The organism is Rhizobacter sp. Root1221 (assembly GCF_001425785.1).
Lineage (GTDB): Bacteria > Pseudomonadota > Gammaproteobacteria > Burkholderiales > Burkholderiaceae_C > Rhizobacter.
The window spans coordinates 173,014-228,384 of record NZ_LMDI01000067.1; the positions used below are offsets into that span (position 1 = coordinate 173,014).

Here is a 55,371-nt window from a genome sequence, read left to right on the forward strand (position 1 = left end):
GCAGGTGCCCCGCCCTCACATTCACCTGGATGGCCGGGAGGATGAGGGTGGGCATGCCCAGCGTGGCGTCGCGTGCGGTGCGCATGGCGACGAAGGTGTCCTCGTCGATGCCGTCGTGCACATGGATGTTCCGGGCGCGTTGTTCGGCCACGGTGGTTTCCCAGCGCGTGTCGCGTCCGTCGGGCGCGTAGTCGTGGCACACGAAGACACGCGTGGCCGGCGGCAGGTCCAGCAGGCGGCGCATCGACCGGTACAGCGCGCGGGCGTCGCCGCCGGGGAAGTCGGCGCGTGCGCTGCCCAGGTCGGGCATGAACAGCGTGTCGCCCACGAAGACGGCGTCGCCCACGCGGTAGGCCATGTCGGCAGGCGTGTGGCCGGGCACGAGCAGGGCCTGTGCATCAAGGTCACCGATGCGGAAGGTTTCGCCGTCCGCGAACAGGTGGTCGAACTGGCTGCCGTCGGGCAGGAAAGCCCGCTCGAGGTTGAACAGCCGCTTGAAGGTGGCCTGCACTTCGCGGATGTGTTCGCCGATCGCCACGCGTCCACCCACCCGTTGCTGGAGGTAGCGGGCCGCAGACAGGTGGTCGGCGTGCGCGTGGGTCTCGAGGATCCAATCGACCGACAGTGCATGCCCCGCCAGATGGGCCAGCACCTCGTCTGCCGCGGCGGTGCCGGTGCGGCCCGACTTCACGTCGAAATCGAGCACCGGGTCGATGACCGCGGCACGCCGCGTGGCGTTGTCGCTCACCACGTAGGTGATGGTTGAACTCTGGCCGTGGACAAAGGCCTGGATGGTGGCGGCTGACGACATCGTTCCCTCGCGGATTCAATCTATTGATTAACAATATATCTATTGGTATATTGATGTCAAGCCTACCAACCCCCCTTTGACATGAACACCGCCAGCACCTCCATCGATCCCCAGCGGTTGCGTGCCGCGGCGGGCCAGGCCGTGGCCACCCTCAAGCTGCTCGCCAACGAGGACCGGCTGCTGTTGTTGTGCCAGTTGGCCGAGGGCGAGTTGTCCGTCGGCGACCTGGAGGCGCGCCTCGGCATCCGCCAGCCCACGCTGTCCCAGCAGCTGGGCGTGTTGCGCACCGAGGGCATGGTCCTCACCCGCCGCGACGGCAAGCGCATCTTCTACCGCGTGGCGGATCCCCAGGTGCTCGAAGTGCTGGCCGTGTTGTACCGCTTGTACTGCCCCAAGGACGCACCATGACCATCGACTGGCACAGCTTCACCCCGTGGGCCTCGCTGGGCGGTGGCCTGCTCATCGGCCTGGCGGCGTCCGCGCTCTTCTTGCTGACCGGACGCATCGCCGGCATCAGCGGCATCGTGAGCGGGCTGCTGCGGCCCACCCGCGGGGACGCGGCCTGGCGCGTCGCGTTCGTTGCCGGTCTGATGGCGGCGCCGGCGGCCTACTGGGTGGTCCCGGCCCTCCACCGCCCTCGCCTCGACATCGGCGCAGGCGCGTTGATCGCCGCCGGCCTTCTCGTGGGTTTCGGTGCACGCCTCGGTTCGGGCTGCACCAGCGGCCACGGCGTGTGCGGGTTGTCGCGCCTGTCGCCGCGTTCGCTCGCCGCCACGCTGGTGTTCATGTCGGCAGGCTTCGCCACCGTGTTCGTGGTGCGCCACCTGGTCGGCGCGTGAGGCGGTCAGCCATGTCTTTCGCCTCGTTCCTCGCTGGCCTGGTGTTCGGGCTCGGCCTCCTTGTCTCCGGCATGGCCGACCCGGTCAAGGTCACCGGCTTCCTCGACCTGGCCGGCGCGTGGGACCCCTCGCTGGCCTTCGTGATGGCCGGTGCCATCGCGGTGGGGCTCGCCGGTTTTGCCGTGGCCCGGCGGCGCGCCGTGTCGCTCCTCGGGGCCCGCATGCAGCTGCCCGCTGCACGCCAGGTCGATCGCCGCCTCGTCGCGGGCAGCCTGCTGTTCGGTGTGGGCTGGGGCATCGCGGGCATCTGCCCTGGCCCGGGTCTCGTGCTGCTCGGCATCGGGCACGTCGAAGGCGCAGTGTTCGTGGCCGCCATGCTCGCAGGCATGGCGGTCTTCGAGGTCATCGAACGCCGCCGCAAACGCAGCGCCAGCGCCAGCTGATGCCGGCGGGATTCGATCACTTCACCAGCAGGACCGGAACGTCGACGTGGTGCAGCACGCGCTGCGCTACCGAGCCCAGGAAGAGCCCGGCGATCGCGGTGCGTCCGTGCGTGGACATGGCGATGTGATCCACGTCGCGGGCGTGCGCGACACGCGCGATCTCGGTCGCGGGGTGGCCGGATGCCCTCTCGAGGGTGACACGCTCCAAACCCGCTCGGCGGGCGTGGCGCTCTGCCACCTCCAGGACCTGGTCCTGCACCGACTCGATGCGCGCTTCGACCGACTCGTCATCGAACGGCGGAAAGTCGCCGAAGTGCGCGGGACGCTCCCGCACGTTCAGCAACAGGATCTCCACCGAAGCCGGCGCCCCGGGCCAACGTGCCACTGCGTCGATCGCACGCAACGCGCGATCAGACCCGTCGACGGCAATCAAGACTTTCATGGCTTGCTCCTGGTCAGTGGATGGGTGCGTCCGCTCCCGCAAGGAAGCGCCGGACGTGTTCCCACGTGTTCCCAGTCTCTGCGCTTCAGCGCGCCTCGCCTTGCGCCGGGTCAACACCCGATACGGCACCATGGGGGCCGGCGTCAGCACAAGCGGGCGCCCTCACCGGGTCACGTCCAACAGGCTTCTCGCAGACGCGTCGTCCAGCGGCTTGACGAGGTAGGCCCGAACCGACGCATGGGCCAGGGCCCGCGCGCGGTCGGCCGGATCGGGCGAACTCGTCAGCATCACGACCGGCGGGGCGTCCGGCCACTGCGTGCGCAACCCCTCCCAGGCCGCAAGGAACGCGAAACCGTCCATCTCGGGCATGTTGATGTCCAGCAGGATCAGCGACACCCGCGGTTTCGTCCGGTCCGCCAGATGGTCCAGCGCGCACCGGGCAGTGTCGAAGGTCAGTACCTCGCCAGCGATGCCCCGCGCGCGGAGCACGATTTCCGTGAACAGCAGGTCCGCATCGTTGTCGTCCACCAGCATCACGCGCTCATGCATGGTTCTCTCCTCCTGTTCGGGCCGGCCGCAGCGTGACGGTGACCCGTGTCCACGCACCAAGCCGGGAAAACACCTGGATCTCACCGCCCATCGCGGTCACGATCCGGTGGCAGGTGGCCAGGCCCAGCCCGGTGCCGTCATAGGCCTGCCGCCGGTTCAACCGCCGGAACGGTTCGAACACCCGCGGCAGATCGTCCTCGGCGATGCCGATGCCTTCATCGGCCACCGTCACCGCCACACGCTCGCCAGTCACCTGCGCAGACACCTTGACGTTCGGCGGTTCGCCCGGCCGGGTGAACTTCAAGCCATTCGACAACAGGTTGCGGAACACGATTTCGAGCAGCGGCCCGTGGCCCAGCACCGTCGGCAGCGGGCCGATCGTGATGGCGGCGTGGCCCTGGCCCGCCAATAGGGCAGCCTGCGCGGCCATCAGCGGCCCGAGCGCGACCGGTTCGTCTTCCGGCACGGGCTCGTTGGCCAGTTGCACGTAGCGGAACAGGTCGTCGAGCATGTTCCTCAGCCGCCTCGCACCAAGGCCGATGAACCCGAAATAGCGGTCGACCGGTGGGGGCAGCACATCCGGATGAGACGACTCGACCAGCCCCACGAACTGCGAGATGGTGTTCAGCGGTTCGCGCAGGTCGTGGGAGGTGATGCGCACGAAGTGCTGGAGCGATTCGTTGGTGCGCTGCAGCCGGTGGACCGTCTCGACGAGGTCGTCCACGTCGTGGGCCGTGAACACCATCGCATCGACCCGCCCCTCCTCGGAGCGAACCGGCTGGTACGTGACATCGAACGCCCGGGGGCGCTCGCCTTCGCGCGCATGGGTGGTGCGCAGCGAGATCGTCTCGCCGGCAAACACCCGATCCAGCTTGGACCGGACGATGCTGTCGCAGAAGTCCGGGCCGTAGAGCCGCTCCAGCGGCAGCCCTTCGGCCCCACCGGGTGCGAGACCCCAGTGGTCCTCGAACGCCCGGTTCGCGACGAGGATGATGCCCGCACCGTCGAGCACGACGGTCACGTCACTGCTCACCGCGGTCATCGCCGCCAGGTTGCGGCGCTGCACCGACAGCAGGCGTTCGAGTTCGACGCGTTCGGTGAGGTCGTGGGTGAGGCTGTAGAACCCTTCCACATGGCCGTCGGTGCTGAACTTGGGCACGAGCCGCGACTCGCTGTGCCGCTCGCGGCCGTCCACCTGGAATGCATCCGTGTGGCTGGCGGGGTGGCCCGACAGGGCCATCGCAACGGCCGCCGCGCGGGACTGGTAGGCGTCGCCGAACACGTCCGCCAGCGAGCGTCCGGCCAGCGCTTCGGGTGGTTGCCCGACCATGCGGGCGAACGTGGCGTTGACGAACTGCAGGCGCTCGTTCCGGTCCACGTAGACGATGCTCGCGGGCACGTTGTCGGCCACCTCGCGCACGCGCTGCTCGCTGAGCTGCGCCCGGTCGAGGTTCTGCCGGGCCTCGGCGGTGAGCTGAAGCCGTTCCGTCACGTCGCGGGACGAGCAATAGATCAGGTCCTCCCCGTCGATGCGCAAGGTGTTGCTGGTGACCTCGACGTCGATCAGCGAACCGTCCGCACGGCGGTGGCGGGTCTTGAAGTCGTTCCGGCCCATCGTGTCGGCACACCAGTGGACCGCCTGGGCCGGTGTCAGGGTGGCCTCCCAATCGCCGACGGATCGCCCCAGCAGCGCCTCGCGATCGTATCCGAGCATGGTGGCGAACGAGTCGCTGAGGTCCACGAGCCGGCCCGACCGGTCGAGCACGTGGATGCCGTCGCTCGCCGTGCGCAGCAGCGCCTTGTTGCGCCGCGCGGCGAGGTGCAACTGGGCGATGCCCTCGGTTTCCCGCTGCCACGCCTGCACCAGCAGCCACGACGCCCCGGCCAGCACCGCCATGACCGCGGCGGCCAGCCCGCTCACCACCTTCACCTGCGCCCGCCACGGCGCCATGAATTCTTCCACGCCGAGCCCGGCGATCACATACAGCCGGCCGTTGGCCACGGGCAGGTACACGTTGATGCGGTCCACCTGGTCGAACGGCGTGCGCGCGTTGAACATGCCCCCCTCCGGGCTGGCGGCGACGGCCGCGCGGAGCCGGGGCGAGGCCTCGCCCCGGCCGGCGGCCATCTCGGTATCGGGTCCACCCGCCCCCCCGGAGCGGGTGATCAACCCAAGGTCGGCGGTGCGCAGCGAGACGACCCCCTCGCGGCCGAGGTTGAGCCCGGAGAGCGCCTCGCTGAGGCGGTGGGTGGGCAGCGAGAGGTAGACGATCCCGTCGAACGACCCGTCGGCGGCACGCAGCCGCCGGGCGAACGCCACCACCCAGCGTTGGCTGGTGCGGCCGAACACCGGATCGGAGATCACCAGATCCGGGGACGGGTTGTCACGCGCCCGGATGAAGTACTCGCGGTCGCTCAAGTCCACCGCACGCCCGCCCGTCATGCCCACCCCCTGGCGCACGATGCCGAGGGCATCGGTGGCCTGCAGCACCTGCAGTTCCGGCAGCAGCCCGTAGCGGGACATCAGGATCCGCTGCACGGCGTCGGTGCTGGCGCCCCCGCGCCGGGCCTGGTCGATGTCGATCGCGACGGTTCGCAGCAGCAGGTCGACCCGTTCGACCTGTGCGCCGATGGCTTGCTGCATCGCCCCGGCGAGGTTGCGCACCGCGACGGCAGCGCGGTCCTCGTGCGCGCCGTGGCTGCTCCACAACGCGGTGCCGGCCAGTGCCGCCATGACCACCGAGGCCGCCACGTTGCCGGTGACCAGCCAGCGGACGACCGCAGGCCGCCTCCGATCAGATCGGTCCGTGACATCGCTGGCCGAATCACTGGCCAGGGTCGATGTGGTGTCGGTCATGCGCGGTCCCGTACTGCTTGTGCCGAGGGGATCCCGTCGGCTTGGCGCTCCCCCGATTCTGGAACGTTCCACGAACGCCGGGTGTGCGGCATTCCCTCGGCTTGCGCCCGGGACACAATTGGACTAAAAGCCCCTCCCGGGGTGTGGGGTGCCTCAGTGGGCGGTTTCGAGGTGGAAGTAGCCGTGCAGGCGCATCGTGTCGAGCAGCAGGGCCGCCGCCTGGCTGGCGGTGCAGCGGGTGGTGTCGATGTGCAGGTCGGGCCGCTGGGGGGCCTCGTAGCGGGAGTCGACGCCGGTGAAGCCGGGGATCTCGCCGCGCCGGACCCGCGCGTACAGGCCCTTGGGGTCGCGGGCCTCGCACACGGGGAGTGGTGCGTCCACGAACACCTCCAGGAAGTCTCCCGGCTGGAAGCGCGACCGGGCCGCGCGCCGCTCTTCGCGGAACGGGGAGATCATCGCGCTCACCACCAGCAGACCGGCGTTCACCATCAGGTGGGCCACCTCGGTGGCGCGCCGCATGTTCTCGATGCGGTCGGCATCGCTGAAGCCGAGGTCGCTGCACAGGCCGCACCGCAGGTCGTCCCCGTCGATCACGCAGGTGCGCAGGCCGAGGGCGTGGAGCTGGCGCTCGACGAGGCAGGCCAGCGTCGACTTGCCGGCGCCCGACAGGCCCGTCATGTAGACAACACCACCGCGGTGCCCGTTCAAGCGCTCGCGCTGGGGCCGCGTGACGCGGGCAACGGGGGGGGGGGCGGTGCGGTCCATCGGGGTCAGCGCGGCGTGGTCGCGCGTTGCGCCAGGATGCGGCCCACGAGGCGGGTCAGGTCCTGGAAGGTGTTCTGTTTCTCGAGCAGGCTGTGAACCCCGGCCAGGCGGGCTTCGTCGCGCAGTTCGTCGGTGATGAAGCCGGAGCTGATGACCACCGGAAGGTCGGGGCAGATGCGCGCCATCTCGTGCGCCACGTCGAGCCCCGAGAACTCGGGCATGTTGAAGTCGGTCACGACGAAGTCGAACTCGCCGGGGTGGTCGCGCACGGCCACCATGGCGGCCTGGGGATCCTGGTAGCCGGTCACGCGGTAGCCGCACCGCTCGAGCAGCCGCTCCACCATCACCACCATCGTCTCGTCGTCGTCCACGTACAGCACGTGTTCGCCATGCCCCCTGATCTGCCCGGCGGCGGCGGGGTCATCCGAGGCGCCGCCCGGCAACGGCGGCGGGTCAACCACCGGGAAGTAGAGGTGGAACGTGCTGCCTTGCCCGAGGGCGCTATCCACTGCGATGGCACCATGGTGCGCGGCCAGGATGCCATGCACCACCGACAGGCCGAGGCCGGTGCCCTGCCCCACCGGCTTGGTGGTGAAGAACGGTTCGAAGATGCGGGCGCGCGTGGCCGCATCCATGCCCATCCCGGTGTCGCGCACCCAGACGTGGGCGTAGGGGCCGGGCGGCGCCCCGCCGAGGCGCTGCGACAGGCTGAGGTCAAGGGTGACGGCATCCAGGCCCACGCTGATGCGCCCGGCGCCGTCCTTCAGCGCGTGCCAGGCATTCGTGCACAGGTTCATCAGCACCTGCTGCAACTGGGTGGCATCGGCCAGCACGTGCAGCGGCGCGTCGGTGAGTTCGATGTCGAAGTCGATACCGGCCGGCAGCGTGGCCCGCAGCAGTTGGTGGGTTTCCTCCACCACCGGCCGCAGCGGCTGTGTCACCAGCTCCTGCGGCTCGCGCCGGCTGAAGGTCAGGATCTGCTGCACGAGGTTGCGCGCGCGCAGGCTGGCCTTGTGGATCTCCCCGAGGCTCGTGGAGGCCGGGTGGCCGTCACCCACTTCCTGCTGGGCCAGTGCCACGTTGCCGAGGATGGCCCCCAGGATGTTGTTGAAGTCGTGCGCGATGCCCCCGGCCAGCGTGCCGATGGATTCCATCTTCTGCACGTCGCGCAGCTGTGCCTCGAACCGGCGCAGGTCGGACTCGGCCGCCTTGCGGTCCGTGATGTCCGTCATGGCCACCCGCACGAGCGGCGCGGCGCCCGGGGCGGTCACCCGCGTGCAGTCGACCTGCACGTGCAACGGGGTGCCTTTCTGGCCGCGCAAGGCCAGTTCGAGGCGCTGCCGCGTGCCATGGTGCAACGTGTGCACGAAGTGCTCGTACCACCGGTCGGTGTCGGCCGAGTGCACGAACTGGACGAACCGCACGCGTGCCAGGTGGTCCCGCTTCGTGCCCAGCATCTCGGCGCCGGTGAGGTTGACCTGCTCGATGAGGCCCTCGGGCGACAAGGTCAGGTACCCCACCGGTGCGAACTCGTAGAGGTCCACGTAGCGGTCGCGCGAGAGTTCCAGCTCGACCTGCCCCTTGCGGTGGGCCGCGCGGATCAGCGCCTGGTTCAGCTCGCGTTCGAGCACCGGGGCCAGCCGCGCGAGGTTCTGCTTCATCACGTAGTCGCTGGCGCCGGCCTTCATGGCGGCCACCGCGATTTCCTCGCCGATGGTGCCCGACACGAAGATGAACGGGATGTCGAGGTGTGCCTCCCGGAACACCGCCAGCGCCTCCAGCCCGCTGAACCGCGGCAGCCGGAAGTCCGACAGCACGGCATCCCAGCGCTCTTCGGCAAACGCCTCACGCAAGGTATCCCCGCTCTGCACACGCCGCCACGTCGGGTCGAACCCGCCGAGGCGAAGCATGCGCATCGCCAGCTTGGCATCGTCCTCGTCGTCTTCGACGATGAGGACTTTGACGGCCTTGTTCACGGTGACGGCCTTTCCGGCGGGGTCTGGTTCATCATCAGCCAATAAATGCCGAGCACCTTCACGGCCTCGAGGAACTCGGTGAAGTCCACCGGTTTGCGCACGTAGCTGTTCGCCCCCAGCGAGTAACCCGAGATCAGGTCCTGCTCCTGCTTGGACGACGTGAGGATCACCACCGGCAGCAGCTGTGTGCGTTCGTCGGCCCGGATGGCCTTCAGCACGCCAAGCCCGTCGAGCTTCGGCAGCTTCAGGTCGAGGATGACCAGCGCCGGCAGCGGCTCGGACTCGCGGTCGGCATGGGGCCCTCGCGCAAAGAGGAAGTCCAGGGCCTCGATGCCATCCCGGGCCACGGCGATCGGATTCATCACGTGGCTGCGCTTGAACGCACGCAGCGTGAGCATCGAATCGTCCTGGTTGTCTTCGACGAGCAGGATGACCTTGTTGGAGTCACTCATGTACCGTTTCCTTGATGCTGAAGAAAAAAGTGGCGCCGCGGTCGGGCTCCGCATGAACCCACGTGCGCCCCTCGTGCCGGCGCACGATGCGCTGGACGATCGCGAGCCCGATGCCGGTGCCCGGGAACTCGGTTTCGTGGTGCAGCCGCTGGAAGGCGCCGAACAGGCGGTCGGCGTAGGCCATGTCGAATCCCACGCCGTTGTCGCCCACGAACCAGGCCTTTTCGCCGTCCTGGTCGACCGTGCCCACGCGGATCACCGGCTCGGCTGTCTTGCTGGTGAACTTCCACGCGTTTTCGAGCAGGTTCTGCATGGCGATCTGGATCAGGGCCTTGTCGGCCTGCACGGTGAGGTTGTCCTCGATGGCCCATTGCACGCGGCGATCGGGCTGCTGCTGTTCGAGCGACTCGGCGATCTCGCGCGCCAACTCGCTCAGGTTGACGACCTTCACCCGCAGCTCGGCTCGCGTCACGCGGGACAGCCCGAGCAACTCGTCGATGAGCCGGCCCATGCGCTGGCTGGCCGCGCGGATGCGGTTCAGCGAATCCTTGCCCTCGTCGTCGAGCCGGTCGCCATAGTCTTCGAGCAGGGCTTGGGAGAACCCGTCCATGCTGCGCAGCGGCCCGCGCAAGTCGTGCGAGACGGAGTAGCTGAAGGCCTCGATTTCCTGGTTCAGCGCCGCCAGCTCGTGGTTGCTGCGCTCGATCTGCGCGAACGAGGTGCGCAACGAATGGGTCATCGCATCGAAGTTGCGCGACATCTCGCCCACCTCGTCGCGGGTGCCGATGTCGAGCTGGTAGTTCCAGTTGCCACCGGCCACCTCGCGGGTGGCCTGCTCGAGGCGCGCGATGGGCACGAGCACGTTGCGGTTGATGAGCCAGGCAGCGCCCGCGGTGGCGAGCGCGATGAGCGCGAGGCCTCCGCCGATCACCCACACCACCCGCTGCTGCGCGGCGTTGATGCGTTCGGTGGCGAAATCGGTCAGGCGGAACGTGTCGGCCACGTTTTCCTGCTGCAGCATCAGGAGCCGGTTCGTGAGCTGGTCCTCGTAACGCCGGATGGCAAGCGCGTCACCGTCATAGCTTTCCGATTGGTCGGACGTCACGAGTTCCTCGAACAGGCGGTGTGACGCGGCGTTGCGCTGGCGCAGGTCGAGCAGGATGCGGTGCTGCTCCGCGTCCTGGAACGGGTTCTGTGCGAGCAGATTCGTCAGCCGGGCCGTGGCCGTCTTCTCCTGCTGGCGGGCTCGGTCCTGCCGGTGGAGGATGTACTCGTAGGTCACGAGACGCAGCCCGGTCAGGCTGCGTGCGAGTTCCATCGTCTGGCGCCGCTGGCCGTGGGCATCGACGACCTCGGCGTTGGCCCACCAGATCATCGTGGCGATCAGGCTGATCGACACGAGCGCCGTGGTCGTCGCGAGCCAGCCTTTGGTGCTGATATTCATGCCTGGCCTTATCGGACGACGGTCACGCGGTCGGGAAGCAGGGCCACCAGCGCGTCGAGGTGCAGCCGCGGCAGGAAGTTCGGCACAGGTCCGGGCACGGCGTATCCCCGGGCCATGGCCCAGCGGGCCTCGTCCTCTAGCGTGACGAGCTGCGATTGGCGCAAATCAACGCGGATGTCCAGTCCGTTCCACACCGGGATCAATGTCTCCTGGGGCAGTTTCAGTTGCGCCGCCACCAGCGACAAGGCCAGTGCGGGATCGTCGCGCACGAGCGCCTCGGCCTTCAGCAACGCGCGCAGCAGCTTCTGGATGGCGGCAGGTTGTGCCTTGAGGAACTCGCTGCGCCCCACGACCACGTGCGTGACGGTGTAGGCGTCCCCTTCCAGGAACGTGATGGCCTGTGACCCTAGCGCTGCCTCCGCCGCGGACTTGACGGGCTCCCAGGTGGCAACGGCATCCACGCCGCCAGTGGCCAGCTCGTGCGCGAGGCGAGTGGGAAGCACGTCCACCCACGTGATGGCGCCGGGCGCCAGCCGATGCCGGATCAGGAAGGCCCAGAGGAAGTACTCGCCGCTCGTGCCGAGGGTCACGCCCACCCGCTTGCCGGCCAGGTCGCGAGCGCTCAGGATGCCCCGGTCACGCCGGCCCACCACCGCCATCTCATTGGAGGCATTGACCACCGTGGCCGCGATGCCGAGTTCGTCGCCCTTGAGCACCGAGATGACAAAGGGCACTTCGGCCGCAGTGGCGAGATCTGCTTTGCCGAGCGCGAGTTGGTCGAGGGCCGCCTTGCCGTGGCTCACCCGCGACATGACGACGTCGAGGCCCTCGCGCGCGAAGTAGCCTTGTGCGGCAGCGACGTGCAGCAGTGCTGCATGCGGGGTGGCCGACACCGCGATGCGCAGCGTTTCGCGCGGCGCGCTGCGCCGGGTGTCGGTGCTGAATTCGAACCAGAGGAAGGCCCCAAGCCCAAGCACCAGCACGACGGAGAGCACCCAGATCAGGGTGCGCCGGAAGCCCCCGGTCCCGGGTGTGCCGGGCCCTGCGCCCTGGGTGTCGCTGGCCATGTTTCCCCCTTTGCGCGTGACGAGCACGTGCTGGGAAGAGTGATGCGGGCCGGGGGCCACGCTCGAGCCTCGAAATGGGCGGCTTCTGAAGGGGCGACGGCACCACGCCACCGGCCCCACAGGCCCTCTTCAGCACGAGCGAAGGTTACGGGTCCCACCGACGGTTCGCAAGCTGTAAGTTGTGACAGCTGCCCATGGCGGCGTGGGAGGTAAAGCCTCGCAGTTGATCCGAACCGCGGCACTCACTACGCTACTGGACCCAGCAGGCGAAGGGGAGCAATCGATGAGCACCAGAACCGGCCGCCCATGCGCGCCGTATTTCGTCATGGCCCACCACCGGTCGGGCTCGAATTTCCTCAACGACTTGCTGCAGGCCCATCCGCTGGTCGAGTGCATCAACGAACCGCTGTCGATGCACACCGACTTCTTCCGGCACTGCGACCTCGATCGCTGGACCCGCGACGACTTCGATCCCGAGCGGCTCCACCCGTCCCTCGCGCCTCATCCGTTGTTGCGCGCCTACCTGCAAGACTTCCGCACCTACCTGCTGCAGTCCAGCCCGCAACGTGTGACCGGGTTCAAGGAGACGGTGCTGTTCGGCAAGCTCGACTGGCTCAAGTTGTTCCTGCCGCCGCTGAAGGTGTTGCTGCTGAAGCGGGACCCGCGCGCCGTTGTCGCATCGGTGCTGCGCTCCAACCTGCTGTCGTTCTGGAACTACGCCCACCTGGTGCCGCCGGTGTTCAAGTCACTGCACCCGGGCTACGCGTCGCGGCACGATCCGGCGGACCCGGACGTGCGCGCCGCCGAGATCGTGGCCATGAGCGTGGCGGTGCGTGACGACATGGCCCGCCGTTCGATCGGCCAGTTCGAGCACATGGCCGTGGACCTGACCGACCTGATGGACGACCCGGCCCGCGCGCTCGACGCCATCGCCGAGTTCCTCGGTGTCGAGCCGGATCCGCGCCAGCTCGCGTTCGTCGCGCGGCGCCAGGCCGAGACGCGCGGAGGCACGTTTTCGTCATTCCGGTCGCGCGATGACGTGGAACACAGTTGGCGGCGCCACCTCGGCGCGGACCAGGTGTGTGCCGTGCGGGACGTGCTGCAATGCGCCTGATCGACCCCGACGTCCAGGCCTACGTCGACAGCGCAGTGCCGTTCTGCGTGAAGCCGCTGCGCGGCGGCCGCGAGCGCCCCATCCGCGTGGCCCGCACACTGCTCACCTGCAGCCTCGCCGCCGCGGTGCTCAACGAGATGGGCGCGATGCCGGAGACCGAATCGGCCTACGTGTTCGTCAACGTGCACAACCCCGCCCGCACCCTTCATTGCACTGGCGTCATGCACCGGTGGGCGTGCCGCCCCGACCGTGCATCGCACCCGGCCTGGGGCATCAACTGGGCCGGCGCCGCACTCATCTGCCGCTTCCTCGGCGCGCGCCTGCCGCGGGCCGACGAGTGGGTGGCCTTCGCGTCGAACAACGACCCGCGGCGCGTGTACCCCTGGGGCAACGATCCCCCGTCCGACGCGCTCGCGAACTTCGGCGAACACGTGGGAAGCACCACGCCCGTGGGCCACTTCCCGGCCTCCGACCTCGGACTCTGCGACCTCGCGGGCAACCTCGACGAATGGTGCGGCGACACCGACACACGCAACCCGTTCGAACGGGTGGTCAAGGGTGGCGCCTGGAGCAAGGACGCCCACCACCTCGCCATCGCGTCGCACCGGAGCAAGTGGGCGCGCCTCGGCACCACCACGATCGGCCTCCGCCCGGTCTGGGACGACTGACAGAAAGAGAAAGGCCCCTCGCGATGAAACTCGCCATCTTCGACCTCGACGACACCCTCATCGACTTCGCCTCCACACGAGAGGTCGCGTATGGCTGCCTGTCGGCCCACCTCGACGGCGAGCGCATCGATTCCGCCGCGTTCGTGTCGGCGTGCCGCACCATCGACCGCCCCGTCTTCGCGCTGTTCGAACGTGGCACGATCACGCGCGCCGAATACCGGCTGCGGCGATTCAGCGAACCGCTGGCGGCCATCGGCGCGCCACCCAACCCGGCGCTGGTCGTGCACCTCAACCGGTTGTTCATGGAATGCGTCAACGACCGCCCCATGCTGTACGGGGACGCGCTGCCCGTGCTGGCGCGCCTGCGCGCCGAGGGTGTGCGCACCGCGATCCTGACCAACGGCCCCTCCGACGGGCAACGCCGCAAGCTCGAGGCCACCGGCCTCGAAGCGGCGGTGGACCTCGTGGCCATCGGCGAGGAGACAGGCTTCAGCAAACCCTTGCCGCGGGCATACCACGCCATCGTCGAACATTTCGCGTTCGACCCGGCGGATGCGTTGATGGTGGGCGATTCGCCGGAGCTCGATTACGACGGTGCGCGGCTGGCGGGGCTGCAGGCGCTGCTGCTCGACCGTGATGCACGCCACCGGGGCGGCACCCGGCAGTCGATCGGGTCGCTCGCGGACGTGGTGCGCACCGTGAACTGACCCGTGCCTCTCGGCCATGCTCGCGAGCGTCGTATAGAAATCTCTATGTCCACCGGGAGATATTGAGCAACGGTCGGATCGAGGCTACCGGGAAGCAGTGTATAAATCGGTATATACCGAAGCACCCCGCATACACCACCGTCGATCCCCATGTACACACGCCCCTCGCGTTTTGCCCTGCCCCTCGCCGCACTGCTGCTGAGCTGGCAGGCCAGCGCCGCAGACCTCACCGTCTCGGCCGCCGCCAGCCTGACCAACGCGTTCAAGGAACTCGCCCCGATGTTCGAGGCCCGGCACCCCGGCACGAAGGTGCTCCTCAACTTCGGCGCCTCCGGGGCGCTGCTGCAGCAGATCGCCAAGGGCGCACCCGCCGACGTGTTCGCCAGTGCCGACCAGGAGTCGATGGACCAGGCCCAGGCGCAGTCCCTCGTCAAACCGGACGAGCGGCGCAACTTCGTGTCCAACAGCCTCGTGGTCATCGTGCCCGCCACCGGCGCGATGACCCCGAAGACCCTTCATGAACTGGCCCAGCCCGCCTTCGGCCGCGTGGCCATCGGGCTGCCGGCCAGCGTGCCGGTGGGTCGCTACACGAAGGCGGTGCTCGACAAGGCGGGCCTGTGGGCCACGATCGAACCCCGTGTGATCGGCGCGCAGAGCGTGCGGCAGGCCCTCGACTACGTGGCACGCGGTGAGGTCGATGCCGGCTTCGTGTACGGCACCGACGCTGCCGTGATGTCGACCAAGGTGAAGGTGGCCTTCACGGTGCCCACCGAGGTGCCGGTGCTCTACCCCATCGCCCCGGTGGACGCGGCACCGAACGCGTCGGCCGCGCGCCAGTTCGTCAGCTTCGTGCTCACGCCGCCGGCCCAGGCGGTGCTCGCCAAGCACGGCTTCGGCAGGCCCTGAACGCCATGGCGGGTGCATGGGTGCCGTTGGCCCTGACCCTGAAGGTGGCCGGCTGGGCCACGCTGCTCAACCTCGTGCTGGGCGTGGCCGTGGGGTTCGTGCTGGCGCGTCGCAGGTTCCCGGGCCGCGACGTGCTCGACGCGGTACTGACGCTCCCGATGGTCATGCCCCCCACCGTGCTGGGCTACTACCTGCTGGTGCTCATCGGCCGGCGGGGGCCGCTCGGCGCCTGGCTCCAGTCCACCTTCGGCATCCAGCTCATCTTCACTTGGCAGGGGGCGGTGATCGCCGCCACCATCGTGGCCTTCCCGCTCGTCTTCAAGTCAGCCCGCGCTGCCTTCGAGGCCGTGGACCCGCAACTCGAACAAGCCGCACGTGTGCTGGGGTTGCGCGAATGGGCGGTGTTCCTGCGAGTCACGCTGCCGTTGGCCTGGCGCGGCGTGATGGCGGGCCTGCTGCTCGCGTTCGCCCGGGCCACCGGGGAATTCGGCGCCACGCTGATGGTGGCCGGCAGCATCCCCGGCCGCACGCAGACCCTGTCGGTGGCGGTGTACGAGGCGGTGCAGGCCGGGCAGGACGACCTTGCCAACTTCCTGGTGCTGGTCACGTCGGTCACGTGCATCGTGGTGCTGCTGGTGGCCGGGCGGCTCGCGCCCGGCCGTGTCGCCGGCCAAGCGTGACCCCATGAGCGAACCCGCCATCACCTGGGACATCGACGTGCGCCGCCGGTTCGAACACGCCGGCCGGCGATTCGACCTGCAGTCGCGCTTCGTCAGCGACGCGCGGCGCCTGATCCTGTACGGCCCGTCGGGTGCCGGCAAGAGCCAGACGCTCAAGGTCATCGCCGGGCTTACCCCGCCCGACGCCGGCCACGTGCGCCTCTCGGGCCGCACCCTGGTGGACCGTGCCGCCGGCATCGACGTGCCGGCACGCGACCGCCGCCTCGGCTACGTGTTCCAGGACTACGCCCTCTTCCCCCACCTCACCGTGGCGCAGAACGTGGGTTTCGGCCTCGCCCCGGGTGCCCGGAACCCCGGCCGCGGCACCGTGGCCCCGCAGGTGCACCGCTGGCTCACGGCGTTCGAACTGGGGCCGCTTGCGAACCACTACCCCGAGCAGCTGTCAGGCGGGCAACGCCAGCGCACGGCCCTGGCGCGCGCGCTCGTGACCGAACCGCAGGCGCTGCTGCTCGACGAACCGTTTGCCGCGCTCGACACCGCGCTCCGGGCGCGCCTGCGCGACGAGCTGTCGGCGCTGCTGGACCACCTCGCCATCCCGATGATCCTCATCACCCACGACCCGGCCGACGTGGACCGCCTTGGTGACGAGGTGCTGCACCTCGCCGAGGGTGTGGTGCTGCCGCCGTCCGCCAACGCCGCCGCGGCCTGAGACAGGTGAACACACCCAATCGCGTATCCTTGCCGCCACCCGCGAACCGGGGGCAACAGGAGCGTGGCGCACCCATGGCAACCAGAGGCGGCAGGAAGTCCCGGGCCATCGAACTGCAAGGTTCGGTGCGGCTCACCGTGGGGGGTGACGACCTGGGCGGTGCGGCACGCATCGGCCTGCTGCGCGCCGTCGCGGAACAAGGGTCCATCACCCACGGCGCCAAGGCGGCCGGCATCAGCTACAAGGCGGCCTGGGATGCCATCGACGCGATGAACACCCTGGCCGGCGCCCCGCTCGTGGAACGCAGCACCGGCGGCCGCGGGGGCGGTTCGACCCGGCTCACCGCCAGGGGCCAGCAGCTCGTGCAGCGGTTCGCGCAGATCGAGGCCGTGCACGGCCGCTTCGTGCGCCTGCTCAGCGAGGAAGGCCTCGACCTGAGCCAGGAATTCGATGTGATGAGGATGTTGAACGTGAAAACCAGCGCCCGCAACCAGCTGACCGGCACCGTCAGCGGCTACAAGGCCGGGGCCGTCAACGACGAGGTCGAGCTGACGCTCTCGGGCGGCGCCCGCATCGTGGCCGTGGTCACCCGCACCAGCACGGAACAGCTCGGCCTGAAACTCGGGGCCACGGCCTTCGCGTTGATCAAGGCGTCGTCGGTGCTGCTCGCCACCGGCCTGGACGGCGTGAGGCTGTCGGCCCGCAACCAGATCCCCGGCACGGTCACCGCCGTGACCCCGGGCGCCGTCAACGCCGAGGTGGTGCTCGACATCGGCGGCGGTGCCAGCCTCGCCGCGGTGGTCACCCAGGCCAGTGCGGACACCCTGGGCCTGGCCGTGGGGCAGCATGCCATGGCGATCTTCAAGGCCTCCAGCGTGATCCTCGGGACCACGCTCTGACCCCTCTCAGGCGGCCAGGCCGAACTCGCGCAGCGCCGGCACGAAGTTCTCGTTCTCGTGGCCCCCACGCGTGAGCTTGAGCAACGCGAACCGTTGCAGCGGGCGCAGCATGGCCCAGCCGCGCTCGGGGTCGATGCGCACGTTGAATTCCTCGGCCTTGCGGGCGACCACCTCGGGCACTTGCGCGGGGTTGGCCCAGGCCGGCACGACGTCGCCGTCGGTGGGGACCACGAACTCACCCACGTCCAGGATCGATTGGCTCAGGAAGTTGCGGTAGGCCTGGACTGCGTCGAGCGTCTCGACTTTCATGGTCACGAGCCGCGCGCGCGTGCTGAGGCTGAACTGGCTCCAGGCCCGCAGCGACAGCTTGATGCCGCAGGCATCAAGCTTGTAGCGCACGATCATCGGTACGCAGCGAAGCGAGTTGACGAAGGCGGCTTCAAAGTCGAAGAACTGTACTTCCATGAGAGATCCTTTCGCACGGGCGAAACGCGAAACGACGCCAGGCGCGCGGGCAGCGAACCTGAAGACGACGGGGGGTGGGATGGCCCGGGAACTCGGGAGACAGGGCGGAGGGCAGGACGCGCCTGGCGTGCTGCTCGCTCGAGTCGATCGGCCGGAATGGCGATCAGGGCGGGATGGCGGTGCCTCGTTGCACCACCGGGCCCGCTCATGCAACATGCGGGCCAGCTGCCGCAGCCCCCGGCCCGGTCTTCCTCTATGCTCGCGGCATGAGCCCCGGAATCCCTGCTGCCGAACCCTCCTCGCCCGCCATCCTGCTGCTGATTTCCGAGGGTGACGTGTCCACCGCGGCGCTGGTGGCGGCCCTGCTGGCCGGTGGCCTCGGTGATGGCGTGCGGGTGGAGTCGGGCGGGTCCTGCGACGATTTGGTGCGCGAAGTGGCCAACCGTGCACCAGATCAAGTCATCCTGTTCGCCGCCCCGCACACAGTCGGCGCGTCGTTGAGGGCCTGGGACGGTGTGACGCCCTGCCCGGTCACGTGGATCGCCCCACCTCCGCCCCCTTCGGTACTCGACGAGTTGCTCGCCGCGGGCCTGGCCGGGTGGTGGCCCGCCACGGCGTCGGCCGGGCTCGACGCGCTGGCCACCGGCCTGGCATTCGATCGCGCGCGCTGGGCCCGCGACCGCTCGCGCGCAGAGGAACTCGCCAGCGTGATCGCCCGCCTCGACGAACGCAAATGGCTCGACCGGGCCAAGGGGGTGCTGGCGCAGGCCCGCGGCCTCGGCGAGGCCGAGGCCTTCAAGCTGCTTCGCGGGGCGGCCATGCATTCCAAGCAGAAGATCGGCGACGTCTCCCGCTCCGTGACCGAAGCCGCGGCGTGGGCCGATGCGCTGAACCGGGCCGGCCAGCTCCGGATGCTGTCGCAACGGCTGGTCAAGCTGGCGGCCCAGCGCCTGATCGACGTGGACGCCCACCGTGCCCGGCGCCTGGAGGAAGCCTCCCTCGAAAAGGCCCGGGCCATCCTCGACACGCTGGCATCGCTACCGAAGTCCGTGGCGGTCAGCGACGCCGTGCGGCAGGCCCTCGCCCACACCCAACGGGCGTGGGACACGCTCGAGGGCGCGCTCGTGCCCCGCATGACCGTGCCCGCGCTCGCGCAGGCAGACGCGCACGGCCTGGCCCTGCTGGCCGCTGCCGAATCGCTGGTCGCGGAACTGGAGCGGGCCTCGAACCGCCGGCCGCTCACCGCGGTGAACCTGTGCGGCCGCCAGCGGATGCTCGCGCAACGCATCGCGAAGGACGCGCTGCTGGCCGACCTGTTCGACGAAGCCGCCCACCGCGGCGCACTCGCCGAGTCGATCGACGCGTTCGAATCGGCCCTTCAGGAACTCGAGAAGACGCCGCTCAGCACCGGCGACATCCGACAGTCGCTGGCCGCCGCGCGCAGCGAATGGCTGCGCCTCGTGGCAGGCATGCGCACCACCGACAGCGGCGAAGGCAAGCTGCTGCTGAGCCGAGCGAGCGAGGTGCTGCTCGACGCGTTCGACGAACTCACCACGCTGTACGAGCACAACCTGCAGCTGCTCATGTCGTGAGGGTGTCGTGGCCGCCCATGGCGTGCCTAGACCTCTTCGCGCATCAGCTGCGCAAGCGACGTTCCGCCGAGGCCGGCGCACCTCGCCGCCAGGGCGTGCTCCGCCCGGGTCTTGCGGCGCAGGAAGTCCTGGGCGGCCTCGACGTAGGCCGTCAGCTCCTCCAGATGCTCGTCCCCGTCCCGCGGCAGGTCCAGGCCGTGGAACGGATCTTCGCCGAACCGCTCCCCGAGGGCCTCGAATTCATGGGCATGCAGATGCTTCATGCTGCGAAGCCAGATGTCGTTGCGCACCAGGAAGTCCTTGAGGGCCTTCGGGTCAGCCTCGCTCGTCTGCACGGTGGACCTGAGCACGTCGATGTCGGCCTGGGTCATGACGCTGACACCCCGGTGGCCCAGCCCTTGGGACACGTAGCCCTCCAGGCCCAGCGCGGCACCTAGCTCCACCTTGGCATGGAGCCTGGTCTCGACCGGCTCGTTCGTCAGCCGGGTCATCTTCCACTCGATTTCCCGCAACTCGTTGATCGCGGTCGCCACTTGCTCGCGGAGCGTGAGGGACTCCGCGGTGCCGCCCGCCGCGGCCACCAGGTCATCCACCTCCGCCAGGATGTCGACTTCCGACACGGCCACCGGCCGTGCCATCGAGGCAACAATCGCCTCCTCGCTCATGCCGAGCGCGCGCATTCCCGGGGAAAGCGCGTCGCGCTTCTCCGCAACCAGGGCGGCGGTTTCCGCCTTGGCCCGATCGATGAACCGGTTGATTTCGCGGTCGAGCACATCGAGCCGGAACTGCGCTCGCCCCCACCCGTTCAACGCTTCGAGGCCAACTCGCCCTTGTCTTACCGCCGTCTCCATCTGGTGGTTGCGCACGGCATGCACGATCTCGGAGAACCCTTCAGCGACGTTGTCGCCGCAATCCCCCAGGGCGGTCTCCGCCATCGCGAATACCAAAGCGCGCAGATCGGTGGAGTCCGCAATGGCATGGATCACCATGGCGCCCTCCACGGCCAGTTCGTGCCGGTTGGTGATGGTGGCATTGGCGATGGAGGCCGCCGGCATTCGACGCTCCAGCACGCGGGCGAACGAGTCGGCATACCTTTCACCGTTGAACGCGGATGCGCTCTTCAGGCCGGGAAGTCCGGCTTCGCGCAACCATGCATTCATCTGCGCGCCGAGCTGCGTCGACCCCTGCTGGACATCCTCGGCCACCGAGTGGACCGTGACGGCGTTCGGGTTCTTGGAGAGCCGATGACCGGTCCCGGCAAGGGCGAACGCGCCCATGATCTCCAGGAGAAACGGCTCGTCGGCGGGAAGGGAGGCGAGCGGACGCTGGACCGCCAGGGCGTCGACGGGAACGATGGCGGCAGCAGGCTGGGCACCGGCATGGCGCATCGACAACTGGAGGCTTTCAGCGTCGGCAATCGTCCCCTCTCGTTGGGCGTGATAGGCGAGCCGCCGGGCCGCGGTCATGCGCACGTCCATGGGAAGCGCCCCGTCGCCAATGATGCGCATGAAATTGTCGAAGGCCGTCGCGTACTCGGGCCGGTCCCGGGATGCGTAGTAGTCCTGGCGTCCTTGGTGGAAGCAGGCTGCGCCCAAACCGGCGCCAAGCACGGTTGCCGCCGGAAGGGCAACCTTCAAGAGCATCTGCAGCCGATGTTCGGAGCGCTGCCCGTCCCCATGGGTGCGCAAGCGGGCCTGCTGCACCGACAGCCACATGTCCAGCGCCCGCTCCGCCTGCGGGTCACCCGGTGAGCGGAACCTCGCCTCGAGGCAGCGCTCCAGGTCGCCGCGCTGGGCCGGGGACATGACTTTCGCAAAATGGTACTGCTCGGACGCCGACTTCTTGAACCACCGCGTCGACCGCTCGGCCGACAGTTGCGACATGTCATGCACGGTGGCGGAGACACTCCAGGGGACGGGTGCCCGAGGTCCCGGCGTTCCTGCAGCTGCGGCCCGGAGTGAGCGCGCTGCCGAGGGAAGACCCGCGGGCCTGTCCCATGCGTTGCGTGAATCCGCAGGTGTCGCCGATTCCCCCGCCGGCTGCGGCGATGCGGGCACGGAGTGGACACGTGATTGACTGAATGTGGGGAAGACGGGCATCTGTCGGGTTGAGGGGCGCAGTCCGTGGCAGCCTCCGCATGCTCCCGGATGGCTGGCCCGCATGCAACAGAAGCGCGAAGAGGCGTTGGTCGACGCGAACCGCCGGTCACGGTCCTGGCGCGTGGCCTCTCAGCCGGTGACGGCACGCGCCGCGCGCGCCAGCTCCGCGTGCAGGTCGCCCAAGTGCCCCGGGGTGGCCAGCCCGATACCCACCGCCAGCTCGTCGCCTTCGGCCAACGGCCGGTAGCGCACGCCATCGCGCTGCAGCGCCTGGAACGAGGACGGCAGCAGCGCCAGCGCTTCGCCACGGGCCACGCCTGCGAGCAGCACCGGATGGTCCTTCGGTTCGAGCACAGCCACCGGCGAAAACGCATGGCGGGCGAACACGGCCTGGCAGTGATCGAAGAACGCCGGCTGGCGGGCCCGCTCGAACCAGAACAGGCGTTGCCCGTTCAACTGCGACAGCGACAGCGCGCGCCGCCGCGCCAGCGGATGGGCCGCCGGCAGGGCCACCACCAGCGGCTGGCGATCGAGCCACGTCACGGTGAGGTCCCGGGTGTCGGTGGGCAGCGCGATGAGCGCCGCATCCAGCCGGTGCTTGAGCAACAGCCGCACGAGGCGTGGCGAGGTGTCGGTGAGCGGCGTGATGGCCCGATCGGGGCGCGCGGTGCGCAGGCCATCCAGCAGGTGCGCGAACCAGTCGGCCTCGACGGCGCTGGTCAGGCCGAGCCGCAGCGTGGTCGACGCGCCGGCCCCCATCAGCGCCGCCTCGGCTTCCTGCAGCAACACCAGGATGCGCCGCGCCTTGGGCACGAGCAGCCGCCCGGCGGCGGTGAGCGCCACGCCCTGCGTGTTGCGGTCGAAGAGCCGTGTGCCGAGGCGCTCCTCCAGCCCGCGGATGGCGCGGCTGAGCGGGGGTTGCGACAGGTGCAGCGCCTCGGCGGCCTGGCGGAAGCTCAGGGTGTCGGCCACCGCGAGGAACAAGGCCAGGGCACGCGAATCGAGGCGGGGTGTCATACCAAAACGGTATCACGAACTCGGTCCTTCACGGACGCGGCGGTCGGCGCGACAGTAGCCCCATCGTCACTTCAACAGGAACACACCGATGTCCACCCAACCTTCAGAACGCCACCTCCGCGGCACCCGGCGCCTGCACGACGTCGATGGTGACGCTGGCGTGGCCGTGGTCGCGCAGCTCGCCGCATCGTTCCCCGATTTCGCGACCTACGTCGTGGAGTTCCCGTTCGGCGACATCTACAGCCGGCCCGGGCTGGGCCTGCGGGAACGCGAACTGGCCGTGGTGGCCGCGCTGTGCGCGCTGGGCAATGCGGCACCGCAGCTGAAGGTGCACGTGGGCGCCGCGCTGCACGTGGGCTGCCAGCCGGCGGAAGTGGTCGAGGTGGTCATGCAGATGGCCGTGTACGCCGGCTTCCCGGCGGCCCTGAACGGCCTGTCGGTGGTGCGCGAGGTGTTCGGCGAGCGAGGCATCGCGCTGCCCCTGCCGGCAGCATGACGGCTCGGTCTCCCAGGCGCTCAGGCCGCACCGAACTCCCGGCAGACCTTCGCGCATCGGCGGCAGGCATCGGCACACCGCTGGCAGTGGGCCATCGGGTGCTGGCCGCACTCGGCCGCGCAGCGGTCGCAGACGTCCGCGCAGCCCTTGGCCACCACCTTGGCCACCTCGCTGCCGCGAGCCACGGTGGCCGCGGCCAGTTCACACATCGCGGCGCAGTCGAGGTCGAGTGCGATGCACCGGGCCATCGGTTTAGGGTCGTTCTCGCGCAGGCAGGACGCGGCACAGTGGTGGCACGCCGCGGCGCAGGCCGAGGCCGCCTCGATGAAAGGCAGGTGGAGCACGGGGTCCATGGGTGTCTCCTTCGTCAGCAAGTCCCATCCACCGGCAAAGGGCGTGCCCAGGCCACCCCTTTTCACCCGGTGGGCCCTTGGCGACAATGCCACGAGCTTCCGGTCCCTCCATGAACGCCCCCACCCTCGACGACGTGCTGTCCCCTCCCCCCGGCTCGGCGATGTGGCAGCCGGACTTCCTGTTCGGCGCGGGCACCGCGGCGTACCAGATCGAAGGTGCCGTGGCCGCGGATGGCCGCCTGCCCTGCATCTGGGACACGTTCGCGGCGCGCCCCGGCGCGGTCCGCAATGGCGAGACCGCCGCCGTGGCCTGCGACCACTACCGCCTGTGGCAGCAGGACATCGACCTCGCCGCCGGCCTCGGCCTCGACGCGTACCGACTGTCCATCTCCTGGTCACGGGTGTTGCGGGAGGACGGCACGCCCAACCCGGCGGGCATCGATTTCTACGAGCGCGTGCTCGACCGCCTCGCCCACCACGGCGTGAAGGCGTTCGTCACGCTCTACCACTGGGACCTGCCGCAACACATCCAGGACCGCGGGGGCTGGCTGAACCGCGACACCGGCCGGCGGCTGGCCGATTTCGCCGACCTGGCGAGCCGCCGCTTCGGCGACCGCGTGGCCACCTGGGCCACGCTGAACGAGCCGTGGTGCGCCGCGTTCCTGGGCCACGGCAGCGGCCTTCACGCCCCCGGCATGGCCGACACACGCTACGCCGTCGAGGCGATGCATCACCTGCTGCTGGGACATGGCCACGCCATGGCCGCACTGCGGGCCAACGGCGCGCAACGCGTGGGCCTGGTCACCAATGTCACCGCGGTATCGGCCGACAGCCCCAGCCCCGCCGACCAGCACGCCGTGCGGCTGGCCCGGGCCTGCTACAACCAGTGGGTGATGGATCCGCTGCTGCTGGGTTCGTACCCGGAAGAGCTGCAGGAACTGTGGCCCGGCGTGCGCCCCATCGTGCACGACGGCGACATGCAGGTGATCGCGTCGACCATGGACTTCATCGGCATCAACTACTACTTCCGCGCCAACGTGCGCAGCGATGGCGCCCACGGCTACACCGACAAGGGCCTCGACCGTGTCGAACGCACCCTCATGGGCTGGGAGGTGTACCCCGCCGGGCTGCGCGACGTGTTGATCGGCTTCAAGGGCCGCTACCCCACGCTGCCGCCGGTCTACATCACCGAGAACGGCATGGCCAGCGACGACGTGGTGGCCGACGGGCGCGTGGACGATGCGCAACGGGTGCGCTACCTGCAGCGCCACCTGGTGGCCATCGACCAGGCCCTGCACGCCGGCGTGGATGTGCAAGGCTACTTCGCGTGGTCGCTGCTCGACAACTTCGAATGGTCGGAGGGCTATGCCAAGCGCTTCGGCCTCGTGCACGTGGACTACGCCACGCAGGCACGCACCCCGAAGGACAGCGCCCTGGCGCTGAAGGCCTTCCTCGAGCGCCGCCGGGCGCAGGGCGTGATCAGCGGCCGATCTTCCTGAGCGAATCCCGCAGCACCAGCTCGGGCTGGAAGTCGCGGTCGATCGGCAGTTCCTTGCCGTAGCTGAGGTTGATGAGCAGGCGGCACGCGGCCAGGCCCATCTCGTCGATGCGCGTGTCCACCGTGGTGAGGCGCGGCGCCAGGAACGCGCTCATCTCGGTGTTGTCGTAGCCCACCACCGAGATGTCCTCGGGCACCGACTTGCCCGCCAGGCGCAGGCACGACAGCGCGGACATGGCCATCTGGTCGTTGGCCACGAAAAGGCCGGTGAACTTCGTGCGGCCGCGCAGCAGCTGCTCGGTGGCCGCCCAGCCGCCTGGCGCGGTGAAGTCGGCGTGCACGACCGGCAAGGTGTCGGTGTTGACCCCCGCGGCCTGCAACGTGGCGAAGAAGCCTTCCATCCGCTGGCGGTTGTCCTGGGCGTGCTGCGGGCCCGAGATGACCGCGAGACGCCGGTGTCCGTGGTCCAGCAGCGCCTGGGCCGCGAGCGCGCCGCCTTCCCGGTGGTTCACGCTGAAGCCATGGCTCTTCATGCCCTTGACCTCGCGGTTGACCACCGCCAGGCGCACGCCGCGCTGCTTGAAGGCAATGATGTCGCTGTCGCGCAGGTCGTTGCTGGCAATGATGATGCCGTCGCACTCGCGGTCGATCAGGAACTCGGTGCTGCTGAGGGCCTGGTGGCGCCCATCCTCGTCGCCGATGCCGTTGACGGCCACCATGTGCCGGCCGTGCCGGCGCAGTTCGCCGTCGATCGCGTCGAGCATGGGCCCGTAGAACGGGCCCCGGAAGTCGGGCACGTACACGCCGATGGTGCCCGTGCTCTGCAGCGACAGGGCCCGCGCGACGTTCGACGGACGAAAACCCAGCTCGGCCGCCGCGGCATGCACACGTTCAGCTGCCGCCGCGGAAAACGAGCCGTTGCCCGAGATCACGCGCGATGCGGTGGCCACTCCCACGCCCGCGAGTTGCGCTACGTCCCTGATCGTTGCCATCTTTGAGAAGCCGTTCGTATACGTTGCCGAGACCCGCGGATCATATCGAGCCCGCTGCCCGAGGCTGATGCGGTGCGATACAGGGCGGGAGGGACGCGATTGCGCCGATTCTGCACATTCGTGCGGCTGCCACCACCGCCCGGACTCACGGCGTGGTGCGTGCCACCACGACCTTCCCCGTGCGCGGTTCGTACTCGCAGGCGTAGCTGAACGCGATCAGGTTCATGCCCGGGGCCCGCTCCACCGAGCCTTCGCCTTCCATCGCCGTGCGGCCGTTGGTGGCCGCGCGCAACTTGCGCGAGTCGGAGCCGAACGCGATGCGGCCCACCCGCGGATGCTTCGACTTCAACACCGACGCCACGGCAGCCTCGCAGGCCTCCGGCGACAGCGCGGTCAGGTCGGGCTGCCAGCGCGTTTCGGCGCCGGAATCGGCACGCGCGGGACCGATGTCCTTGAAGACCACGCCCGACGTGGTGTCCGACTTCACGTTGTAGGCACACCGGTAGCTGAACGGGCGCGCCGCGGCGCTGCCACCGCGGTAACTGCCCTCGCCCTTCACGTCCGTTTCGTCGTTCACCGGCGGCAGCACCGAACGGCGGGCCCGCACGAACTGGACCTGGCGGCCGTCATCGCCGCGCATCTCGCGGATGGTGTCGGTGACGGCGGCCTCGCAGCGTTCGCCCGCCGCCTCGGCGATGGGGCCGGCCCCGGTGGCCGGCGCGGACGGCGGCGGATCGGCCGCCAGGGCGGCCAGCGGCAGCGTGGCGGACAGCAGGAGCGCGAGGAGGGTATGGGGCGTTTGCATGGGTGAATAGCGTAGCAGGTGCCGCGGATGCTCATGGCGGTGAACTTTCAGCGCGCCCGGCGGTCGATCCGTGACGCGGGTCACGCAAGCCGGCAGGACACCGGGCTTGCGCTCCCGCCGACCGGCCCCATGTTCTCCCAGTGACGAGGCCTGATCAACGGCCGCGACGAGGAAACGACACATGACAGCCCACTTGTCCGAACAACAGCCCACCCGGCCGTCGGTGGTGCTCACCCTGGCCCACCTGCTGGAACGCCTGGAACGCAGCCCCGTGGCGGTCGATCCGGGTCAATATCGCTCGGTCGTCCTGCACTTGGTACAGGAATTGGAATCGGTCAAGCCCGGCGAAACGCTCTCGGCGGTGCTAGATTCCTACCCTGCGGCCGCGGAGTTGTACGAGAACCTCCAATACGAGCACGCCGGGCTTTGCCGCTCGGCCCTCGAATTCTCGATGAGCGCCGAACTGCGCGCAAAAGACGTGATCCAAAAGGCACGTTGCGCGGCCGATCAATGAACCAGGAAGAACCCCTCAGTGGCGAAGAATGAAGTGAAAACGACCGTCGTGGCCGACGGTCTCCGGTATCGGTCCAAAGTGGCGGGCTCGCCCTTCACGGCAGCAGGCTCCTTCGGCGCTGCCACCATGTCATGTTTCCTTTGCGGGAAACACCGTCCCCGTGCGTCACTGAAAACGCGCAAGCTGCTCGGCAAGGCCCAGGCGGTGTGCGCACCGTCCTGCCGCGAGCTCGACGAAGCCAACGCAGGCTGATCGTTCAGCGGCCGCCGGCCAGCCCGGCGACCCACATCGGCAGCACCTGCTCGAACGGGGTGTCGCCCGGTGCAAATGCGCCCGGCTCGGCCAGGCGTATCCACGCCCGGGTGTCATGGTGACTCCCTTCCATCGGGGGGTCGGATCGCTCGTGGGTGAACCACGCATGCACCTGCGCATACTGCGCCGGGTGGCGGTTCAACGCCCAGGCCAAGCCCACCAGATCGGCAAACCCTTCCTCACGGCGAATCTCGCGCATCGCCTGCCAGCGTGCCCGCACGGCCGGATCGGGAATGTCATCGTTGGTGTCGTCCGGGATGCCCGGGGGCATGGCGCTCCACGCCCCCTGCACCTTGCGCCAGCAGTGCGCCATCTCGTGTGCCGCCACGGCCTCCACGATGGGCACGAACAGGCTGGGCGGGATGTTTTGTTCGGTTTCGTCGGCCAGCGGGTTGCCGCGCATCGAAAACACGAGCTGGCAGCGCCCGTCCACGTGCGCCATGGCCACCGGCGCCAGGCCTGGGGCTGGTTGCGGCTGCACCACCACGTCGAGTGGCAGGCCCTGCTGTTGCGCGTAGGCGATCACCGGCGAGGCGGCGCCAATCCAGCGCATTTCGCGTTCGGAGAAACGCGAGTCCGCGTTGGCGGCCCCGGTTACACCGGAGACCACCAACGCGAGCAACGCGGCAGACTCTCTTTTCCCCATGCCCCTCATTGGGCCCGACATCGTTTTGGCGCGGGTGCCGAACAGCGTTGGGAATTCCCGCCTTTTCCGACTGCTTCCGACGGGCCGCTGCGGCATCCGCCTACAACGCGGCACTTCGTCACATTCAAGAATGGGCGGTTGATTCAACGGGGGGCACATCCATGGTGGCAATCCGGACTGTGTGCAGCGTGCTCGCTGCGGCCGCAGGACTCTGCGCGTGCGGGGACACCGCACGCCTCCCGCCGGCGGCAGACTTCGGCCCCACCCCCCAGCTCCCCGCCCCGAACAAGACGCTGCTGCCCACGCTGAACATCGCGCCGGCCACCGGCTGGCCCGCCAACGGCAGCCCGGTGGCCGCGCCTGGCACCCGCGTCGCAGCCTTTGCCACGGGGCTCGACCACCCCCGCTGGATCCACGTGCTGCCCAACGGCGACGTGCTCGTGGCCGAATCCAACGCACCGCCCAAGCCCGAGGGGTCGGGCGGCGGCATCCGGGGCTGGATCATGAACAAGGTGATGGCCCGCGCCGGCGCGGGCGTGCCCAGCGCCAACCGCATCACGCTGCTGCGCGACGCCGATGGTGACGGCGTCGCCGAAGTGCGGTCAGTGTTCCTGGAGAACCTGATGTCGCCGTTCGGCATGGCCCTGGTGGGCAACGTGCTGTACGTGGCCAACGCCGACGCGCTGGTCCGCGTCCCGTACACCACCGGCGACACCCGCATCACGGCCACGCCCACGAAAGTCGTGGACCTGCCGGCGGGCATCAACCACCACTGGACCAAGAACGTGATGGCGGACCCCGAGGAGCGCAAGCTGTACGTCACCGTCGGCTCCAACAGCAACGTCGGCGAAAACGGCATGGACATCGAGGCCGGCCGCGCCGCCATCTGGGAGATCGACCCGGCCGGTCCCACCCACCGGCTGTTCGCCACCGGCCTGCGCAACCCGAACGGCCTGGCGTGGGAGCCCACCACCCGCACACTGTGGACCGTGGCCAATGAACGCGACGAGATCGGCAGCGACCTCGTGCCCGACTACCTCACCTCCGTGCGCGACGGCACCTTCTACGGCTGGCCCTACAGCTACTACGGCCAGCACGTGGACGAACGCGTGAAGCCGCCGCGTCCCGACCTGGTGGCGCGGGCCGTGGCGCCCGACTACGCCCTCGGTGCCCACACCGCCTCGCTCGGCCTGGCGTTTGCCGACGGCAGCACCCTGCCCTTCGGCCGCGGCATGGTCATCGGCCAGCACGGCTCGTGGAACCGCAAGCCGCACAGCGGCTACAAGGTCATCTTCGTGCCGTTCGACGGCGCCAAGCCGTCCGGCCCGCCGAAGGACGTGCTGACCGGGTTCCTCACAGACGACGGCAAGGCGATGGGCCGGCCCGTGGGGGTCGCCTTCGACACACGTGGCGGCCTGCTGGTGGCCGACGATGTGGGCAACGTCCTCTGGCGCGTGACCGGTTCGCCGGCAAAGCCCTGAGTGCAGGCGGTGACGTCAACCTCCTCAATCCGGGAAGTTGTCCAGCGACCGAGGTTCGCACAGCGAGCGGCCGTTCTGGTGCGCGCGCTGCGCCGCGGACGCGGCGTAGGCCGCATGCCGCACCCGCATGATCGAGCCGAGCGGGCGATGGGCTTCGAGGCCGTGCCACGGGCTGAAGGCCATGCCGTCATCCACCACCTCGGAACGGGCGGCGCTCCACGCCACCTGGCCCGGCACAGCCAGCGTCGCCACGGTGGTGTAAGGGCTCAACGACACCGGCCACAGCACCGAGGCGTCCTCGATGGGCATGTCGTCGAGCCCGGTGTTCAGCTGCACCTGCAGGTCCCATTCGCTCAGCGGGTGTTCGGCGAAAAATGCCAGCACGGCCTCGCGCAGGCCATCGGGCTTGCCATTGACGTCGAGCGCGGCACCGGCCAGCGCCCGCAGCCACGGCGACCGCGGCGACAGGGCCACCTTCGCCACGTGGTCACCGTAGCGCACCGGCGCCTGGCTGTAGAACGTCTCCCCGAGGATGTGGGTCTCCGGATGTCCGCCCAGGCCCTTGAGCGTGCCGCTTTCGCCCCCCAGGCGTTCCACCACGCGTTCGGCCCCGCGCAACACCGCCGACAGCACCTTCTTGAGGCCGGGACCGCGGTCGGCGGTGGCCGCCACCAGCTTGAGTCCGCGCAGGAACGCCTTGGCGTTGGCCGACAGGAACGCCGGGCTGTCCACCAGCACGAAGTCCTGCGTCGTGTCGCCGGCTTCACCCGACAGCTGCGGCCCGGTCACACCGAGCACCTTGAGTGCCGCGCCACGCGGCGTGGACACACTGTCGTCCAGCAGGTCACCCGGCGTGGTGGAGAGCCGCAGCACCGCCGGATGCCGCCCCGGGCGCGCGAAGATGCCTTGTGCCAGCGCCGGCGGCAGGTCGCCCACCACCAGCTCGCCACGCAACAGGCCGTGGCTCTTGGCGTGCACGCTGCGCAGGCCGTGCCCGCCGTCCTCGAACGTCTTGCGCGAAATCGCCCGCAGCGTGTCGACGATGGCCGCGGTGGTTTCGGCCTCGTCGGGTTCGGGCACTTCGAAGGCGGGGTCGTATCGGATGGGCTGGGTGCTGTGCATCAGGGGCTCCGTCGGGTAGATCCGCTCCATGGGCAAATCCCGAGCCTGCCCTCGCCGCGCACCGCGCGATCACCGGAAACCACCGCCGCACCATGACCCCCGACGCCACCATGCGCACCTCCTCGCGGGATCCCGTGGTCCACATCGCCACGGCACTCGCGCTGTTCGTCATCTTCGTGGTCGACCTGTTCACGCCGGTGGGTTACGCCGAATGGGCGCTCTACCTGCTGCCGGTAGCCCTGTTGCTGCTGCAGCGCCGGGATTGGGCACCGCTCGCGGCCGCGCTGGCCGCCACCGTGCTCAGCGTGGCCGGGCACCTCCTGTCCCCCGAAGGCACGAACCCGATGCTCCACGCGGTGAACCGCGTGCTGGGCGGCTCGGCCCTGTGGTGCCTGGCGGTCCTCGTGTGGCAGGTGTTGCGCACGCGCCGCGACGTGGTCGAACTGCTGTGGTTGCAGCAAGGTGAGACGACGGTGTCGCAGCAACTGATCGGCGAACGCAGCCCCAATGCCGTGGCCGACAGTGCCGCGCAGGCGCTGTGCGGCGTCACTGGCGCCGACACGGCGCTCGTGTACCGGCTCGATGGCCAGGTGCTGCTGCGCAAGGGTGGGCACGCGTACGACCCCGCCACGGCCCCGGAACGCATCGCCGTGCCGGACGGCCTCGTGGGCCAGGTGGCCCGCGATGGCCGCCCCCGGGTTATCCACGACGTGCCGCCCGGCCACCTGCCGCTGGTGACGGCCTCCGGGCGCAGCACACCGGGTCAAGTGGTCCTCGCCCCGATCAAGGTGGACGGTGTCACGTCGGGTGTGGTGGAACTCGGCTTCCAGCCCGGCGGGCGGGACCTTGCCACGGTGATCAAGCTGCTCGACCAGGTCGCCGAACCCATCGGCGTGGCACTCCGCTCCGCGCTCTACCGGCGCCGGCTGGAAGTGCTGCTGCAGGAAACACAGCGCCAGGGTGAGTCGCTGCAGGCCCAGCAGGAAGAACTGCGGGTGTCGAACGAGGAACTCGAGGAACAAGGCCGCGTGCTGCGGGAGTCCCAGGCCCGGCTCGAGGCGCAGCAGGTGGCGCTGGAACGAACCAACGTTCAGCTCGAGGAACAGGCCCAAGTGCTCGAGCGGCAGAAGCTCGACCTGCTGGCCGCGCAACAGACGCTTCACGGCAAGGCGGAGCAGCTGGAATCGGCGAGCCGCTACAAGTCGGAGTTCCTCGCAAACATGTCGCACGAACTTCGCACCCCGCTCAACAGCTCGCTGATCCTGTCGAAGCTGCTGGCCGACAACAAGCCGCACACGTTGAACCCCGAGCAGGTCAAGTACGCCCAGGCCATCCACGCCTCCAACAACGACCTGCTGCTGCTCATCAACGACATCCTCGACCTCTCGAAGATCGAGGCAGGCCACGTGGAGCTGTCCATCGAACCCATCGCCGTCGCCGACCTGCTCGCCCGCCTGCAGAGCACCTTCGACCCGCTCGCGCGCCAGAAGAAGCTGGCGCTGTCGATCGACGTGGCACCCGGCACCCCGGATGCACTGCAGACCGACGGCCAACGCCTGCAGCAGATCCTGACGAACCTGTTGGCCAATGGCATCAAGTTCACCGAACGCGGAGACGTCCGCCTGCTGGTGCGGCCCAGCGCCCCGGGCCGGATCGCGCTGGAGGTGCGTGACAGCGGCCTCGGCATCCCGAAGGCGCAGCAGCAGGTGATCTTCGAGGCGTTCCGCCAAGCCGACGGCAGCACGAGCCGGCGTTTCGGCGGCACGGGCCTCGGGCTGTCGATCTCCCGGGAACTGGCCCACCGGCTCGGCGGCGGCATCCAGGTGGACAGCGAACCGGGCCGTGGCAGCAGCTTCACCGTGGACCTGCCCGTGGTGTTCGACGGCGAAGCCGCGCCCGCGGCCGCGCCGCCACCGGCCGCCCCCGCCGCATCGTCCGCCAGCTCCCCCCAAGCTGCCCCGCCAGTGCCAGGGCCCGGGCCTGACGACCGCCAGCACCTCAGCCGCCCGGGCCGCCTGATCCTGGCCGTGGAGGACGACCCGGCCTTTTCCAGCGTGCTGGTCAACCTGGCCCACGAACTCGATTTCGACTGCGTGATCGCCAGCGACGGCGAGGAAGGTTTGCGGCTCGCCCGCGAACTGCAGCCAAACGGCATCTTGCTCGACGTGGGCCTGCCTGACCAATCCGGCCTGACCGTGCTCGAACGCCTCAAGCGCGACGGCTGCACCCGCCACGTACCGGTGCACATGGTGTCGGGCCACGAGCGCACGCAGACGGCGCTGGAGCTGGGGGCCATCGGCTACGTGCTCAAGCCCGCGTTGCGCGAACAGCTGGTGACCGCCATCCAGGGGCTGCACGACTGCCTCCAGCGCGCGGTGCGCCGCGTGCTGGTCGTGGAGGACGACGAGGAGCTGCGCCGCAACCTGGTGCTGCTGCTCTCGGCCGACCACGTAGAAATCGACGCCGTGGGCACCGTGGCCGAGGCCCTCGCCCGCCTCGCCAGCACCACGTTCGACTGCATGGTGATGGACCTGTCGTTGCCCGATGGTTCGGGCGACGACCTGCTGGAGAAGATGGCGGCCGGCGTGCAATACGCCTTCCCGCCGGTGATCGTGTACACCGGGCGCGCACTCAGCGGGCAGGACGAACAGCGGCTGCGCCGCCATTCGAAGTCCATCATCGTCAAGGGCGCACGTTCGCCCGAACGGCTGCTGGACGAGGTGACGCTGTTCCTGCACAGCGTGGAATCGTCACTGCCGCCGGAACAACAGCGGCTGCTGTCGCAGGCGCGCGAACGCGACTCGGTGCTGGACGGCCGGCGCGTGCTGCTGGCCGAAGACGACGTGCGCAACATCTTCGCGCTCTCCAGCGTGTTCGAACCCCTGGGCGCCCGCCTGGAGATTGCCCGAAACGGCCGCGAGGCCCTCGATCGGCTCGAGCAGGGCCCGCCGGTGGACCTGGTGCTGATGGACATCATGATGCCGGAGATGGACGGCATCACCGCGATGAAACACATCCGCGAGCGGCGCGAGTGGGCCGACCTGCCCATCATCGCGCTGACCGCCAAGGCGATGCCCGAAGACCGGGACCGATGCCTGCAGGCCGGCGCGAACGACTATGTGGCCAAGCCAATCGACGCGGACAAGCTGACCTCGCTGTGCCGCGTGTGGATGCCCAGGTAGACGCAATGGAAGAGCGCGCCGTGGACAAGGAAACCGCCCTGTTCGACATCGAGGTCAAGCTGATGCTGAAGGCCGTGTACCGCCGCTACCAGCACGACTTCCGCGACTATGCCGCGACGTCGCTGCGCCGCCGCATGCGCCAGGCGATGACCCGCTTCGGCTGTGACCGGATGTCGCAGTTGCAGGAGCGCGTGCTGCACGAGCCCGATGTGTTTGCGCAGATGCTGCAGTTCCTGACCGTGCAGGTGAGCGAATTCTTCCGCGACCCGGACTACTTCGCTGCACTGCGCCACGAGGTGCTGCCGCTGCTGGCCACGTACCCGTCCATCAAGGTGTGGGTGGCCGGGTGCAGCAGCGGCGAGGAGGTGTGGTCCCTCGCCATCCTGCTGGCCGAGGAAAAGCTGCTCGACCGGGCGCTGATCTATGCCACCGACATCAACCCCGACGCGCTGCGAAGGGCCGAAGCCGGCGTGTACCCGCTCGAACGCATGGCGCTGTTCAACAAGAACTACCTTGCCGCCGGTGGCAAGGTGTCGCTGTCGGACTACTGCGAGGCAGCCTGCGACAGCGTCGTGTTCGACCGGACGCTGAAGAAGCATGTGGTCTTCGCCGACCACAGCCTGGCCACCGACACGGTATTCTCCGAAGTGCACTTCGTGTCCTGCCGCAACGTGCTGATCTACTTCAACCGCGGCCTCCAGGACCGTGCCGTCGGCCTGTTCCGCGAGTCCCTCGTGCGCCGCGGGTTCCTGGGCCTCGGCGGCAAGGAAACCCTCCAGTTCGGCGCCCACGCGAAGGCGTTTGCGCCGCTCATGATGGCCGAACGCCTGTACCGCCGGGTCTGAACCATGAAGCACCCCCTCTGCTGTGTGCCCATCCAATCCCAGGGAACCGCCATGAACCAACCACCTGAAGTCAATGTGCTGGTCGTCGACGATGTTGCGCAGAACCTGCTCGCCCTCGAGGCCCTGCTCGCGCGCCCGGGCATCCGCCTCCTGAAGGCGGGTTCGGGCGCCGAGGCGCTGGAACTGCTGCTGAACCACGACGTGGCCCTGGCCCTGCTCGACGTGCAGATGCCCGAGATCGACGGCTTCGCGCTCGCGGAACTGATGCGCGGCGCCGAACGCACCCGGCACATCCCGATCATGTTCCTCACCGCCGCGTCACAAGACCAGCAGCGCACCTTCCGAGGCTACGAGGCCGGCGCGGTGGACTTCCTCTACAAGCCGCTCGAGCCGCACGTGCTCGCCAGCAAGGTAGCCGTGTTCGTGGACCTCTACGTTCAACGGCAGCGGCTGCAGCAGCAGATCGTGGAAGTGCAGCGCCTGCGCAAGCTCAACGAGATGATGACCGCGGTGCTGACCCACGACCTGCGCACACCGCTGATGGCCATTGCCCTCAGCGCCGAGATCGTGCACCGGCGCGGCCACGAGGAGGCGATCCAGAAGGCCGGCATGCGCATCAAATCGAGCAGCTCCCGCATGGCACGCACCATCGACCACCTGCTGAACTTCTCGCGCGTCCGCACCGGCATCGCCAGCATCTCGCCGAAGATGGCCGACCTCGGCACGCTCTGCGCGGGTGTCGTGGCCGAGGTGCTCGAGGTGCGCCCCAACGTGCACATCGACGTGCAATGCGAGGGTGACCTGACCGGCAGCTTCGACACCGACCGGCTGAGCCAGGTGTTCTCGAACCTGATCGGCACCGCGCTCGAACACGCCGGTGAAGGCGTGCCCGTCACCGTGCGGCTGGAGGGCTCCCACAAGGACCGCCTCAACGCCCACGTCGGGTTCGCCACGGTCTTGAGCGACGAGGTGCAGGCGGAGCTTTTCGCACCCATCCTGTCCGCGAACGGCAAGGACGGCCTGCGCAACACCCTCGGTGCAGGCCTCGCCATCGTGGACCAGGGCATCAGCGCCCACGGCGGCTCCATCGTGGCGCGCTCCAACGCCGCCGAGGGCACGCTGTTCGAATTCCTGATTCCGCGCAGCGAACGCGCGATCCACTGACTCACGCCCCGCCCGCGGCCAGGAAACACAACAGCTCGCGCTCGGCCGCCGCGAGGCCACGGCGCGCCGGTTTGCCGGCCGCTGCGGCCAGGCAGCGCGCCAGGCTTCCGGCCAGCGCCGCGTCCAGCACGCCGGGGTGCACGTAGGACTTGCGGCACACCGCGACCGTGTTGCCGAGTCGGCTGGCGACATCGGCCAACACCTCGTTGATGCGCGACTTGGTGGCGGGCTCGTCCACGGCCTGGGCCAGTTCATGCAGCGCATGGGCACTGGCGTGCCAGGTGCGGAAGTCCTTCGCGGTGAAGTCGGCTCCGCCGCAGGCGCGCAGGTAGTCATTGACGTCCTGCGAGGACACCACACACGCCGTGCCGTCCGCGGCGGCGTACTGGAACAACTCCTGGCCGGGCATGGCCTGGCAGCGGCGCACGACCTTCGCGACGCGCGGATCATCCACTGACACCTCGTGCACGACACCGCTCTTGCCCTTGAACCGCAGCCTCAGCACGCTGCCCGACACTTGGGCGTGCCGGTTGCGCAGCGTGGTGAGTCCGTACGACCCGTTGGTGCGCGCATAGACGTCGTTTCCCACGCGCACGAGCGTGGTGTCGAGCAGGCGCACGACGGTGGCCAGCACCGTGTCGCGCGCCACGCCGCTGCCCGGCTTGGCGGCCAGGTCGCGGCGCACACGCGCCCGGATGCGCGGCAGCGCCTGGCCGAACTGCAGCATGCGGCCGAATTTGTCGGCGTCGCGTGCCACTCGCCAATCGGGGTGGTAGCGGTACTGCTTTCGGCCGCGGGCATCGCGGCCGGTGGCCTGCAGGTGGCCATCGGGGCGTGGACAGATCCACACCCGTGTGTAGGCCGGTGGGATCGCGAGGCGTCGGATGCGGTCGAGTTCACCAGGATCGCGGAGGCGCTGGCCACCCGGTGCCCGGTACGAGAAACCCGAGCCATGGCGCTGGCGGCTGATGCCGGGCACGTCGTCGCAGACGTACACGAGCCCCGTCGGCGCGGTGGCCGATGTCAGGCCGGTTCGGCGGGGACCTCGAGCGACGGGCATCGGCGCACGACGCGCTCGGCCTGGCCGCAGGAATCCCGGTCGCAAACGCCTGCGTGGCTGCACGTGGAAGTGGGCACCGCCGGTTCGGCGGCATCGGCAAGACTGGTTGCTTCGCCTTCGGCACGCAGGCGCCATGACGTTGGCAATGGCACGGGAATCGTCTGGACAGTCATGTGGGAGATGGCTTTCGAGGCGAAGTTCTCGGGGCCGCCGGACGCCCTGGGGCGCACGGCGGCGAAAGGGTCAGGAAAAGTGCGAGGGCATGTCAAGGGCCGATTCAGCGTTGCTTGTTGCTGCTGTCACTGCCTTGCTGGTCGCTGCGTTGCGGCGAGCGCGTTCCGCCCTGCTGCTGAACGTTCGGATCCGGGTGCTTCTGGCCGCTCTGCTGGTCCTGCTGGCGCGGGGCCTGCTGCGACGGTTGCTGCTTCTGCTGGTCCTTCTGCTGATCCTGGTTCGGGCGATTCTGCTGGGTCATGAAATACTCCTTCAGAGATGCGTGCGGATCGCACATTGGATACACGGCAAGCTGCATGCCCGCGGGCTCAGCCAATCAGGTCAACGAGTCGGACCGGACCAACGCGAAAAGCGCATCGGGCTCGACGGGTTTGAGCAGGTGATGCGCAAAACCGGCCTCCCTCGCCAGGCGGATGTCCGCTGCACGGCCGTAGCCGCTCAGGGCAATCAGCAGCGGCGCGGGTTCCATCCGCAGCGCCATCACCTGCCGTGCGAGTTCGTAGCCGTCCATGTCGGGCAGGCCGATGTCGAGCACCATGGTGTCGGGCCCCCAGGTGCGGGCCTCCGCGAGCGCGGCCCGTCCGCTGTGGGCGGTGTGCACCTCGTGCCCCTCGATCTCCAGCAGTACGGCCACGGCATCCGCCGCGTCAGGGTTGTCGTCGACGACCAGGATGCGCCTGCCCGTTGTCATGGAGACCGTCCGTTCGTTCGGGTTGCAGGGTCAGCCGTTGGCGCGCACGCTGTCGCGCAGGCGCTTGATCTGGTCGTGGTTGGCCTGCACACCCAACTGCTGCCGGGCGACCAGCGCACGCAGTGGTTCGGGCAACGTGCCTTCGCGCAGCGCGGCGCGGTAGCGGGCCAGGGCCGCGTCTTCGCCGCGCTCGCATTCGTCGAGCATCGCCTGGTCGGTGTAGCCCGCAAGCGACCCGCGCAAGGCCACCCAGCCGCGGTGCAACGAACCGGACGTGGTGCCGCTGCTGTCGGGCTCTCCGCCGTACTGCACGACGTAGGGGGCCAGTTCCTCGATGGCTTGCTTGCACTCGGCGGCGCGCTGCGTGAACAGGCGGCGCAGTTCGCTCGACTGGACACGTTCTGCGCAAGCGGTGAAGCCCAGTTCACCGTCACGGCTCGTGGCAATGAGGTCGTTCAAGGTGTCGACGATGTCGTCATTGGTGTTGCTCATGGGAGGCTCCTGGATCCGTGGCGTGTGAGGCGCCGGTGGTGGGGACGCTCCGTCCGTGCGAAGCGCTGGGGCGGGCAACGCCGCCTCCAACCTGACAGGCAGGCGGCGTGCCCGGGGCGCCGCCGGACCACCGGCGCGCCCTCAATGCCCCTGCAAAGCTTGCGGCAATGGTTACGGGATGCCGCAGGACGAAGCGATGCAAACCCAGGGGAAAACCCTGGGTTTCGCAGGCGTTTTCAGCCGTTTGACGGATGGCACGGGGGTTGCAGTTCGTTTCATCTGACAACAGTTGTGGGGCTCGTGCCCACACACCTGCCACGAGGAGGCCCCATTCGATGACAGCCCCGGCGCTCAGAATTGAACACCGACAGCAGCAGTCCCTGACCCCGCGGCTGCAGCAGGCCGTGCGCCTGCTGCAGCTGTCGTCGCTGGACTTCGCCCAGGAGGTGCATGCGGCGCTCGACAAGAACCCGTTCCTGGAGACGGACGAGGGCGACGTGCCCGGAGCGGCACCGGCCGTTGCCGTGCCCGACATGGCGTCCGACATCGGCGAGGCCCCCGCGCCCAACGAGGGCTGGGCGAGCACCTCATCCATCGATCGCCGCGCGGGCGCATCGGGGAGCGACGTGTCCGCGCTCGATTTCCTGGCGGCGGACGTGGGCCTGCGCGAGCACCTGCACCGCCAGCTCAACGTGCTGCCCCTGACCCCGCGAGACCAGTTGCTGGCCGCCACGATCGTCGAATCGCTCGACGACGACGGCTACCTGCGAACGGCCCTGCCCGAACTGGCCGGGCTGACCGGGTTGTCGCCGTCCCCGTGCGAAATGTCGACCGCACTCAAGCGTGTGCAGTCCCTCGACCCCGACGGCGTGGGAGCGCGCAACGTGGCCGAGTGCCTGCTGCTGCAAATGCCCGACATCGAGGACCCGGAGGTGCGCGGCCTTGCCTCGCGCATCGTCTCCCAGCACCTCGACCGCCTCGCCCACCACGATGTGGCCGGCCTCGCAAAAGCGCTGGAGGCCTCGGCCAGCGACGTGGCGCACGCCTGCGAACGCATCCGCCACCTCGACCCGCGGCCGGGCTGGCGCCATGGCAGCGCCGACGTTCAGTACCTGACACCCGACGTGGTGGTGCGCCGCGTGCGCGGCACCTGGCGTGCCACGCTGAACCCTGCCATCGTGCCACGGGTGAAGCTCAACCAGGCCTACGCCCGCCTGTTCCAGCAGCACCGCGACGCACGGCACGGCGAACTCGCCGCCAGCCTCCAGGAGGCCCGCTGGACCGTGCGCAACGTCAAGCAGCGCTTCTCGACGATCCTCAAGGTCACCGAGGCCATCCTGAAGCGGCAGCACCACTTCCTCGAGTACGGGCCGCTCGCGATGAAACCACTCGGCCTGAAGGAGATCGCAGATGAAGTGGGCCTGCACGAGTCCACGGTGTCCCGGGTCACCAACAACAAGTACATGTCCACCCCGTCCGGTGTGTTCGAGTTGAAGTACTTCTTCTCCCGCGCCATGGTCACGGCAAGCGGCAGCACCTGCTCCGCCACCGCGATCCGCGGCGTCATCAAGGAAATGATCGATGGCGAGAGTCCATCGCAACCGCTGTCCGATCCGGAGATCGCACGGCGGCTGCTGCGCCAGGGGCTGACCGTCGCGCGCCGCACCGTCACCAAATACCGGCAGTTGCTGAAGGTGGCGCCGGTGGAACGGCGGCGCAAGCATGCGTGACCGCCGTCCCGCCCATTGGGCATGCCGATTGCCGAAACTTGCCAACGCGCCCGCATGTGCCGGGCCGACAGACACACCCGGGGAGTGAGCCAGTGAGCGATATCACGAAACACGGCGGCACCGCGCCGGCGGCCTTGTCCGGAGCCCTGGTCCAGGCCCTGTTCGACCACCACCCCCATGCCGTGCTGGTGACGGACGCGCGCGGCCACGTCGTGGCCGCCAACCGCGCCGCGGCCGGGCTGCTCGGTGACAGCACGCCTCCCCCGGCCCTCCAGCACCTCGCCGATTCCCCGGCATGGCACGGCGCCGTGGCCGACGGTGCCGCCTGGTCCGGCACGCTGCCTGTTCGCGGGGCAGATGGCGCCGTGCGCCAGATGCAGGTCATGTCGCTGCCCGCGCCTGCGGGCGAACCCCACCGCATCAGCCTGCTCCACACCGGCGAATCGCCCAGCCACATGGCGGATGACCGCTTCCGCATCATTGCGGACTCGGCACCGGTGTTGATCTGGATGTCGGGCACCGATGGCCGGTTCGACTGGTTCAACAAGCCCTGGCTCGCGCACACCGGCCGCACACTCACGCAGCTGCGCGGCGATGGGTGGCTCGCGGACGTTCACCCCGAAGACACCGAACGCTGCGTTGCCATCTACCGCACGAGCTTCGACGAACGGCAGCCCTTCACGATGGACTACCGGCTGCGCCGGCAGGACGGCCAGTACCGCTGGGTGCTCGACAACGGCGTGCCCCGCTTCGATGGCAGCGGCCGGTTCGAGGGTTATGTGGGCAGTTGTGTCGACATCCACGAGCGCAAGGAACTCGAGGAGCGCCTTGCGGCCCACACGCAGACCATGCGGCTCGCGGACCGCCGCCAGAACGAGTTCCTCGCGATGCTGTCGCACCAGTTGCGCAGCCCGCTGGCGCCCATCTCCAACGCTGCCAGCGTGTTGCGCACGATCGAAGAGGGCCATCCCACGCTGGTCCGGCTGCGCGAGATCATCGACCGCCAGGTGGGCCGGCTGCGCCGGCTCGTCGACGACCTGGTCGATGTCACGCGCGTGATGCAGGGTGAGATCACCCTCGTGAAGGGCCGCGTGTCCGTCCGCGACCTGCTTCGCTCGGCGGTCGAGACCAGCCAGCCGAAGCTCGATGCAGCCGGGCACACGCTGCGCATCGATGCCCCCAACACGTCGCTGGCCGTTATCGGCGATTCGGTGCGGCTGGCCCAGGCGCTAAGCAATATCCTGTCGAACGCAGCCACGTTCACACCGGAGCCCAGCGTCATCTCGCTCGCAGCCAAGGTGTCGGGTGGATCGTTGCACATCGCGGTGCGCGATGAGGGCCAGGGCATCACGGCCGAATTCCTGCCGTTCGTGTTCGACCTGTTCGCCCGCCACGACCTGCAGTCAGGTGGCAACCCCGGTGGCCTCGGCCTCGGCCTGCCGCTCGCACGGCGAGTGGCCCAACTGCACGGGGGCGACGTCAAGGCCTACAGCGAAGGCGCGGGGCACGGTTCCGAGTTCGTGCTGTCGCTGCCGCTGGCGCCCGCCGAGGAGCCCAGCACCCGCGGGCCCGTCGCGGCGCCCACGGCACCCGCCACGCCCTCGTACCGCGTGCTGCTGCTGGAACAGAACCCCGACACCCGGTACCTGATGCGCCTGCAGATCGAGCTGTGGGGCCATCAGGTAGCCCCTGCCGGCGCGATGGACGAGGCCCTGCGCATCGTGGATGCGTTCCGCCCCGAGGTGGTGGTGTGCGATGTGGAGGGGCCTGCGGTGCTGGGTCCGGCCGGCTTGTCACCACTGAAGGACCGGCTGGGCCATGCCGCGGTGTTCGTGGCGCTGAGCGCCTATGGGCACCACCAGGGTGAGGCCAACGCCCGCGCACTCGGGTTCGACGCGGTGATCGAAAAGCCGCTGCGGCCCGACACCCTTCACCGTGTCGTGGAAGCCGTCCACACCTCGGCGGTGAACGGCTGAATGCGCCACTGCCCGGCTCAGCCTTTTTCGTCGAGCGGCACGGCCTCACTGACGGCCACGGCCACGGCGTCGCCGTCGCCCACGTTCGCGTATTCCTTGAGCCGGTTGTACAGCGTCTTCAAGCTGATGCCGAGCGTGGCCGCGGTGCGCTCCTTGTGGCGCCCGAGGTGGTCCAGCGTGGCCAGCGTGACCTGGCGGTCGATCTCCGCCAGGGGCGTGCCGATGCGCACCGTGATCATGGGCACCCCTTCGGCCGACACCGGCACCGGGACGCGCGTGTCGGTCTCCGCACCCGGCAGGCACGGGTCATGGATGGTGCTGTCGGTGGCCATGACGTAGGCCCGGTACACCACGTTGCGCAGTTCGCGCACATTGCCCGGCCAGCCATGCCGGCTCAACTGCACCATCGATTCGGGTGAAAAGCGCTTCGCGTTGCCTTCGCGATGCGAGATCTGGTCAAGGAAGTGCGCGGCGATGAGCGGCACGTCCTCGCCGCGCTCGCGGAGCGCCGGCAGGTGGATCGGAAACACGTTCAACCGGTACAGCAAGTCTTCCCGGAGCTTGCCGCTGGACACGGCCTGCATCGGGTTCCGGTTGGTGGCCGCCACCATGCGCACGTCGGTTTCGAGCACCTGCGTGGAACCCACGCGCATGAAGGTGCCGCTTTCCAGGACGCGCAGCAGCTTGACCTGCAGGTCGAGCGGCATCTCGGTGATTTCGTCGAGGAACAGCGTGCCGCCGCTCGCCCGTTCGAAGAACCCCTGGTGCTGGCGATCGGCGCCGGTGAAGCTGCCTTTTTCGTGGCCGAAGATCTCGCTTTCGATCAGGTGCGGCGAGATGGCGCCGCAGTTGACCGCGAGGAATGGCTTGGTGCGGCGGCGGCTCAGGTCGTGGACCGTGCGGGCCACCACCTCCTTGCCGGTGCCACTTTCGCCGGTGATGAACACGGTGACACTGGTCTCGGCCACCCGCTCGATCTGCCGGTACACCGTGCGCATCACCGCCGAGCGACCCCACAGCTGGCCGAAGTGGCCGTCGTGGTCGAGCGTCTCGAGCATGTTCTTGGCTTCAGCCTTCAGCGCGGCGGGTTTCATGACCCGCGACAGGATGCCCTTGAGCTGGGTGAGGCTCATCGGTTTCACGAGGTAGTCCGCAGCCCCGAGTCGCAGCGCCTGGATGGAGGTCTCGAGACTCGCGTGGCCGGTCACCAGCACGACCTCCGTGTTGGGCAGCGACTTGAGGTCTTGCAGCAATTCCATCCCGCTGCCATCGGGCAACTTCAGGTCAAGCAGCACGATGTCGGGTTCCTGCAGCGCGATCTGGCGCCGGGCGTCCCGCAGGGAGCCGGCCGTGGCCACGGTGAAACCCTCGCTCGAGATGAGCATCGCCGTCGTTTCAGCCGAATCCGGCTCGTCGTCCACTACCAATGCGTGGGGCATTCACTGTTCTCCTGTCGATCAAGCGGGTTCACCAGCAGGCATGTCGCTTGCCAATCAGAGACAGGTCGATCACCCATCCCACCCCGATGTCCATCTGCTGTTTTCATCCGGACGAATTCCTGCGGCCTTGCGGCGCCGCCACCTCGCCGTGCGCCCTCGGGCGCACGCCTCGCCATGCCCTGGCCCACGCGCGCCGCGCATCGTTGCGCCGGCGCAGCGACCGTTGCCGGATGGCGCGTTGAAGCCTGTTCAATGAACTCATTCGCGACCCCCTCCCACTGGCAGCCGGTTGCATGGTCCGGCGCCCGTTCGCGGGCAGCCCGTGCGGGAAATGTCACACCTCGGGTAGACCCGAATGAGGCGAGGGGCGATGTTAGTCACCACCCGGCTCGAATCGGCCGCGGGTTGTTTCAATTTGTACCGCGCCTTCGGGGCCGCACACCCCCCCGCGGATGGGGGGCGCCCCCGCGGGCAAGCCCCAGTCGGCGCGCCATGCAGCGCGGTGTGAGGCGACCATCTGCCGGGTCGGACACCCGCCGGTCCACGCCCGTCGGCAACGCTTCGTTTCGGAATCGTTTCGTTCAACGGCAGGTGAGGACGATTTTGGTCAGCCCCGCAGGGCCCCGCCGCGGGCCACTGGGTGGGGCCGGGGCGCACCGTGGGGGTTCTGCTCAACGGGTTCGAGGTATTCATGGGGCACATTCGGATGGAGCCCGGCGCGGCCGCCCGCACGAGGTGGCCACCGCCGCCCGCAAGAAAGGCCGACCGTGGGCCTTTGAAAAGGCATCGGGTCTGCGGGGACTTTACGTACCGGCCGAGTACACCACCACCGGCCGGTAACGCCATTGCGTGTCGGACGATGCCTACACTTTTTCCGATCGGGAACCCCAACTGACCGACAGGTGTCATACCGTAGCCGCAATATTTGCCAGCAACACGCCCCGGCCGCGGCAGTTGCTGGGCCAGGGCGGTGGCACATCGCTTGCCTTGACCGACAGAAACCGAAACCTGAAAGTCCACCATGTCCCCCATTCCCGACCAGGCCCTCGACCTCGAGCGCCCACCCCGCGACGACGCCCGCGCCGTCGTCCTGTACGTGGAGGACCACCCGGTCAACGTGTTGATCATGGAAGCGCTGCTGCACCACCGGCCCCACCTGCGGCTCGTGGTGGCCACCACGGGTGAGGAAGGCTTGCAGGCCGCCCGCATCGAGCAGCCCGACCTGATCCTCCTCGACTACCACCTGCCCGACTGCAACGGTGTCGAGTTGCTCACCCAGATGCGCAACCTCGAGGGTCTTGGCGACATCCCGGCTGTGGCCGTCTCGGCCACCGATTCCGCCATCCAGTTGCGCGGGTCCACGTTCTGCGAGTTCTGGCCCAAGCCACTCGACGTGTCGCAAACGCTCGACGCCATCGACCGGCTGATCGACAACCCCCCGCCGCCCCGACGCGCAGCCGCCGTGGATGCGCTCTCGGGCTGATACCAGGAGACCCCCATGAAATCCAGCATCGGTAACGAACTGCCCGCGGACGCCATCGACGCCGACAAAGACGGTGCCCCCGACCTCGCGGAACGCGAGTTCGCCCACGACGGGGAAACTTCTCCGGGCACCCGCCCGTTGCAGCCGCGACCGTTCCAGCCAAGAAAGCGGGACGACGGTGGGCTCGAATCAGCGCGCCAGTCCGGCGACGCGGTCGCCCCGCCTGGATCGAACTGACACCGGGCATGCTGGCTGCCTGACCGGGGAATGCCCCCGAGCCCAGGAGTTGCCCCATGAGCCCCACCACCCGAGACCGCCAGAACGCCGGCCACGTCGCCGAGCAACAGCGAAAGATCCAGCGCGAGCAGGATGCCCACGACCGCACCGCGGCGCCGCCGGCCAAGGAAAAGAAACAGGAAGCCGTGCAGGCCGGCGTGCGCGAGCAGCCCGTGGACCTGCCCGCGCAGCACCTCGACAAACCCGGCATCGAGGCCGAGCTGGCCCTGAAACCCCGGTTCCTCGCCCCCGCCTACGAAGGCAGCCACAAGCTGCAGGACAAGGTGGCGCTGATCACCGGCGGCGACTCGGGCATCGGCCGCGCCGTGGCCGTGCTGTATGCCCGTGAAGGCGCGGACGTGGGCATCGTGTACCTGGACGAACACCAGGATGCCGAATACACGAAACGGCTGGTCGAAGCCGAGGGCGGCAGGTGTGTGCTGCTGCCCGGCGACGTGAAGGACAGCGGCTTCTGCCAGCGTGCGGTGGAGGCCACCGTGAAGGCATTCGGCCGCCTCGACGTGCTGGTCAACAATGCAGCCTTCCAGGAACATGCCGCCTCGCTGGAAGACCTGACCGAGGAGCGGCTCGACCAGACGCTGCGCACCAACGTCCACGGGTACTTCCACATGGCCAAGGCCGCCCTGCCCCACCTGCACAACGGCGCGGCCATCATCAACACCGGTTCCGTGACCGGATTCGAGGGCAGCCCGCAGTTGCTCGACTACTCGGCCACGAAGGGCGCGATCCACGCCTTCACGAAGGCACTGGCCCAGAACCTGTTGCCACGTGGCATCCGGGTGAACGCGGTAGCGCCCGGCCCGGTGTGGACACCGCTGAACCCGGCCGACAAGCCAGCCAACGACGTGAAGACCTTCGGGCAGCACACCGACATGAAGCGCGCAGCCCAGCCGGAGGAACTGTCGCCGGCCTACGTGTTCCTCGCGTCACCGGTGTGTTCGAGCTACATCACGGGCATCGTGCTGCCGATCACCGGCAGCGTGGGCGCGGAATGAGGCCCTACTTGAACGGGATCACGGTGACGTCGCCGTCGGCTTCCATGTAGGCGGCCTTCACCTTGGCGACGTCCTCGATGCCGTGTTCGCGGAGCTTGGCGTACAGGTCATCCTTCGTGATGTACTCCTTGCGCATGTTGCGATGCAGCATGCGCCCCCGCGACACCAGCAGCAGCGGCGGCGGTTCCGCGAGCTTGCGCAGCAGCGGGACGTAGTAGCTGGCCCAGTCCAGCAGGAAGTTCCATCCGATGATGGTGGAGACGACCACCGCCCCTTCGGTCAGCGAGGTGTACCCGCCGGCCATCGCATTCTGCGAGGCATCGGCGATCAGCACGAGCAGCAGCACGTCTGCGATGGCGAGCGCCCCCACGTCGCGCCGCATCACGAAGCGAAAGATCAGGAACAGGAACCAGTAGGTGGCGCTGCCGCGCAGCATGAGTTCCCACAGCGGGACGGAGACTTCGAAGAGGTGGTTCACTGCGGTCCCTCTCGGATCAGTGCGACCCGGCGAGGATAGTTCAGTGGCCCAGCGCGCGCAGCAGTTGCGCCTTGTTCATCGACGAGCGGCCCTTGATGCCACGCGCCTTGGCTTCGTTGTAGAGCTGCTCGCGGGTGCGGCCGCCCTCGCCGGTGTGTGACCGCAGGCCACCGCGGCGCGACGACGAGATGTCGTCGATGGACGATCGGCTCGCCTCGCGCGCCTCGCCATGGCGGGCACGCTCCTTGTTCACGACTCGGGCGGCGATCTCTTCGGCCAGTTTTTCGGGCTTGCCCTTGTGGAGCAGCCCTTCCTTCACGTGGCTGTACTGGCGTTCACGTTTCTCGGACCAGCGGTTCTGCGGCATGGCGATCTCCTTCGGACGGGCTGTCCGAAGGGCGGCAACCGGCATGCCCGCTGTGTCAGCAGCCGCCGTCGCGCCAGGAGGCCGTCACGGCGTTGCGCACCAGTGCGCGGGCCGAGAGAACCGAATGGATCGGGTCGGGCGTTTCGCGGCCCAGCTGGTCGAACCAGGCGGCCAGGATGGGGTGGCGGAGCATCAGGGGCTCCCAGCTCGACCGCCAGCAGCGCGGCAGGTCGGAGTACGGGGCCAGCGTGGCGCCATCGTCGCGGGGATGGTCGGCGCCGACGCGCCCGTCCATCACCTTGCCGATGTCGAAGAGGAAGGCCGCAGCCGAGCAGACCTGTTGCAGCTCGTCGACGTAGAACGGCAGCGGCTTCAGCGTGCGGGGATCGTGGTCGGCATCCATCGCCAGTTCGGCGGCGGTGAGCGCGGCTTCGAACAGCCCGTGGCGGCCGGTGTGGTGGTCGGTGGCAGCGGGTTGGGTGAGGAAGTAGTCGAGGTGGCCGCTCGATTCCAGCACCTGGGCGATGAACACCTGGAGATCGGGGGCCCAGCGCTTGCACAGGCAGGCCAGGCGGTACACCAGCGTGGTGGGTACCTGCAGGTGGGCGAGGTTGCCGGCATTCATCCGGTTCACCACATCCGACAGCAGGTCCCGCTTCAGGTACTTCCGGCGGCCCATGAAACCCGAGGTGGGCAATTGGTCGGCGGGAAGCACGTTACGGGAGCTGTTGGGGGAATCAAAGGCCAATTCAGTCTCCTTCACGTTGGAGACTTGATTCTGCGGCGGCGGCCGTTCGGGCAACCCCGGAAATGCTGTGCAATCTGCCGCCTTTTTGCCGCCTTTTTGGGCAGTTCGTGTCAGAGTTGCGGCCCCAGCCAACCGGCCAGATGTTCCAGCACCTTCTCGCGCCACGGCCGCCGGGCCCATTCCGCCCACGTGACGGGCTTGGCGAGCGCCCAATCCGCCTGGAACACCGCCTCGGCCCGCACGGCGAACGCCTCGTCGTAGACATTCAGATTCGCCTCGTCGTTCAGCCGGAACGACCGGTTGTCGAAGTTGGTCGATCCGACCGACACGAAACGCCCGTCGATGGCCAGCATCTTCACGTGGTACATCGTGGGCTGGAACTCGGCGATCTCCACGCCGGCGGCCAGCAGCTCGCCCCACCGGGCACGCGACGCCGCCCGCACCAGCTTCGTGTCGATCACCGGGCCGGGTGTGACGATGCGCACCCGCACACCGCGCCGCACAGCGGCCACCAGGGCGTCCACCGTCATGTCGTCCGGCACGAAGTACGAACTGGAGAGCAGGATGGACCGGCTGGCCGCGGCGAGGGCCAGCAGGTACATCAGGTGGATCGACTCGCTGCCGCTCGTGGGCGAACTCGACACCATCTGCGCGGCAGCGTCACCCGCCGGTTCGATGGCCGGGAAGTACGTGGGCCCGTGCAACACCCGGCCGGTCACCTTCGTCCAGTTGTCGAGGAACACGGCCTGGAACGTGGCGGCCGCCGGTCCTTCGAGGCGGTAGTGGGTGTCGCGCCAGTGGTCCGGGTCCTGCGCCGCACCCTGCCACTGGTCGGCGATGCCCACGCCCCCGGTGAACGCCACCCGCCCGTCCACCACGAGCAGTTTGCGGTGGGTGCGGTTGTTGAGCCTGGACAGCGTGTACCAGTGGGGCCGGTGGAATCGCTCCACCTCCACCCCGGCGTCGCGCAGTTGCGCGAGGAAGCGGTCTTCCATCTTCGTGCTGCCCACCCAGTCGAGCAGCACGTGCACCGGCACGCCCGCCCTGGCGCGCTCGGAAAGCGCATCGGCAAACGCCTTGCCGATCTCACCCGACCAGTAGATGTAGGTCTCGAACGTGACGGACGTCCGGGCGCCCCGGATCGCCTCCAGCATCGGCGGGAAGATCTCGTCGCCGTTCTGCAGGTCGGTGACCCGGTTGCCCGGCAGCACCGGCGCGGCGAGCAGGCTTGCCATGGCGCGCCGAAAATCAGGGTCGGCAGTGCTGTAGATCCGTTCGACCCGCTGGTCGAGCTCCTTCTCGCCGCCCATCAGGTTCACGGCGAGCAAGGTGACCAGCAGCGTCAGGCCTGCGGTGAGCGCAACGAGGGGCCAGCGGCGTCGGGTCATGCACCTCATTATTCCGGGCCTCGCGCCCGGCAGGGACTTGAACAAGTCAGCCCGAAACCCGGTTGCCTGTAGGTGCACGCCGTTTTGTGACCCATTCGCGGCGCCGGGACCCGCCGAGCCGCCTACCATCCACCCATGCAAGCCGACCCCGACGACCATCCCCTGCCCCTGCCCCTGCCCGCGTCCCCGGCCTGGCACACCACGGCCCGCCGCGTGGCGCTGTGGACCCTGATCGGCCTCACCGTGCTGGGCATCGCCATGGCGGCCTACGTCGCCGCGCTGTTCGGGGCCGCGCCCAGCGTGTCGCAGCTGCTGGACGTGCAGTCCGCCCGGCCGAGCACGCTGCTCAGCGCCGACGGCAAACCGCTCGGCTCGTTCCGCCGCGAGAAGCAGCAGCACGTGGCCCTCGCCGACATCTCACCCCACGTGATCGACGCGCTGATCGCCACCGAAGACCACCGGTTCCGCGAACACCGCGGCATCGATGTGCAGCGCACGCTGAGCGCCCTCTTCCACTCCGCCACGGGCGACATGCAAGGGGGCTCCACGATCACCCAGCAGCTCGCGCGCAACCTGTTCCCGCAGGAGATCGGCCGCTCGCGTTCGCTCGACCGCAAGCTCAAGGAGGCGATCACCGCGCTGCGCATCGAACGGCTCTACACGAAGGACCAGATCCTCGAGACGTACCTCAACACGGTGCCGTTCTTCTACAACGTGGTCGGCATCGAGATGGCGGCCCGCACCTACTGCGACACGTCGGCCAAGTCGCTGGACGAGCTGCAGAGCGCCACGCTTGTCGGCATGCTCAAGGGCACGCAGTACTACAACCCGGTGCGCCACCCTGAGCGGGCCGAAAAACGCCGCAACGTCGTGCTGGGCCAGATGGCACGCCACGGCCACGTGACGGCGGCCCGCCTGGCCGAACTCCAGGCCCGGCCCCTCTCGGTGCGGCTGCGCCACCAGCCCGAGAGCGAAGGCAACGCGCCCCACTTCGTCGGGTACGTGCGCAAGTGGCTCCTCGAATGGGCTGAAACCCACGACGTCGACTTCTACGCCGATGGCCTGGTGGTCGAGACCACGCTGGACTCGCGGCTGCAGGATGCCGCCATCGAGGCCGTGCACGACCAGACCGCACTGCTGCAGCAGGTGGCCGACACCGAGTGGGCGCAGGCCGGCGTGCGCGCCACCTCCCTCCGGCGCACGGCGGGCGAACGCCCCGGCGCGCCGTTCGCCCACCTGTGGAAAAAGCGCCCTGAGCTGCTCGTCTCGTTCGCCCGCGACACGCCGGAATACCGCCGCGCCGTCGAAGGCGGCGCCTCGGCGGAAGACGCGCTGAAGACCGTGTTGGCCGACACCGAGGCGATCGCGCGCCTCAAACGCCAGCGCACCCGGCTCGAGGCGGGGTTCCTCGCCATGGACCCGGCCACCGGCGAGGTCAAGGCCTGGGTGGGCAGCCGCGATTTCGAGGACGACCAGTACGACCACGTGGCCCAGGCCGAACGCCAGCCCGGCTCCACCTTCAAGCCGTTCGTCTACGGCGCGGCGCTGGAGGCCGGCATCGGACCCGACCGCACCTACATCGACGACCCTGTCGAGATCCCGTTGGGTGACGGGCGCGTCTGGAAACCCACCGACATGACCGGCACGAGCGGCCTGCCGATGACCCTGCGGGACGGCCTCGTCCATTCGAAGAACACCATCACGGCCCAGGTCATGCAGGAGGTGGGTGTGGCACGCACCGTCGCGCTGGCCAAGGCCCTCGGGGTCGACCGCAGCCGGCTCGACGCCGTGCCGTCGCTCGCGCTCGGCACCAGCCCGGTCACGCTGCTGGAGATGGTCAACGCCTACGCGTCCATCGCGCGTGAGGGCGTGCGCCACACGCCCGTGGTCGTCCGGCGCATCCTCGACCGCGACGGGCGGGTGCTGGCCTCGTTCGGCGGCGAGGCCCGCCGGGCCATGTCGCCGGATTCGGCGGTCGAACTCATCGACATGATGCGTGGTGTGGTCACCCGAGGCACCGGCACCATGGTGAAGACGCGGTTCGGCATCACGGGGGACGTGGCCGGCAAGACCGGCACCACCCAGAACAACACCGACGGCTGGTTCGTGCTGATGCACCCCCAGCTCGTGGCAGGCGCGTGGGTGGGCTTCAACGATGCGCGGGTGACCATGCGCAGCAACTACTGGGGCCAGGGCGGGCACAACGCGGTGCTGCTGGTGGGTGACTTCTTCCGCACCGCGCTCAAGGAGAAGGCGGTCGACGCGACGGCCACCTTCCCGCCGTCGCGCAGGCCGCCTGCGCCGGTCCCGTCCGAACCGGTCAATGGCTGGGAAGAGGACGGCGGTGGTGAACCGGGCGGTGCGTGGGCCGACGAGCCGGAGGGCAGCCACCCACCGCCGGTCAACGCCACCGACGGTGCGGCCCCGACGGCCGACACCCCCAAGAACGCCTCGGAACTCGAGCCGCTGCTGAAACTCGACGGCGCAAGGGAACTGGTTCCGACCCGGTGATTTCACGTTCCAGGCCGCCTTGGGCGCGGGTGGGACGTGCCGGTTCTGAACGGCCTGGCCGCGAGGTCAGGCCCACCACCCCGCCAGCATGGTGGCGGGGGTTCCCGGATCGTCGGCGTCCGTCACGACGGTCAGCCGCCACCGGGCGCCCTCCGCCACCGCGGCGATGCCCTCCACCTTCCACGGGATGTACAGCGGTTCGATGCGTTGCACCCGGCCGTCGGCCCCCACGGCGCCGATCGCGGCACCCACACAGGCCCCATCGAGGTAGCTGCTGGCCGTGGCTTCGGCCACCGCGGAGAACAGCCACGCCCCGTCCGACAGTGGCGTGGCATCAGTGAAACACAGCGGCACACCCGCAGCCTGGCCCAGGTCGAACCGGTCGATGCGAAGCGGCGCTGGTGCCGGCGCGTGCCCATCCAGCGCCGCCGCCACGGCGGACCAGTCGAACACCACGCACGCGTTGCCGGGCTGGCCAGCATGGCCTCGCTGCAGCAGGTGGAGGCGGCCGTCCGCGACAAAAGCGCCTTCGACGTTCACGTCGGCGAAGGCAGCGTGCAATGGCCCGTAGAGGGCGGCGAGCGACACACGCGTGGCGCCGGCCTCTGCCGGGTGACCGCCCGCGTCGAGGGGCAGCCACACACCCGTGTGCCGGTGAAGCGTGGACCCGGAGCCGAAGGCCATCAGCGCGCCGTGCGGTGCCCCCGGCCACGCCGGCGTGACGCACAACGCCTCCAGGTCGGGTTTCAGGGCCTTGCGGTCGGCCTTGTCCTCGGGCAACACCCCGTCCAGCAGGCGCACGAGGCGGCCGGGGCGCTGGCTCGAGGTGTCGAAGACGCCGAGGTGCAGTTCGTCGTCACCCACCACGAAAGCGTCGGTGCCGATCAGCACGAGGCCACTGGCGGCGCCGAGGTGAGGCCGGCCGCGGGGATGCAACCCCGGGCCCAGGCTCAGCTTTCGAATGGTGGCGAGCTTCATGCGCTTCAGGCCCTGGGGCCGGCCACCAGGCGAAGCAATCGCGTCAACTGCCGGGCTTCGTCGGCGGACAAGCCCGACGCCATGCGCCGGTCGTGCTCGCAGACCGCCTCGGTGATGGCCTTCAGGTCGGCCACCCCTTTCGGCGTGAGCGCAAGGCCGTAGGCGCGCCGGTCTTCCACCGATGGCTGGCGCTCCACGTACCCCATGGCCGCGAGGGCGTCCACCAGCAGCACGGCGCCGGACCGCGCGATGCCGAGGATGCGCGCGAGCTGGGTGAGCTTCAGGTGGTCGTTGCGCGAGATCACCGTCAGCGCCGAGAAACGCTGCGGCGTGATGTTCCACGGCGCGAGTGTCAGCACGAAGTCCTCGTAGATGACGATCTGCGCGCGGCGCACGCTGTAGCCCACCAGCGTGTCCAGCACCCCGTACTCGATGCCGGGGACATGCGGATCGAAGTCGTCGGCCGGGCCTGCCGGCAGGTCGGGGTCGGCGTGCGCACTCATCCGGGGCTCAGCGTGGCGCGAGGGATTGCGGGTCGAAGCCCGTGAGGCGCTTGTAGCGCAGCGAGATGTCGGCCAGTTCCGCGGCCGGAATCACTTCATGGATGTCGGCGAAACCCGCTGGTGCCCGTTCGTGGGCGATTTGCATCACCTGCTCGGGCCCGTTCAGGCGGTTGCGCAGCACGATGGCCGCGGTTTTGGGAAGCCGGTCGGCCTCGTATTCGAGCAGGCCCTGCAACGGGGTGGCGGAGCGCTGCAGCGCGTCGGCGAGGCAGCGCGCGTCGAGAATGGACTGCGCGCTGCCGTTCGACCCGATGGGGTACATCGGGTGGGCCGCGTCGCCGAGCAACACCGTGTGGCCGGACACCCAACGCGGCAACGGATCCTTGTCGACCATCGGAAACTCGTACACCGCCTCGGCGCTGGCGATCAGCGCCGGCACGTCGATCCAGCCCCAGCGCCAGTCGGCGAACTGGGCATCGAACAGGGACTTCGGCACCTCGCGGTTCCAGTCGTTGTGCATGCGCTCGGGCGACACGCGCAGTTCGGCGATCCAGTTGATCAGCGAACGGCCGCGGCGGCGCAGCGGTTCCGAGATGGGGTAGGCCACGAACTTCTGGTCCTGGTGGCCGGCCATGAACATGCTACGGCCATCGAGGTACGGTTCGGCTTCGCTCACCGCCCGCCACAGCATGCGGCCGGCGAACTGCAGCGGGTCGCGCTCGGGGTGCATCTGGCGGCGGATGGCGGAATGGATGCCGTCGGCCCCCACCAGCACGCCGACACGCCGGCGCGAGACCTCGCCGGCGCGGTTGATGAGCCGCACCACCGCCCCGTCGCCATCGTCCTCGAACCCGTCGGCCCGCTGGCCCAGGTGCACGGCCCCGGTGCCGAGGCGGTCGCGCGCGACACCGGCCAGCAGCATCTGGAACTCACCGCGGTGGATCGAGAACTGCGGCCAGGCATAACCCGCGGCCACGCCCCGCGGTTCGTGCCAGATGGGCTGGCCGAAGCGGTTGTAGTACGCGAGCGCCGAGGTCTCGACGCCCAGTTCGGACAACGCTGTCTCGAGGCCGAGTTCGGTGAGTTCGCGCACGGCATGCGGGAGCAGGTTGATGCCCACGCCGAGCGGCCGCAACTCACCGGCAGATTCGTACACCTCGCACTCGATGCCGCGCTGATGAAGCATCAGCGCCAGCGTGAGCCCGCCGATGCCCGCTCCGACGATCCCTACCTTCATGCGCGACGTGCTCCAGCCCTGTGGTGAACCACAAATGTTATGTGCCATAACAATGTGCCGCCATGCTGGAAAACCAGCATGCGGTCCGGGCCTGTGGAACCCCTAGTTTCGAGCCCGCACGGAAGGCGGTGGGCGGCCCTTTCGACGCAACAATTCCCGCTCGCCCGGCCCCGGGCCACGAGGAACCTCTTGCCGAACCTTGCCCTGCCCGCCCCGCTCATGTTGTTGTGCCTCGCCGCCACCGCGGCCGGCGCCGACTGCATCGACCAGGCGGCGCAGCACCACGGCGTCAACGCCCATGTGCTGCGCGCCATCGGCTGGCACGAAAGCCGCCTCAGGCCCGATGCGCTGGCCCGCAACCGCAACGGCACGTGGGACATCGGCGCCTTCCAGATCAACAGCCAGCACCTCGCGGCGCTGGCCCGCCACGGCATCGACGCCCGCGCACTCGGTGACGGCTGTACGTCCGCCTTCGTGGCGGCGTGGCACTACGGGCGGCAGGTGCAACGCCACGGCAACACCTGGCGGGCGGTGGGGGCCTACCACTCGCACACCCCGGCCCGCTCGGCCTGGTATGCCAATGCCATCGCAGGCGTGCTGATGGGCTGGCAGGTGCTGCCGCGGGGCGCGTTGCCCTTCGACCCGGCCACCACGCTGTCGCCCAGGCAACCCGCACTCGCCGCCGCGGGCACCGCCGCCGCGCCGGTCACCCTCTTCGACACCGGCGCCTCGGGCGCCGTCGCCGATCCCTCTAACCCGATCGACCCGATCGACCCGCCCCCAGGAGCCCCATGACCACCCTCACCCACCCCGACGTGATGACCTTGTCCACCGACGTGCGCCAGGGCATCGC

At 69.1% G+C, this 55,371-nt stretch carries 56 protein-coding genes (2 of these 56 cut by a window edge); 27 read left to right on the plus strand and 29 right to left on the minus strand.

The window, feature by feature from the left end; genetic code table 11:
- Positions 1-811, minus strand: partial view of an MBL fold metallo-hydrolase gene (locus tag ASC87_RS27990; RefSeq protein ID WP_056670939.1) — the 5' portion only. Its footprint begins 56 nt before the window's first position; the window shows 811 of its 867 coding nt (coding positions 1-811); it begins with the start codon at positions 809-811; its stop codon lies beyond the left edge, outside the window.
- Positions 812-892: 81 nt separating this feature from the next.
- On the opposite strand from ASC87_RS27990, the gene ASC87_RS27995 reads away from it, so the two are divergent.
- Genes ASC87_RS27995 through ASC87_RS28005 form a run of 3 tightly spaced genes read left to right on the plus strand, consistent with a single transcriptional unit; the run spans position 893 to position 2,093 of the window.
- The gene (locus ASC87_RS27995; RefSeq protein WP_056670943.1) at positions 893-1,219 is read left to right on the plus strand and encodes a metalloregulator ArsR/SmtB family transcription factor; all 327 of its coding nucleotides are present in this window, start codon (positions 893-895) and stop codon (positions 1,217-1,219) included.
- On the plus strand, positions 1,216-1,650 hold the full coding sequence (locus tag ASC87_RS28000; protein ID WP_056670946.1) for a YeeE/YedE family protein: 435 nt from the start codon (positions 1,216-1,218) through the stop codon (positions 1,648-1,650). Before ASC87_RS27995 ends, ASC87_RS28000 begins: the two co-directional genes overlap by 4 nt.
- A gap of 11 nt (positions 1,651-1,661) precedes the next feature.
- Positions 1,662-2,093, plus strand: a complete 432-nt coding sequence (locus tag ASC87_RS28005; protein ID WP_056670949.1) for a YeeE/YedE family protein — start codon at positions 1,662-1,664, stop codon at positions 2,091-2,093.
- A 16-nt stretch (positions 2,094-2,109) separates the two neighbouring features.
- Here the strand turns inward: ASC87_RS28005 and ASC87_RS28010 are convergent, their stop codons facing one another.
- The 8 genes from ASC87_RS28010 to ASC87_RS28045 form a co-directional block, all read right to left on the minus strand.
- Positions 2,110-2,535: a universal stress protein gene (locus ASC87_RS28010; protein ID WP_056670952.1), complete on the minus strand. Its 426-nt coding sequence runs from the start codon at positions 2,533-2,535 to the stop codon at positions 2,110-2,112.
- 162 nt (positions 2,536-2,697) lie between these two features.
- Positions 2,698-3,084 carry a response regulator gene (locus tag ASC87_RS28015; protein ID WP_056670955.1) on the minus strand — a complete coding sequence of 129 codons (387 nt, stop codon included), beginning with the start codon at positions 3,082-3,084 and terminating at the stop codon, positions 2,698-2,700.
- Positions 3,077-5,941 carry a PAS domain-containing protein gene (locus tag ASC87_RS28020; RefSeq protein WP_056670958.1) on the minus strand — a complete coding sequence of 955 codons (2,865 nt, stop codon included), beginning with the start codon at positions 5,939-5,941 and terminating at the stop codon, positions 3,077-3,079. The genes ASC87_RS28015 and ASC87_RS28020 overlap by 8 nt, the downstream gene beginning before the upstream one ends.
- Before the next feature lie 153 nt (positions 5,942-6,094).
- On the minus strand, positions 6,095-6,706 hold the full coding sequence (gene cysC, locus ASC87_RS28025) for an adenylyl-sulfate kinase (protein WP_056670961.1): 612 nt from the start codon (positions 6,704-6,706) through the stop codon (positions 6,095-6,097).
- 5 nt (positions 6,707-6,711) lie between these two features.
- The gene (locus tag ASC87_RS28030; protein ID WP_056670964.1) at positions 6,712-8,682 is read right to left on the minus strand and encodes a response regulator; all 1,971 of its coding nucleotides are present in this window, start codon (positions 8,680-8,682) and stop codon (positions 6,712-6,714) included.
- On the minus strand, positions 8,679-9,134 hold the full coding sequence (locus tag ASC87_RS28035) for a response regulator (protein WP_056670967.1): 456 nt from the start codon (positions 9,132-9,134) through the stop codon (positions 8,679-8,681). Before ASC87_RS28035 ends, ASC87_RS28030 begins: the two co-directional genes overlap by 4 nt.
- Positions 9,127-10,578, minus strand: a complete 1,452-nt coding sequence (locus ASC87_RS28040) for an ATP-binding protein (RefSeq protein ID WP_056670970.1) — start codon at positions 10,576-10,578, stop codon at positions 9,127-9,129. The genes ASC87_RS28035 and ASC87_RS28040 overlap by 8 nt, the downstream gene beginning before the upstream one ends.
- An 8-nt stretch (positions 10,579-10,586) precedes the next feature.
- Positions 10,587-11,645: an ABC transporter substrate-binding protein gene (locus ASC87_RS28045; protein WP_056670973.1), complete on the minus strand. Its 1,059-nt coding sequence runs from the start codon at positions 11,643-11,645 to the stop codon at positions 10,587-10,589.
- 283 nt (positions 11,646-11,928) lie between these two features.
- Here ASC87_RS28045 and ASC87_RS28050 point away from each other — a divergent pair, with 283 nt between their 5' ends.
- The 7 genes from ASC87_RS28050 to ASC87_RS28080 all read left to right on the plus strand — a co-directional run bounded on the left by ASC87_RS28050 (position 11,929) and on the right by ASC87_RS28080 (position 17,328).
- Positions 11,929-12,759 (plus strand): sulfotransferase, encoded by an 831-nt coding sequence (locus ASC87_RS28050; protein ID WP_082569021.1) that lies wholly within the window; start codon positions 11,929-11,931, stop codon positions 12,757-12,759.
- A complete protein-coding gene (locus ASC87_RS28055) occupies positions 12,750-13,427 on the plus strand; it encodes an SUMF1/EgtB/PvdO family nonheme iron enzyme (protein WP_056670978.1) in 678 nt (225 codons plus the stop codon). Before ASC87_RS28050 ends, ASC87_RS28055 begins: the two co-directional genes overlap by 10 nt.
- A 23-nt stretch (positions 13,428-13,450) precedes the next feature.
- Positions 13,451-14,134 carry an HAD family hydrolase gene (locus ASC87_RS28060; RefSeq protein WP_056670981.1) on the plus strand — a complete coding sequence of 228 codons (684 nt, stop codon included), beginning with the start codon at positions 13,451-13,453 and terminating at the stop codon, positions 14,132-14,134.
- 150 nt (positions 14,135-14,284) lie between these two features.
- Positions 14,285-15,040 carry a molybdate ABC transporter substrate-binding protein gene (gene modA / locus ASC87_RS28065; protein ID WP_056670983.1) on the plus strand — a complete coding sequence of 252 codons (756 nt, stop codon included), beginning with the start codon at positions 14,285-14,287 and terminating at the stop codon, positions 15,038-15,040.
- Between the two features lie 5 nt (positions 15,041-15,045).
- Complete coding sequence (gene modB, locus ASC87_RS28070) at positions 15,046-15,720, plus strand: molybdate ABC transporter permease subunit (protein WP_056670985.1); 675 nt, start codon at positions 15,046-15,048, stop codon at positions 15,718-15,720.
- 19 nt (positions 15,721-15,739) lie between these two features.
- Positions 15,740-16,429, plus strand: coding sequence for a sulfate/molybdate ABC transporter ATP-binding protein (locus ASC87_RS28075; RefSeq protein ID WP_056671170.1), 690 nt, complete (start codon positions 15,740-15,742; stop codon positions 16,427-16,429).
- A 74-nt stretch (positions 16,430-16,503) separates the two neighbouring features.
- Positions 16,504-17,328 (plus strand): TOBE domain-containing protein, encoded by an 825-nt coding sequence (locus tag ASC87_RS28080; RefSeq protein WP_056670988.1) that lies wholly within the window; start codon positions 16,504-16,506, stop codon positions 17,326-17,328.
- Positions 17,329-17,334: 6 nt separating this feature from the next.
- Here the strand turns inward: ASC87_RS28080 and ASC87_RS28085 are convergent, their stop codons facing one another.
- Positions 17,335-17,793, minus strand: a complete 459-nt coding sequence (locus ASC87_RS28085) for a nitrate reductase associated protein (protein ID WP_056670991.1) — start codon at positions 17,791-17,793, stop codon at positions 17,335-17,337.
- A 266-nt stretch (positions 17,794-18,059) separates the two neighbouring features.
- Between ASC87_RS28085 and ASC87_RS28090 the strand changes: the two genes are divergently transcribed.
- On the plus strand, positions 18,060-19,385 hold the full coding sequence (locus tag ASC87_RS28090; protein WP_056670993.1) for a type IV pili methyl-accepting chemotaxis transducer N-terminal domain-containing protein: 1,326 nt from the start codon (positions 18,060-18,062) through the stop codon (positions 19,383-19,385).
- A 26-nt stretch (positions 19,386-19,411) separates the two neighbouring features.
- On the opposite strand, the gene ASC87_RS28095 is transcribed toward ASC87_RS28090, so the two are convergent.
- Together ASC87_RS28095 and ASC87_RS28100 are read right to left on the minus strand one after the other, a co-directional pair.
- Positions 19,412-21,268, minus strand: coding sequence for an NEL-type E3 ubiquitin ligase domain-containing protein (locus ASC87_RS28095; RefSeq protein ID WP_056670996.1), 1,857 nt, complete (start codon positions 21,266-21,268; stop codon positions 19,412-19,414).
- A gap of 345 nt (positions 21,269-21,613) precedes the next feature.
- Entirely contained in the window at positions 21,614-22,501 is an 888-nt protein-coding gene (locus tag ASC87_RS28100; protein ID WP_056670999.1) for a LysR family transcriptional regulator, read from the minus strand.
- Positions 22,502-22,589: 88 nt separating this feature from the next.
- On the opposite strand from ASC87_RS28100, the gene ASC87_RS28105 reads away from it, so the two are divergent.
- Positions 22,590-22,997, plus strand: coding sequence for a carboxymuconolactone decarboxylase family protein (locus ASC87_RS28105; protein WP_056671002.1), 408 nt, complete (start codon positions 22,590-22,592; stop codon positions 22,995-22,997).
- A gap of 20 nt (positions 22,998-23,017) precedes the next feature.
- Here the strand turns inward: ASC87_RS28105 and ASC87_RS28110 are convergent, their stop codons facing one another.
- Positions 23,018-23,350 carry a four-helix bundle copper-binding protein gene (locus ASC87_RS28110; RefSeq protein ID WP_056671006.1) on the minus strand — a complete coding sequence of 111 codons (333 nt, stop codon included), beginning with the start codon at positions 23,348-23,350 and terminating at the stop codon, positions 23,018-23,020.
- Between the two features lie 110 nt (positions 23,351-23,460).
- On the opposite strand from ASC87_RS28110, the gene ASC87_RS28115 reads away from it, so the two are divergent.
- The gene (locus tag ASC87_RS28115; protein WP_056671009.1) at positions 23,461-24,849 is read left to right on the plus strand and encodes a GH1 family beta-glucosidase; all 1,389 of its coding nucleotides are present in this window, start codon (positions 23,461-23,463) and stop codon (positions 24,847-24,849) included.
- Here the strand turns inward: ASC87_RS28115 and ASC87_RS28120 are convergent.
- Together ASC87_RS28120 and ASC87_RS28125 are read right to left on the minus strand one after the other, a co-directional pair.
- On the minus strand, positions 24,830-25,840 hold the full coding sequence (locus ASC87_RS28120; protein WP_056671012.1) for a substrate-binding domain-containing protein: 1,011 nt from the start codon (positions 25,838-25,840) through the stop codon (positions 24,830-24,832). The genes ASC87_RS28115 and ASC87_RS28120 overlap by 20 nt on opposite strands.
- A gap of 145 nt (positions 25,841-25,985) precedes the next feature.
- Entirely contained in the window at positions 25,986-26,645 is a 660-nt protein-coding gene (locus ASC87_RS28125; protein ID WP_056671015.1) for a hypothetical protein, read from the minus strand.
- A gap of 181 nt (positions 26,646-26,826) precedes the next feature.
- Between ASC87_RS28125 and ASC87_RS28130 the strand changes: the two genes are divergently transcribed.
- Together ASC87_RS28130 and ASC87_RS28135 are read left to right on the plus strand one after the other, a co-directional pair.
- On the plus strand, positions 26,827-27,159 hold the full coding sequence (locus ASC87_RS28130) for a hypothetical protein (RefSeq protein WP_056671018.1): 333 nt from the start codon (positions 26,827-26,829) through the stop codon (positions 27,157-27,159).
- Positions 27,160-27,177: 18 nt separating this feature from the next.
- Positions 27,178-27,411, plus strand: coding sequence for a hypothetical protein (locus ASC87_RS28135; RefSeq protein WP_056671021.1), 234 nt, complete (start codon positions 27,178-27,180; stop codon positions 27,409-27,411).
- A gap of 4 nt (positions 27,412-27,415) precedes the next feature.
- Here the strand turns inward: ASC87_RS28135 and ASC87_RS28140 are convergent, their stop codons facing one another.
- Entirely contained in the window at positions 27,416-28,117 is a 702-nt protein-coding gene (locus ASC87_RS28140) for a hypothetical protein (RefSeq protein WP_157604425.1), read from the minus strand.
- Positions 28,118-28,278: 161 nt separating this feature from the next.
- On the opposite strand from ASC87_RS28140, the gene ASC87_RS28145 reads away from it, so the two are divergent.
- Positions 28,279-29,598, plus strand: a complete 1,320-nt coding sequence (locus ASC87_RS28145; RefSeq protein WP_056671027.1) for a sorbosone dehydrogenase family protein — start codon at positions 28,279-28,281, stop codon at positions 29,596-29,598.
- A 24-nt stretch (positions 29,599-29,622) separates the two neighbouring features.
- Here the strand turns inward: ASC87_RS28145 and ASC87_RS28150 are convergent, their stop codons facing one another.
- A complete protein-coding gene (locus ASC87_RS28150; RefSeq protein WP_056671172.1) occupies positions 29,623-30,720 on the minus strand; it encodes a catalase family protein in 1,098 nt (365 codons plus the stop codon).
- A gap of 92 nt (positions 30,721-30,812) precedes the next feature.
- Between ASC87_RS28150 and ASC87_RS28155 the strand changes: the two genes are divergently transcribed.
- From ASC87_RS28155 to ASC87_RS28165, 3 genes are read left to right on the plus strand one after another with little or no spacing between them, the layout of a single operon-like run.
- Entirely contained in the window at positions 30,813-33,902 is a 3,090-nt protein-coding gene (locus tag ASC87_RS28155; RefSeq protein WP_056671029.1) for a response regulator, read from the plus strand.
- A gap of 5 nt (positions 33,903-33,907) precedes the next feature.
- Positions 33,908-34,747, plus strand: coding sequence for a protein-glutamate O-methyltransferase CheR (locus ASC87_RS28160; protein WP_056671034.1), 840 nt, complete (start codon positions 33,908-33,910; stop codon positions 34,745-34,747).
- 51 nt (positions 34,748-34,798) lie between these two features.
- Positions 34,799-35,911, plus strand: a complete 1,113-nt coding sequence (locus ASC87_RS28165; RefSeq protein ID WP_056671037.1) for a hybrid sensor histidine kinase/response regulator — start codon at positions 34,799-34,801, stop codon at positions 35,909-35,911.
- A 1-nt stretch (position 35,912) separates the two neighbouring features.
- Here ASC87_RS28165 and ASC87_RS28170 read toward each other — a convergent pair whose 3' ends face one another.
- From ASC87_RS28170 to ASC87_RS28185, 4 genes are all read right to left on the minus strand, one after another.
- Positions 35,913-36,971, minus strand: coding sequence for a DNA topoisomerase IB (locus tag ASC87_RS28170; RefSeq protein WP_056671040.1), 1,059 nt, complete (start codon positions 36,969-36,971; stop codon positions 35,913-35,915).
- Between the two features lie 277 nt (positions 36,972-37,248).
- The gene (locus tag ASC87_RS28175; protein WP_056671043.1) at positions 37,249-37,446 is read right to left on the minus strand and encodes a hypothetical protein; all 198 of its coding nucleotides are present in this window, start codon (positions 37,444-37,446) and stop codon (positions 37,249-37,251) included.
- Between the two features lie 75 nt (positions 37,447-37,521).
- Positions 37,522-37,896, minus strand: a complete 375-nt coding sequence (locus ASC87_RS28180) for a response regulator (RefSeq protein ID WP_056671046.1) — start codon at positions 37,894-37,896, stop codon at positions 37,522-37,524.
- Between the two features lie 30 nt (positions 37,897-37,926).
- Positions 37,927-38,388 carry a PA2169 family four-helix-bundle protein gene (locus tag ASC87_RS28185; RefSeq protein ID WP_056671049.1) on the minus strand — a complete coding sequence of 154 codons (462 nt, stop codon included), beginning with the start codon at positions 38,386-38,388 and terminating at the stop codon, positions 37,927-37,929.
- Between the two features lie 335 nt (positions 38,389-38,723).
- On the opposite strand from ASC87_RS28185, the gene rpoN reads away from it, so the two are divergent.
- Both rpoN and ASC87_RS28195 read left to right on the plus strand, forming a co-directional pair.
- A complete protein-coding gene (rpoN, locus tag ASC87_RS28190) occupies positions 38,724-40,118 on the plus strand; it encodes an RNA polymerase factor sigma-54 (RefSeq protein WP_056671052.1) in 1,395 nt (464 codons plus the stop codon).
- Between the two features lie 92 nt (positions 40,119-40,210).
- Positions 40,211-42,094, plus strand: coding sequence for a PAS domain S-box protein (locus ASC87_RS28195; protein WP_157604426.1), 1,884 nt, complete (start codon positions 40,211-40,213; stop codon positions 42,092-42,094).
- 17 nt (positions 42,095-42,111) lie between these two features.
- On the opposite strand, the gene ASC87_RS28200 is transcribed toward ASC87_RS28195, so the two are convergent.
- Positions 42,112-43,533, minus strand: a complete 1,422-nt coding sequence (locus ASC87_RS28200) for a sigma-54 dependent transcriptional regulator (RefSeq protein ID WP_056671057.1) — start codon at positions 43,531-43,533, stop codon at positions 42,112-42,114.
- 1,021 nt (positions 43,534-44,554) lie between these two features.
- Here ASC87_RS28200 and ASC87_RS28205 point away from each other — a divergent pair.
- From ASC87_RS28205 to ASC87_RS28215, 3 genes are read left to right on the plus strand one after another with little or no spacing between them, the layout of a single operon-like run.
- Positions 44,555-45,016 (plus strand): response regulator, encoded by a 462-nt coding sequence (locus ASC87_RS28205; protein WP_056671059.1) that lies wholly within the window; start codon positions 44,555-44,557, stop codon positions 45,014-45,016.
- Positions 45,017-45,031: 15 nt separating this feature from the next.
- The gene (locus ASC87_RS28210) at positions 45,032-45,253 is read left to right on the plus strand and encodes a hypothetical protein (protein ID WP_056671062.1); all 222 of its coding nucleotides are present in this window, start codon (positions 45,032-45,034) and stop codon (positions 45,251-45,253) included.
- A 56-nt stretch (positions 45,254-45,309) separates the two neighbouring features.
- Positions 45,310-46,308 carry an SDR family oxidoreductase gene (locus ASC87_RS28215; protein ID WP_056671065.1) on the plus strand — a complete coding sequence of 333 codons (999 nt, stop codon included), beginning with the start codon at positions 45,310-45,312 and terminating at the stop codon, positions 46,306-46,308.
- Between the two features lie 4 nt (positions 46,309-46,312).
- Here ASC87_RS28215 and ASC87_RS28220 read toward each other — a convergent pair whose 3' ends face one another.
- The 4 genes from ASC87_RS28220 to ASC87_RS28235 form a co-directional block, all read right to left on the minus strand.
- Positions 46,313-46,786, minus strand: a complete 474-nt coding sequence (locus tag ASC87_RS28220) for a DUF421 domain-containing protein (protein WP_235582330.1) — start codon at positions 46,784-46,786, stop codon at positions 46,313-46,315.
- Between the two features lie 40 nt (positions 46,787-46,826).
- Positions 46,827-47,153 (minus strand): hypothetical protein, encoded by a 327-nt coding sequence (locus ASC87_RS28225; protein ID WP_056671068.1) that lies wholly within the window; start codon positions 47,151-47,153, stop codon positions 46,827-46,829.
- A 55-nt stretch (positions 47,154-47,208) separates the two neighbouring features.
- Complete coding sequence (locus tag ASC87_RS28230; protein ID WP_157604427.1) at positions 47,209-47,901, minus strand: hypothetical protein; 693 nt, start codon at positions 47,899-47,901, stop codon at positions 47,209-47,211.
- A 110-nt stretch (positions 47,902-48,011) separates the two neighbouring features.
- Entirely contained in the window at positions 48,012-49,289 is a 1,278-nt protein-coding gene (locus ASC87_RS28235) for a phosphatidylserine/phosphatidylglycerophosphate/cardiolipin synthase family protein (RefSeq protein WP_157604428.1), read from the minus strand.
- A 135-nt stretch (positions 49,290-49,424) separates the two neighbouring features.
- Here ASC87_RS28235 and ASC87_RS28240 point away from each other — a divergent pair, with 135 nt between their 5' ends.
- Positions 49,425-51,800 (plus strand): penicillin-binding protein 1A, encoded by a 2,376-nt coding sequence (locus ASC87_RS28240; RefSeq protein ID WP_056671080.1) that lies wholly within the window; start codon positions 49,425-49,427, stop codon positions 51,798-51,800.
- Positions 51,801-51,866: 66 nt separating this feature from the next.
- On the opposite strand, the gene ASC87_RS28245 is transcribed toward ASC87_RS28240, so the two are convergent.
- The 3 genes from ASC87_RS28245 to ASC87_RS28255 are packed head-to-tail and all read right to left on the minus strand — an operon-like array spanning position 51,867 to position 54,518.
- Positions 51,867-52,778 carry a hypothetical protein gene (locus ASC87_RS28245; RefSeq protein ID WP_056671084.1) on the minus strand — a complete coding sequence of 304 codons (912 nt, stop codon included), beginning with the start codon at positions 52,776-52,778 and terminating at the stop codon, positions 51,867-51,869.
- 5 nt (positions 52,779-52,783) lie between these two features.
- Complete coding sequence (locus ASC87_RS28250; protein ID WP_056671087.1) at positions 52,784-53,281, minus strand: MarR family winged helix-turn-helix transcriptional regulator; 498 nt, start codon at positions 53,279-53,281, stop codon at positions 52,784-52,786.
- 7 nt (positions 53,282-53,288) lie between these two features.
- Positions 53,289-54,518, minus strand: a complete 1,230-nt coding sequence (locus ASC87_RS28255; protein WP_056671090.1) for a flavin-dependent oxidoreductase — start codon at positions 54,516-54,518, stop codon at positions 53,289-53,291.
- 189 nt (positions 54,519-54,707) lie between these two features.
- Here ASC87_RS28255 and ASC87_RS28260 point away from each other — a divergent pair, with 189 nt between their 5' ends.
- On the plus strand, positions 54,708-55,313 hold the full coding sequence (locus ASC87_RS28260; RefSeq protein WP_235582331.1) for a lytic transglycosylase domain-containing protein: 606 nt from the start codon (positions 54,708-54,710) through the stop codon (positions 55,311-55,313).
- Positions 55,310-55,371, plus strand: the 5' end (the start) of a protein-coding gene (locus ASC87_RS28265; RefSeq protein ID WP_056671093.1) for a type IV pilus twitching motility protein PilT. It continues 1,123 nt past the right edge of the window; only the first 62 of its 1,185 coding nucleotides appear in the window; the start codon lies at positions 55,310-55,312; its stop codon lies off the right edge, out of view. The genes ASC87_RS28260 and ASC87_RS28265 overlap by 4 nt, the downstream gene beginning before the upstream one ends.

Bases quoted from the DNA above. Each gene is read 5' to 3' on its own strand.
- ASC87_RS27995 (WP_056670943.1), top strand. From the start codon at position 893: ATGAACACCGCCAGCACCTCCATCGATCCCCAGCGGTTGCGTGCCGCG.
- ASC87_RS28000 (WP_056670946.1), top strand. From the start codon at position 1,216: ATGACCATCGACTGGCACAGCTTCACCCCGTGGGCCTCGCTGGGCGGT.
- ASC87_RS28005 (WP_056670949.1), top strand. From the start codon at position 1,662: ATGTCTTTCGCCTCGTTCCTCGCTGGCCTGGTGTTCGGGCTCGGCCTC.
- ASC87_RS28010 (WP_056670952.1), bottom strand. From the start codon at position 2,535: ATGAAAGTCTTGATTGCCGTCGACGGGTCTGATCGCGCGTTGCGTGCG.
- ASC87_RS28015 (WP_056670955.1), bottom strand. From the start codon at position 3,084: ATGCATGAGCGCGTGATGCTGGTGGACGACAACGATGCGGACCTGCTG.
- ASC87_RS28020 (WP_056670958.1), bottom strand. From the start codon at position 5,941: ATGACCGACACCACATCGACCCTGGCCAGTGATTCGGCCAGCGATGTC.
- cysC (WP_056670961.1), bottom strand. From the start codon at position 6,706: ATGGACCGCACCGCCCCCCCCCCCGTTGCCCGCGTCACGCGGCCCCAG.
- ASC87_RS28035 (WP_056670967.1), bottom strand. From the start codon at position 9,134: ATGAGTGACTCCAACAAGGTCATCCTGCTCGTCGAAGACAACCAGGAC.
- ASC87_RS28040 (WP_056670970.1), bottom strand. From the start codon at position 10,578: ATGAATATCAGCACCAAAGGCTGGCTCGCGACGACCACGGCGCTCGTG.
- ASC87_RS28045 (WP_056670973.1), bottom strand. From the start codon at position 11,645: ATGGCCAGCGACACCCAGGGCGCAGGGCCCGGCACACCCGGGACCGGG.
- ASC87_RS28050 (WP_082569021.1), top strand. From the start codon at position 11,929: ATGAGCACCAGAACCGGCCGCCCATGCGCGCCGTATTTCGTCATGGCC.
- ASC87_RS28055 (WP_056670978.1), top strand. From the start codon at position 12,750: ATGCGCCTGATCGACCCCGACGTCCAGGCCTACGTCGACAGCGCAGTG.
- ASC87_RS28060 (WP_056670981.1), top strand. From the start codon at position 13,451: ATGAAACTCGCCATCTTCGACCTCGACGACACCCTCATCGACTTCGCC.
- modA (WP_056670983.1), top strand. From the start codon at position 14,285: ATGTACACACGCCCCTCGCGTTTTGCCCTGCCCCTCGCCGCACTGCTG.
- modB (WP_056670985.1), top strand. From the start codon at position 15,046: ATGGCGGGTGCATGGGTGCCGTTGGCCCTGACCCTGAAGGTGGCCGGC.
- ASC87_RS28080 (WP_056670988.1), top strand. From the start codon at position 16,504: ATGGCAACCAGAGGCGGCAGGAAGTCCCGGGCCATCGAACTGCAAGGT.
- ASC87_RS28085 (WP_056670991.1), bottom strand. From the start codon at position 17,793: ATGGAAGTACAGTTCTTCGACTTTGAAGCCGCCTTCGTCAACTCGCTT.
- ASC87_RS28090 (WP_056670993.1), top strand. From the start codon at position 18,060: ATGAGCCCCGGAATCCCTGCTGCCGAACCCTCCTCGCCCGCCATCCTG.
- ASC87_RS28095 (WP_056670996.1), bottom strand. From the start codon at position 21,268: ATGTCGCAACTGTCGGCCGAGCGGTCGACGCGGTGGTTCAAGAAGTCG.
- ASC87_RS28100 (WP_056670999.1), bottom strand. From the start codon at position 22,501: ATGACACCCCGCCTCGATTCGCGTGCCCTGGCCTTGTTCCTCGCGGTG.
- ASC87_RS28105 (WP_056671002.1), top strand. From the start codon at position 22,590: ATGTCCACCCAACCTTCAGAACGCCACCTCCGCGGCACCCGGCGCCTG.
- ASC87_RS28110 (WP_056671006.1), bottom strand. From the start codon at position 23,350: ATGGACCCCGTGCTCCACCTGCCTTTCATCGAGGCGGCCTCGGCCTGC.
- ASC87_RS28115 (WP_056671009.1), top strand. From the start codon at position 23,461: ATGAACGCCCCCACCCTCGACGACGTGCTGTCCCCTCCCCCCGGCTCG.
- ASC87_RS28120 (WP_056671012.1), bottom strand. From the start codon at position 25,840: ATGGCAACGATCAGGGACGTAGCGCAACTCGCGGGCGTGGGAGTGGCC.
- ASC87_RS28125 (WP_056671015.1), bottom strand. From the start codon at position 26,645: ATGCAAACGCCCCATACCCTCCTCGCGCTCCTGCTGTCCGCCACGCTG.
- ASC87_RS28130 (WP_056671018.1), top strand. From the start codon at position 26,827: ATGACAGCCCACTTGTCCGAACAACAGCCCACCCGGCCGTCGGTGGTG.
- ASC87_RS28140 (WP_157604425.1), bottom strand. From the start codon at position 28,117: ATGGGGAAAAGAGAGTCTGCCGCGTTGCTCGCGTTGGTGGTCTCCGGT.
- ASC87_RS28145 (WP_056671027.1), top strand. From the start codon at position 28,279: ATGGTGGCAATCCGGACTGTGTGCAGCGTGCTCGCTGCGGCCGCAGGA.
- ASC87_RS28150 (WP_056671172.1), bottom strand. From the start codon at position 30,720: ATGCACAGCACCCAGCCCATCCGATACGACCCCGCCTTCGAAGTGCCC.
- ASC87_RS28155 (WP_056671029.1), top strand. From the start codon at position 30,813: ATGACCCCCGACGCCACCATGCGCACCTCCTCGCGGGATCCCGTGGTC.
- ASC87_RS28160 (WP_056671034.1), top strand. From the start codon at position 33,908: ATGGAAGAGCGCGCCGTGGACAAGGAAACCGCCCTGTTCGACATCGAG.
- ASC87_RS28165 (WP_056671037.1), top strand. From the start codon at position 34,799: ATGAACCAACCACCTGAAGTCAATGTGCTGGTCGTCGACGATGTTGCG.
- ASC87_RS28170 (WP_056671040.1), bottom strand. From the start codon at position 36,971: ATGCCCGTCGCTCGAGGTCCCCGCCGAACCGGCCTGACATCGGCCACC.
- ASC87_RS28175 (WP_056671043.1), bottom strand. From the start codon at position 37,446: ATGACCCAGCAGAATCGCCCGAACCAGGATCAGCAGAAGGACCAGCAG.
- ASC87_RS28180 (WP_056671046.1), bottom strand. From the start codon at position 37,896: ATGACAACGGGCAGGCGCATCCTGGTCGTCGACGACAACCCTGACGCG.
- ASC87_RS28185 (WP_056671049.1), bottom strand. From the start codon at position 38,388: ATGAGCAACACCAATGACGACATCGTCGACACCTTGAACGACCTCATT.
- rpoN (WP_056671052.1), top strand. From the start codon at position 38,724: ATGACAGCCCCGGCGCTCAGAATTGAACACCGACAGCAGCAGTCCCTG.
- ASC87_RS28200 (WP_056671057.1), bottom strand. From the start codon at position 43,533: ATGCCCCACGCATTGGTAGTGGACGACGAGCCGGATTCGGCTGAAACG.
- ASC87_RS28205 (WP_056671059.1), top strand. From the start codon at position 44,555: ATGTCCCCCATTCCCGACCAGGCCCTCGACCTCGAGCGCCCACCCCGC.
- ASC87_RS28210 (WP_056671062.1), top strand. From the start codon at position 45,032: ATGAAATCCAGCATCGGTAACGAACTGCCCGCGGACGCCATCGACGCC.
- ASC87_RS28215 (WP_056671065.1), top strand. From the start codon at position 45,310: ATGAGCCCCACCACCCGAGACCGCCAGAACGCCGGCCACGTCGCCGAG.
- ASC87_RS28225 (WP_056671068.1), bottom strand. From the start codon at position 47,153: ATGCCGCAGAACCGCTGGTCCGAGAAACGTGAACGCCAGTACAGCCAC.
- ASC87_RS28235 (WP_157604428.1), bottom strand. From the start codon at position 49,289: ATGACCCGACGCCGCTGGCCCCTCGTTGCGCTCACCGCAGGCCTGACG.
- ASC87_RS28240 (WP_056671080.1), top strand. From the start codon at position 49,425: ATGCAAGCCGACCCCGACGACCATCCCCTGCCCCTGCCCCTGCCCGCG.
- ASC87_RS28245 (WP_056671084.1), bottom strand. From the start codon at position 52,778: ATGAAGCTCGCCACCATTCGAAAGCTGAGCCTGGGCCCGGGGTTGCAT.
- ASC87_RS28250 (WP_056671087.1), bottom strand. From the start codon at position 53,281: ATGAGTGCGCACGCCGACCCCGACCTGCCGGCAGGCCCGGCCGACGAC.
- ASC87_RS28255 (WP_056671090.1), bottom strand. From the start codon at position 54,518: ATGAAGGTAGGGATCGTCGGAGCGGGCATCGGCGGGCTCACGCTGGCG.